At 60.6% G+C, this 56351-nt stretch carries 55 protein-coding genes (1 of these 55 running past the window's edge); 28 read left to right on the top strand and 27 right to left on the bottom strand.

The genetic code is table 11. From position 1 onward, the window contains the following. Positions 1-276 carry the 3' portion of a hypothetical protein gene (locus BM062_RS20595; protein WP_092400323.1) on the top strand. Its footprint begins 78 nt before the window's first position, so the window shows 276 of its 354 coding nt (coding positions 79-354); its start codon lies beyond the left edge, outside the window; its stop codon occupies positions 274-276. A 44-nt stretch (positions 277-320) separates the two neighbouring features. Here BM062_RS20595 and BM062_RS20590 read toward each other — a convergent pair whose 3' ends face one another. Further along, complete coding sequence (locus BM062_RS20590) at positions 321-1604, bottom strand: SGNH/GDSL hydrolase family protein (protein WP_217647629.1); 1284 nt, start codon at positions 1602-1604, stop codon at positions 321-323. Positions 1605-1995: 391 nt separating this feature from the next. Here BM062_RS20590 and BM062_RS20585 point away from each other — a divergent pair, with 391 nt between their 5' ends. The 9 genes from BM062_RS20585 to BM062_RS20545 all read left to right on the top strand — a co-directional run bounded on the left by BM062_RS20585 (position 1996) and on the right by BM062_RS20545 (position 8429). Continuing rightward, on the top strand, positions 1996-2652 hold the full coding sequence (locus BM062_RS20585) for a response regulator (RefSeq protein WP_092400319.1): 657 nt from the start codon (positions 1996-1998) through the stop codon (positions 2650-2652). Continuing rightward, positions 2649-3962: a sensor histidine kinase gene (locus tag BM062_RS20580; protein WP_092400317.1), complete on the top strand. Its 1314-nt coding sequence runs from the start codon at positions 2649-2651 to the stop codon at positions 3960-3962. The genes BM062_RS20585 and BM062_RS20580 overlap by 4 nt, the downstream gene beginning before the upstream one ends. Positions 3963-4044: 82 nt before the next feature. After that, entirely contained in the window at positions 4045-4341 is a 297-nt protein-coding gene (locus BM062_RS20575; protein ID WP_092400315.1) for a BrnT family toxin, read from the top strand. Continuing rightward, positions 4325-4597, top strand: a complete 273-nt coding sequence (locus BM062_RS20570; protein ID WP_092400313.1) for a BrnA antitoxin family protein — start codon at positions 4325-4327, stop codon at positions 4595-4597. Before BM062_RS20575 ends, BM062_RS20570 begins: the two co-directional genes overlap by 17 nt. A gap of 107 nt (positions 4598-4704) precedes the next feature. Continuing rightward, positions 4705-6177 carry a DegQ family serine endoprotease gene (locus tag BM062_RS20565; protein ID WP_092400311.1) on the top strand — a complete coding sequence of 491 codons (1473 nt, stop codon included), beginning with the start codon at positions 4705-4707 and terminating at the stop codon, positions 6175-6177. Between the two features lie 25 nt (positions 6178-6202). Further along, entirely contained in the window at positions 6203-6505 is a 303-nt protein-coding gene (locus BM062_RS20560) for a hypothetical protein (protein ID WP_092400309.1), read from the top strand. A 444-nt stretch (positions 6506-6949) separates the two neighbouring features. After that, positions 6950-7375, top strand: coding sequence for a YciI family protein (locus BM062_RS20555; protein WP_092400307.1), 426 nt, complete (start codon positions 6950-6952; stop codon positions 7373-7375). Positions 7376-7412: 37 nt separating this feature from the next. Continuing rightward, a complete protein-coding gene (locus BM062_RS20550) occupies positions 7413-7937 on the top strand; it encodes an SRPBCC family protein (protein WP_092400306.1) in 525 nt (174 codons plus the stop codon). A gap of 81 nt (positions 7938-8018) precedes the next feature. Then, positions 8019-8429, top strand: a complete 411-nt coding sequence (locus tag BM062_RS20545) for a VOC family protein (RefSeq protein WP_092400305.1) — start codon at positions 8019-8021, stop codon at positions 8427-8429. Between the two features lie 44 nt (positions 8430-8473). Here BM062_RS20545 and BM062_RS20540 read toward each other — a convergent pair whose 3' ends face one another. Continuing rightward, positions 8474-8701, bottom strand: a complete 228-nt coding sequence (locus BM062_RS20540) for a hypothetical protein (protein ID WP_092400303.1) — start codon at positions 8699-8701, stop codon at positions 8474-8476. Positions 8702-8748: 47 nt separating this feature from the next. After that, positions 8749-9225 (bottom strand): Lrp/AsnC family transcriptional regulator, encoded by a 477-nt coding sequence (locus BM062_RS20535; RefSeq protein WP_092400301.1) that lies wholly within the window; start codon positions 9223-9225, stop codon positions 8749-8751. A 225-nt stretch (positions 9226-9450) separates the two neighbouring features. On the opposite strand from BM062_RS20535, the gene kynB reads away from it, so the two are divergent. The 3 genes from kynB to kynA are packed head-to-tail and all read left to right on the top strand — an operon-like array spanning position 9451 to position 12159. After that, positions 9451-10032 carry an arylformamidase gene (gene kynB, locus BM062_RS20530; protein WP_371326616.1) on the top strand — a complete coding sequence of 194 codons (582 nt, stop codon included), beginning with the start codon at positions 9451-9453 and terminating at the stop codon, positions 10030-10032. Positions 10033-10042: 10 nt separating this feature from the next. Beyond that, a complete protein-coding gene (gene kynU, locus BM062_RS20525) occupies positions 10043-11299 on the top strand; it encodes a kynureninase (protein ID WP_092400297.1) in 1257 nt (418 codons plus the stop codon). 17 nt (positions 11300-11316) lie between these two features. Further along, entirely contained in the window at positions 11317-12159 is an 843-nt protein-coding gene (gene kynA, locus BM062_RS20520; RefSeq protein WP_092400295.1) for a tryptophan 2,3-dioxygenase, read from the top strand. 6 nt (positions 12160-12165) lie between these two features. On the opposite strand, the gene BM062_RS20515 is transcribed toward kynA, so the two are convergent. The 13 genes from BM062_RS20515 to BM062_RS20455 form a co-directional block, all read right to left on the bottom strand. Next, on the bottom strand, positions 12166-12732 hold the full coding sequence (locus tag BM062_RS20515) for a hypothetical protein (protein WP_092400293.1): 567 nt from the start codon (positions 12730-12732) through the stop codon (positions 12166-12168). Positions 12733-12979: 247 nt separating this feature from the next. After that, complete coding sequence (locus BM062_RS20510) at positions 12980-13900, bottom strand: DMT family transporter (RefSeq protein WP_092400291.1); 921 nt, start codon at positions 13898-13900, stop codon at positions 12980-12982. Beyond that, complete coding sequence (locus tag BM062_RS20505) at positions 13897-15417, bottom strand: M81 family metallopeptidase (protein WP_092400351.1); 1521 nt, start codon at positions 15415-15417, stop codon at positions 13897-13899. The genes BM062_RS20510 and BM062_RS20505 overlap by 4 nt, the downstream gene beginning before the upstream one ends. Before the next feature lie 17 nt (positions 15418-15434). Next, positions 15435-16691, bottom strand: a complete 1257-nt coding sequence (locus tag BM062_RS20500; protein WP_371326617.1) for a Zn-dependent hydrolase — start codon at positions 16689-16691, stop codon at positions 15435-15437. Between the two features lie 40 nt (positions 16692-16731). Then, complete coding sequence (locus BM062_RS20495) at positions 16732-17436, bottom strand: ABC transporter ATP-binding protein (RefSeq protein ID WP_092400287.1); 705 nt, start codon at positions 17434-17436, stop codon at positions 16732-16734. Continuing rightward, a complete protein-coding gene (locus tag BM062_RS20490; RefSeq protein ID WP_092400285.1) occupies positions 17433-18200 on the bottom strand; it encodes an ABC transporter ATP-binding protein in 768 nt (255 codons plus the stop codon). The genes BM062_RS20495 and BM062_RS20490 overlap by 4 nt, the downstream gene beginning before the upstream one ends. 2 nt (positions 18201-18202) lie before the next feature. Next, the gene (locus BM062_RS20485) at positions 18203-19198 is read right to left on the bottom strand and encodes a branched-chain amino acid ABC transporter permease (protein WP_092400283.1); all 996 of its coding nucleotides are present in this window, start codon (positions 19196-19198) and stop codon (positions 18203-18205) included. A 10-nt stretch (positions 19199-19208) separates the two neighbouring features. After that, entirely contained in the window at positions 19209-20069 is an 861-nt protein-coding gene (locus BM062_RS20480) for a branched-chain amino acid ABC transporter permease (RefSeq protein WP_092400281.1), read from the bottom strand. Positions 20070-20144: 75 nt separating this feature from the next. Next, positions 20145-21341, bottom strand: a complete 1197-nt coding sequence (locus BM062_RS20475) for an ABC transporter substrate-binding protein (RefSeq protein WP_092400279.1) — start codon at positions 21339-21341, stop codon at positions 20145-20147. A gap of 602 nt (positions 21342-21943) precedes the next feature. Continuing rightward, a complete protein-coding gene (locus BM062_RS20470; RefSeq protein ID WP_092400277.1) occupies positions 21944-22189 on the bottom strand; it encodes a hypothetical protein in 246 nt (81 codons plus the stop codon). Next, positions 22182-23096 carry a DNA/RNA non-specific endonuclease gene (locus BM062_RS20465; RefSeq protein WP_092400275.1) on the bottom strand — a complete coding sequence of 305 codons (915 nt, stop codon included), beginning with the start codon at positions 23094-23096 and terminating at the stop codon, positions 22182-22184. Before BM062_RS20465 ends, BM062_RS20470 begins: the two co-directional genes overlap by 8 nt. A gap of 84 nt (positions 23097-23180) precedes the next feature. Beyond that, a complete protein-coding gene (locus BM062_RS20460) occupies positions 23181-23696 on the bottom strand; it encodes a hypothetical protein (protein ID WP_092400273.1) in 516 nt (171 codons plus the stop codon). Positions 23697-23770: 74 nt separating this feature from the next. Next, on the bottom strand, positions 23771-24721 hold the full coding sequence (locus BM062_RS20455; protein ID WP_092400271.1) for a GlxA family transcriptional regulator: 951 nt from the start codon (positions 24719-24721) through the stop codon (positions 23771-23773). A 199-nt stretch (positions 24722-24920) separates the two neighbouring features. Here BM062_RS20455 and BM062_RS20450 point away from each other — a divergent pair, with 199 nt between their 5' ends. Both BM062_RS20450 and lepB read left to right on the top strand, forming a co-directional pair. Beyond that, complete coding sequence (locus tag BM062_RS20450; protein WP_092400269.1) at positions 24921-25532, top strand: cysteine hydrolase family protein; 612 nt, start codon at positions 24921-24923, stop codon at positions 25530-25532. Between the two features lie 193 nt (positions 25533-25725). Beyond that, positions 25726-26394, top strand: a complete 669-nt coding sequence (gene lepB, locus BM062_RS20445; protein ID WP_092400267.1) for a signal peptidase I — start codon at positions 25726-25728, stop codon at positions 26392-26394. On the opposite strand, the gene BM062_RS20440 is transcribed toward lepB, so the two are convergent. Further along, positions 26391-27314 (bottom strand): LysR family transcriptional regulator, encoded by a 924-nt coding sequence (locus tag BM062_RS20440; protein ID WP_092400265.1) that lies wholly within the window; start codon positions 27312-27314, stop codon positions 26391-26393. The two genes, lepB and BM062_RS20440, sit on opposite strands and share 4 nt — an antisense overlap. A 137-nt stretch (positions 27315-27451) precedes the next feature. Between BM062_RS20440 and BM062_RS20435 the strand changes: the two genes are divergently transcribed. The 7 genes from BM062_RS20435 to BM062_RS20405 all read left to right on the top strand — a co-directional run bounded on the left by BM062_RS20435 (position 27452) and on the right by BM062_RS20405 (position 34382). Continuing rightward, complete coding sequence (locus BM062_RS20435; RefSeq protein ID WP_092400263.1) at positions 27452-28750, top strand: CitMHS family transporter; 1299 nt, start codon at positions 27452-27454, stop codon at positions 28748-28750. Between the two features lie 27 nt (positions 28751-28777). Further along, complete coding sequence (locus BM062_RS20430; RefSeq protein WP_092400261.1) at positions 28778-30106, top strand: acyclic terpene utilization AtuA family protein; 1329 nt, start codon at positions 28778-28780, stop codon at positions 30104-30106. A gap of 8 nt (positions 30107-30114) precedes the next feature. After that, complete coding sequence (locus tag BM062_RS20425; protein WP_092400349.1) at positions 30115-30435, top strand: AtuA-related protein; 321 nt, start codon at positions 30115-30117, stop codon at positions 30433-30435. Positions 30436-30464: 29 nt separating this feature from the next. Further along, positions 30465-31883, top strand: coding sequence for a M20/M25/M40 family metallo-hydrolase (locus BM062_RS20420; protein WP_092400259.1), 1419 nt, complete (start codon positions 30465-30467; stop codon positions 31881-31883). 161 nt (positions 31884-32044) lie between these two features. Continuing rightward, positions 32045-32926 carry a DMT family transporter gene (locus BM062_RS20415; protein ID WP_092400257.1) on the top strand — a complete coding sequence of 294 codons (882 nt, stop codon included), beginning with the start codon at positions 32045-32047 and terminating at the stop codon, positions 32924-32926. 229 nt (positions 32927-33155) lie between these two features. Next, entirely contained in the window at positions 33156-33713 is a 558-nt protein-coding gene (locus tag BM062_RS20410) for a hypothetical protein (RefSeq protein ID WP_092400255.1), read from the top strand. A 207-nt stretch (positions 33714-33920) separates the two neighbouring features. After that, a complete protein-coding gene (locus tag BM062_RS20405) occupies positions 33921-34382 on the top strand; it encodes a YccF domain-containing protein (RefSeq protein ID WP_092400253.1) in 462 nt (153 codons plus the stop codon). A gap of 39 nt (positions 34383-34421) precedes the next feature. Here BM062_RS20405 and pbpC read toward each other — a convergent pair whose 3' ends face one another. From pbpC to BM062_RS20385, 4 genes are all read right to left on the bottom strand, one after another. Continuing rightward, entirely contained in the window at positions 34422-36683 is a 2262-nt protein-coding gene (gene pbpC, locus BM062_RS20400; RefSeq protein WP_092400347.1) for a penicillin-binding protein 1C, read from the bottom strand. Further along, positions 36668-42550 carry an alpha-2-macroglobulin family protein gene (locus BM062_RS20395; RefSeq protein WP_092400251.1) on the bottom strand — a complete coding sequence of 1961 codons (5883 nt, stop codon included), beginning with the start codon at positions 42548-42550 and terminating at the stop codon, positions 36668-36670. The genes pbpC and BM062_RS20395 overlap by 16 nt, the downstream gene beginning before the upstream one ends. 133 nt (positions 42551-42683) lie before the next feature. After that, a complete protein-coding gene (locus tag BM062_RS20390) occupies positions 42684-44078 on the bottom strand; it encodes a sensor histidine kinase (protein WP_217647628.1) in 1395 nt (464 codons plus the stop codon). Continuing rightward, on the bottom strand, positions 44075-44758 hold the full coding sequence (locus BM062_RS20385) for a response regulator (protein WP_092400247.1): 684 nt from the start codon (positions 44756-44758) through the stop codon (positions 44075-44077). The genes BM062_RS20390 and BM062_RS20385 overlap by 4 nt, the downstream gene beginning before the upstream one ends. Before the next feature lie 473 nt (positions 44759-45231). Here BM062_RS20385 and BM062_RS25310 point away from each other — a divergent pair, with 473 nt between their 5' ends. The 6 genes from BM062_RS25310 to BM062_RS20360 all read left to right on the top strand — a co-directional run bounded on the left by BM062_RS25310 (position 45232) and on the right by BM062_RS20360 (position 50149). Further along, positions 45232-45378 (top strand): hypothetical protein, encoded by a 147-nt coding sequence (locus BM062_RS25310; RefSeq protein WP_175501106.1) that lies wholly within the window; start codon positions 45232-45234, stop codon positions 45376-45378. Positions 45379-45380: 2 nt separating this feature from the next. Further along, positions 45381-46508 carry an SDR family oxidoreductase gene (locus BM062_RS20380; RefSeq protein WP_092400245.1) on the top strand — a complete coding sequence of 376 codons (1128 nt, stop codon included), beginning with the start codon at positions 45381-45383 and terminating at the stop codon, positions 46506-46508. Positions 46509-47010: 502 nt separating this feature from the next. After that, positions 47011-47463, top strand: coding sequence for a transposase (locus BM062_RS20375; protein ID WP_092400243.1), 453 nt, complete (start codon positions 47011-47013; stop codon positions 47461-47463). A 126-nt stretch (positions 47464-47589) separates the two neighbouring features. Beyond that, on the top strand, positions 47590-48462 hold the full coding sequence (locus tag BM062_RS20370; RefSeq protein ID WP_139220143.1) for a hypothetical protein: 873 nt from the start codon (positions 47590-47592) through the stop codon (positions 48460-48462). A gap of 332 nt (positions 48463-48794) precedes the next feature. Then, a complete protein-coding gene (locus BM062_RS20365; RefSeq protein ID WP_092400239.1) occupies positions 48795-49640 on the top strand; it encodes a transcriptional regulator in 846 nt (281 codons plus the stop codon). A 137-nt stretch (positions 49641-49777) separates the two neighbouring features. Continuing rightward, complete coding sequence (locus BM062_RS20360; RefSeq protein ID WP_092400237.1) at positions 49778-50149, top strand: hypothetical protein; 372 nt, start codon at positions 49778-49780, stop codon at positions 50147-50149. Between the two features lie 70 nt (positions 50150-50219). On the opposite strand, the gene BM062_RS20355 is transcribed toward BM062_RS20360, so the two are convergent. The 6 genes from BM062_RS20355 to BM062_RS25305 all read right to left on the bottom strand — a co-directional run bounded on the left by BM062_RS20355 (position 50220) and on the right by BM062_RS25305 (position 56138). Continuing rightward, positions 50220-52601, bottom strand: coding sequence for an ATP-binding protein (locus tag BM062_RS20355; protein ID WP_092400235.1), 2382 nt, complete (start codon positions 52599-52601; stop codon positions 50220-50222). Further along, on the bottom strand, positions 52598-53293 hold the full coding sequence (locus BM062_RS20350; RefSeq protein ID WP_092400345.1) for a response regulator transcription factor: 696 nt from the start codon (positions 53291-53293) through the stop codon (positions 52598-52600). Before BM062_RS20350 ends, BM062_RS20355 begins: the two co-directional genes overlap by 4 nt. 50 nt (positions 53294-53343) lie before the next feature. Continuing rightward, a complete protein-coding gene (locus tag BM062_RS20345) occupies positions 53344-54051 on the bottom strand; it encodes a response regulator transcription factor (protein ID WP_092400233.1) in 708 nt (235 codons plus the stop codon). A gap of 182 nt (positions 54052-54233) precedes the next feature. Beyond that, positions 54234-54635, bottom strand: coding sequence for a VOC family protein (locus tag BM062_RS20340; RefSeq protein WP_092400231.1), 402 nt, complete (start codon positions 54633-54635; stop codon positions 54234-54236). Between the two features lie 243 nt (positions 54636-54878). Further along, positions 54879-55553: a TetR/AcrR family transcriptional regulator gene (locus BM062_RS20330; protein ID WP_092400227.1), complete on the bottom strand. Its 675-nt coding sequence runs from the start codon at positions 55551-55553 to the stop codon at positions 54879-54881. A gap of 231 nt (positions 55554-55784) precedes the next feature. Beyond that, positions 55785-56138 (bottom strand): hypothetical protein, encoded by a 354-nt coding sequence (locus BM062_RS25305; protein ID WP_139220142.1) that lies wholly within the window; start codon positions 56136-56138, stop codon positions 55785-55787. Positions 56139-56351: the final 213 nt, after the last annotated feature.

The following is a 56351-nucleotide window of genomic DNA, read 5'->3' as shown; positions in this document are numbered from 1 at the left end:
AAACAGCTTGCCGGCCTGCAAAAACAACTGGTTTCCGCACTCAAGGAAATGCCGTCGTCGAAAGAGGAACAGGCGCTGGCCGACATGCGGGTAAAAATGCTGCAGCAGCAGATTGCATCGATCGAGGATGAAATCAGCCGGCTGAGCCAGCTGGGGTCAGCGCCTGTGGCGCAGGATGGATTGCAAAGCGCTCAAGCAGCATTGCGAGACAAGCAGGCGCAACGCCAGAAAGACCCGGGCGCCTCAGCCGGCGCAGGGGTCGACCTGTATATCTGAAACCAGCCCTGCCCGGCGCTGGATTGCCGGGCAGGAGCAGCGTATCAAGGCTGCAGGCTGGCCCGGTAAAAAGCCGTCACCGCATCGGCCAACAGCTTGTGCGTATGCGTGGTCGGGTGCAGCGTATCCCAGAACACGAAGCTGTCCGGATTGCTGCACTGGGAACGCGCCGTCTGCGTACTCAGGTAGTTGGTGCTGGAATCGGTATTGATGTTGAGGCAGGACTGGGTGGTGTTGCTGACCTGGTATTTGCCTGGATTGCTCAGCAGGTCGTTGAATAGCGCATAGCTGTCGAACAGCTGGATATGCAAACTGCTCCCGTATTGCGCCTGCAAGGAACCGACCAGCGCCGCCAGCCGCGTATTGAGATCGATCACCTGAGCGGCTACCGTCGCGCCGGTGGTCTTGATCCCGAATACCGGCGCCTTGGAAACGTCAGGCAGCTTGAGCAGCAGGATATTCCTGGCGCCAGCCTGGATCAGGCTTTGCAAGGCCTGGGTTTCGCCGCTGATCACCTGGTCGACCGTGCTGTTGTAATTGACCAGGTCGTTGCCGCCGATGAGCATGGTGAACAAAGTATTTTGCGGCTGGTAATTCTGCGCCTTCTGCATGTACTCGGTGTACGACTGCACTTGCTGGATCACCCCCGGGATCACGAGATCCTGGGTGCTCACGCCGGCGCCGCCGACGGCCCAGTTATACAAGGGAAGCTGCAGGTTGTCGGCCAGGTATTCGACCCAGTTCTTGCCGTTGCTGAAACGGCCCAGGAACCAGCTGCCGGAATTGGGCAGCTTCCAATCCGAAGCGTTGTAGGCATTCTGGGTATCGGACAAGCTGTCGCCGAAAGCGACTATCTTGTTGATGCCGCCCTGGACCACGCTGTCGGTAGTCCACACGGTGTAGTTGAACGACAGCGCATTATCGGCGGCGGCCACCATCGCCATCGGCTGGCTGATGCCCTTGGCGTTCAGCGTGCTTTGGCACACCGATTGCAGCGTGCTCTGCGCGACATCGCTGTAAAACATGTTTTCCCAGTTCAGCAGGCCGCCGGCCCACCAGTAGCCGTTGATGCGGTAATAATCGCCGCTGGACGGATCCAGTCCCCAGACATAGGTAGTGGTCGGCTTGGTCGGATTGCTGCCGGTGCGGTACCAGCAGCGCAAATAGGTATAGGTGCTGGTGCTGGCGGCCGCGGTTGCAGCCAGGCTGCGCGCGGCCGGCTTTTGCGCCTGCTGCTTCAGCAGCTGCTGCCTGGAGAGCGGACCGGACGACGATAGATGATGGGTATAAGCGGGATCGGGTTTTGCATCAGCGGAAATTTCTGCCACGGCTAGATTCGAACACAAAGCACACAGTAAAAACAGGGTTTTCATTATTGGTTTCCTTGTTGTCTCGTTTGTCTCTGGATCACGGGAACTGCGCTTGCCACCGATAGCAAAATGCCACTATCGATATGGCTGCGGCAATGTTGACACACGGCAATAATATTCAGGTGACATTAAGATGACTGCCGGTCCTTTCCGATGGTTACCTCTAATCCCGGGTTACCCACAGAAATTGTGGACAGTCCTGTTGATAACCCTCAAGCGTTTTAGCTATGTGACTGATATATATAGGTTTTTCAGCAGTGCACAGAGTTGTCGCGCGGAGCTTTAAGAATCGTTTAATTCAATCCGGCTAAACTGTCGTGATTTCCGATGTTTCCGAGGAGCTGGCCCGATGCGTTTGCTGTTGGTGGAAGACGATCTGATGGTGGGCGAAGCCGTGCGCAAGGGATTGCGCCAGGACGGTTTCGCCGTCGACTGGGTGCAGGACGGCGCCGCTGCGCTCAGCGCGCTGGCGCAGGAAGATTACCAGTTGCTGCTGCTCGATCTCGGCCTGCCGAAAAAGAATGGCCTGGAAGTGCTGAAGTCGCTGCGCACCGGCGGCAACCGGATCCCGGTGCTGATCCTGACCGCGCGCGATGCGGTGGCAGACCGCGTGGCCGGCCTCGACGGCGGCGCCGACGACTACCTGGTCAAGCCGTTCGACCTGGAAGAACTGGCGGCCCGCATCCGCGCCCTGCTGCGCCGCCAGTCGGGACGCGCCGAACCGCTGGTCGAACTGGGCCAGCTGACGCTCAACCCGGCCACCCATGAGGTATTGCTGGAAGGCCGCCAGGTGAACCTGTCGGCGCGCGAATTCGCGCTGCTGCGCGCCTTCCTCGACCGACCCGGCGTAGTGCTGTCGCGCGCCCAGCTGGAAGAAAAGATGTACGGCTGGGACGACAGCATCGAAAGCAATGCGGTCGAGGTATACATCCACGCCTTGCGCAAAAAGCTCGGCAGCAATTTCATCAAGAATGTGCGCGGCATCGGCTACATGGTGGCCAAATGAAGTCAGCGCCGTCGATCCGCAGAAGCTTGCTGCTGTGGCTGGCGCTCGGCCTGAGCGGCGCCATCCTGGTGGCCGGCATCGCCCTGTATTTCCAGGCGCGCGGCGAAGCCAACGAATTGTTCGATTACCAGATGCGGAAGATCGTCGCCTCCCTGCCGCGCCAGGCGTTCTCGCCGATGATAGAGAACGGCGACGGCGGCCCCGAGCTGGACGACCAGATCATGATCCAGATCTGGGACAACACCGGCGTCGTCATCTACCACTCGCACGGACAGGCCAGCCTGCCGCTGCAGGCCGAGCTGGGATTCACCTATGTCCGCCAGAGCAACGGCCTGTGGCGCGTCTACAGCGCGCAGATCGGCAACACCGTGGTGCAGATCGCGCAGCCGCAAAGCGCGCGCAACCAGATCGCCGCGCAAATGGCGGTCAAGACCGTCACTCCGCTGCTGCTGCTGTTCCCGCTGCTGGGCGTGCTGATCTGGGTCGCCGTCAGCCGCGGGCTGGCGCCGATCCGGCGCGCGGCGATGGAAGTCCAGGCGCGCGACATGCATGCCCTGTCGCCGATCCCGGACGCCACCCTGCCCGGCGAAATCCAGCCGCTGACCCAAGCCCTCAACGATCTGCTGGCGCGCCTGGGGCAATCGATCAAGGCGCAGCGCGCCTTTGTCGCTGACGCGGCGCATGAACTGCGCACGCCGCTGACTGCCCTGCGCCTGCAAGTCCAGCTGGCCGAACGCGCCGCCGGCGAGGGCGAACGGCAAGCAGCTTTCGGCGACCTGAAACAAGGGCTGGAACGCGCCACCCACCTGCTGCAACAGCTGCTGACGCTGGCGCGCCAGGAACCGGGCGCGTTCGAGCAAGCCCACGCCGAACTCGACTTGCGCGCGCTGCTGCATAGCGTGGTCGGCGACTTCGCGCTGGCCGCGCATGCACGCCAGGTCGACCTCGGCATCAGCTCCGAGACGCCGGCCAGCGTGAGCGGCAACGCCGACGCCTTGCGCATCCTGTTCAACAACCTGATCGACAACGCCTTGCAATACAGCCCGGCCGGCAGCAGCATCGACGTCTCGCTGGCCGCCGACGCCGCCGGCGTCACCGTGACCGTGCAAGACGGCGGCCCCGGCATTCCCGAGGCCGACCTGGAGCGCGTGTTCGACCGCTTCTACCGCGCCGCCGAAAGCCAGTCGCAAACCCGCGGCAGCGGCCTCGGCCTGGCGATCGTCAGACAGATCGCCGATGCCCACCGGGCCAGCGTCAGCCTGAAAAATACCGGACATGGATTGCGCGCAAGCGTGCGCTTCGGCGCTTGACACACAGCTTAAGCTAACACTCAATTGCTCCCATTGATGTTATTTTTCAAATAATATTAACTACAATTATGTAACTACAAATTTGGAGTTACAATTATTCTCATGGGACGAGGTTAAAAACCGGAATAACCGGCGCAAGCATGGCGTCAGTTTTGAGGCCGCCACATTCGTTTTTGATGACCCTTTGCACATCACCAGGCAAGATCGCATCGAAAACAACGAACAGCGATGGCAGACCATGGGCATGGCCGGCGGCATTTCCTTGTTGTTGGTTGCCCATACCTGGCATGGCACGGAAAGCGGCTCGGAACATGTCCGCATCATCTCGGCACGGCGGGCGACAAAACTTGAAAGGAAAATCTATGAACAAGGTACCTGAATCTATCCGCCAGGAACTCGCGGCATTAGCCGCCAAATCGGAGAACGAAATCGATTTCTCCGATCTCCCCGCTACAGTTAAACAGGACTGGCGCGGCGCAGCCCGCGGCAAATTCTATCGTCCTGTCAAACAGCAGTTGACGGTACGCATCGATGCCGACGTACTGGAGTGGCTCAAAGAAGAAGGAAAGGGCTACCAAAGCCGCATGAACGATATTTTGCGGGCCGCAATGCTGGAAAACGTCCGGCACCGCTAGCGTGATCCGCGCGCTGAAAACAAGCGCTTGTTTTCCTGTTTAAGTCTGCTTTAATTTTTCGTATTTATGCTGTGTGCTAGTTCTAGTCCATCTGCAAGGAGCACAGCATGAATCGTCAAACCTTTTCCCGCAGCGCCATTGCCGTCGCCGTGCTGGTGGTCGCCGGCGGCGCCTACCTGCATTCGAAGAGCGGCGACATCGGCATCGAAAACGCCAATGCCGCTATCGTCGCCCCGGCCCCCGTGGCGAGCAGCGCCGCGCCGGCCGTTGCAGTGGCGACCGACTTTTCCGGCATCGTCGAACGGGCCGGGCCGGCCGTGGTGAACATCAGCGTCACCGGCAAGGCAAAACAGAGTGCGGTATCGGATCAGGACGACGAGCTCGATCCGAACGATCCTTTCTCGCAGTTTTTCAAGCGCTTCGGCCCGCAGCTGCAAATCCCGCGCCATCCGCAGATCATGCGCGGCGAAGGCTCCGGCTTCATCATCAGCGCCGACGGCCTGATCCTGACCAACGCACACGTGGTCGAAGGCGCCCAGGAAGTCACGGTCAAGCTGACCGACCGCCGCGAATTCAGGGCCAAGGTGCTGGGTTCCGACAAGCAGAGCGATATCGCCGTGATACGGATCGACGCCAAGAACCTGCCGACGGTACAGATCGGCAATCCGGCGCTGACCAGGGTCGGCGAACCGGTGCTGGCGATCGGCTCGCCTTACGGTTTTGAAAACACCGCCACCGCCGGCATCGTCAGCGCCAAGTCGCGTTCCTTGCCGGACGATACCTATGTGCCGTTCATCCAGACCGACGTCGCCGTCAATCCCGGCAATTCGGGCGGTCCGCTGTTCAACATCAAAGGCGAAGTGATCGGCATCAATTCGCAGATCTACAGCCAGACCGGCGGTTACCAAGGCCTGTCGTTTGCGATCCCGATCGATGTCGCCACCAAGGTCGAGCAGCAGCTGGTCAAGCACGGCAAGGTCACCCGCAGCCACCTCGGCGTCAGCGTGCAGGAAGTGAACCAGGCGCTGGCCGAATCGTTCGGCCTGAAGAGCGCCGCCGGCGCGCTGGTCAGCTCGGTCGACAAAGGCAGTCCGGCCGACAAGGGCGGCCTGCAGTCCGGCGACGTGATCCTGCGCTTCAACGGCCAGCCGATCAACCATTCATCCGACCTGCCGAGCCTGGTGGCCGATACCGCGCCGGGCACCGCCAGCACGATTGAAGTAGTGCGCAACGGCCAGGCCAAGACGCTGACCGTCAAGCCGACCGAAGCTGAAGCAGTGAAAACCGCCGGCAACGATGAAAGCGCCGGTTCGCAGGCACGGCTGGGGCTGGCTCTGCGCCAGCTCAGCCCGGACGAACAGCAACAGGTCGGGATCCACGGCGGGCTGGTGGTGGAAGATGCTTCCGGCCCGTCGGCGCTGGCCGGCATCCAGCGCGGCGACGTGATCCTGTCGCTCAACGGCAAGCCGGTCAACAGCGTCGAGCAGTTGCGCCAGCTGGTAAGCAAGGCCGGCAAGAACGTGGCGCTGCTGGTGCAGCGTGACAAAGACAAGATCTTCGTCCCGCTCAACCTCGGCTAATGCCCCGACCGCAGGATGTGAAACGATGATCAAGCTGGCCAACAACAACCTGTCGCAGCACATCCTGCCCTCTTCCGCCACGATGATCGGCGTCTGCATCACCGCGCTGTCGATCATCAAGCTGGCGCGCTTCAGCGGGCTGGCGCTGTGGCTGAGCCACCTGCTGGCGCTCAACAGCCTGGTGTTCCTTACCAGCGGCGTGCTGTCGTATGCTTCGATGCGCTCCAGCAGCAGCACGCGCCTGGAGCAATACGCCGACATCGCCTTCATCTTCGGCCTGACCCTGCTCAGCCTGTCTACCGTCTTCATGGCAGTGGTGATTGACTGAATTTTCATTCCCGCCAAAGTTACCCACAGAAACTGTGGACAGTCCTGTTGATAACTCCCGCGCGTTTTAGCTATGTGATTGATCTATATGGATTTTTCATCTGTGCTCATTGGCGTGCGGGTAGTGTCGATGGAATAACCCCTGATGCTGCCTGGCTGCCACGACATCGTGGCGCCGCAAAACTCCGTTTTTGAACGAATGCTCGATTCGCGGTTTGCACTGAACCTGCATCGGCTGTTTGCGCTCAAACAAACCCGGCCGCATGCCTGCCGAATAAAGAAATTGCGATTTCCACAAGTAAAACCGCCCCTTCAAATATAATGCAAAAAAAATCTGCAAACTGTCGATCTCGCCGTTTCCCGCTCGACTAATTAGCAGATCCGGGAATTAATCGGCCCCAGCCGCCGGCCCGGCCCCAACCTTAAACCGAACGGAGATATCAAGATGCGATTCATGATCATACGCAAGGCGGACAAGAACACGGAAGCCGGCACCATGCCCAGCACCGAACTGCTGGCCGCCATGATTAAATACAACGAAGAAATGGTGAATGCCGGCGTGATGGTGGCCGGCGAAGGCTTGCAGCCCAGCGCCAAGGGCGCCCGCATCAGCTTTGCGGGAGGCAAGCCGACCGTGTTCGACGGCCCCTTCGCCGAAACCAAGGAACTGATCGCGGGCTTTACCATGATCCAGGTCAAGTCGAAACAGGAAGCCATCGAATGGGTCAAGCGCTGGCCTGCGCTGGATGGCGACGGCGCCGTCGAGCTCGAACTGCGCCAGGTATTCGAGGCGGAAGATTTCGGCGCCGAGTTCACGCCGGAACTCAGGGAAACCGAAGAACGCCTGCGCCGCCAAAGTTCCGGCGCCTGAGCTGCCGCGCCATGCCAACGCCACCAGGAGACCAGCAATGATCAAGACCATCGCCATCGTTATCGTCGTCGCACTAGCCGCCGTCTTCGGTTATGCGGCGACCCGGCCCGACACATTCCGCGTCCAGCGCACGATCTCGATCAAGGCGCCGCCGGAAAAGATCCTGGCGCAAGTCAACAACTTCCACGACTGGAGCAACTGGTCGCCTTATGAAAAACTGGATCCAGCCATGCAACGGACTTTCAGCGGCGCCACCAGCGGCCCGGGCGCGGTGTATGCCTGGAACGGCAACGACAAGGCCGGCGCCGGACGCATGGAGATCAAGCAAACGTCGCCGTCGAAAACCGTCATCAAGCTCGATTTCAGCAAGCCGTTTGAAAGCAGCAACGTCGCTGAATTCAGCGTCGACACCCAGGGCGACAGCAGCAACGTCACCTGGGCCATGTATGGACCCGCACCTTATGTCAGTAAGGTGATGGGCTTGTTTTTCAATATGGACAGCATGATCGGCAAGGATTTCGAAGCCGGGCTTGCCAACCTGAAGACCGTCACCGAGAAATAAACGACGGTACCCCTGGCGTCGCGTGCAGAGACAGGCGCGGCGCCGTTTTCATTATCCATCGCAGGAATAGAGGAGATCGACATGCTATTGAACGCCTACCTGAATTTCAACGGCCAGTGCGACGCCGCCTTCAAGTTCTACCAGCAAGTCCTGGGCGGGAAAATCGCCTTCAGGCTGACCAACAAAGAAACACCGATGGCAGAACAGACGCCGCCTGACCGGCAAGACAAGATCGCACACATCCGGCTGGAACTGGACGGCGGCGTCTTGATGGGCTCGGATTGCCCGCCTGAATATTTCGAAAAAATGCAGGGCATGGTCTTGTCGATCAATGTCGACACGATTGCGGACGGCGCCCGCATCTTCAATGCGCTGGCAAAAAACGGCACGGTCAAGATGCCTTACGAAAAAACCTTCTGGGCCGCCAGTTTCGGCATGCTGGAAGACCAGTTCGGCACGCCGTGGATGGTCAATTGCGAGAAAGACGGCTGATCGGCGATTGCAACGCAGGCGCACCGTCATCGCGGTGCGCCGGTTCAGGACAGCGGCAGCTTGACCACGGTCACGCGGTCTATGAAAAATTCGCCGTCGACGCATTTCCGGTGCGGCACGCCGGCCACCTTGAATCCCGGCCCGCCTTGGGCCACCCAGATTTTGGCGACCGTGTCGAAATCTTCCAGCTCCAGCCCGAGCAAGGGCGCCGACAGCACGAATTGCGCGCCCTCTTTTTGTCTTGCCAGAACTTCTTCAATCGTCTTTGCCATGGTGTCAATCTGATGTATCGGGTTAATCGTTATCCGTGCGCGGCGCCTCAGCCATCGCGCAGCAGTTCGCGCGGCAGTTCGTAGGTTTCCTTGATCGCCTGCAGCACGATATTGGAGCGGATATCCTGCACGCCCGGTATTTTATATAACTTCTCCAGCACGAAAGCGGAATAGTGCTTGAGGTTGCGCGCCTTCACCCGCAGCAGGTAGTTGGCGTCGCCGGTGATGATGTAGGAGCCGACCACCTCCGGGTAATCCTGCAGCGCCTGCATGAAGTTTTCATGCCAGCTCTCGACATCGCGCCGCATCGTCACCTGCACGAAGACATCCAGCTCCAGCCCCAGTTTTTCCGGGCTCAGCACCGCGCTGTAACGGCTGATGATGCCTGCCTCTTCCAGGATGCGGACGCGGCGCAGGCAGGACGACGGCGACAGGAACACCTGCTCCGCCAGGTCCTGGTTGCTGATCCGGCCATTCTGCTGCAGCAGTGTCAGGATGTTCAAATCGATGGTATCGAGTTGCATTGAAATTATCTTTCAATATTAATCAATTAGCTTTCATTTTATTCTAATTAATATTGAAAACGACTATTAATTTCGTATAAAAATTCCTTCAAGCTCGCCTAAAATAATTGCCAGTGGACCATAGCAGTTCATTAGTAAATTCACTAGCATCCAGCACCGGGGAACGCCATCGCCACATCAAAACCCATCTGGGACATCAGCCCCACCCTGTCCGCACGGATCCCCGTGTGGCCGGGCGACACCGCATACAGCGCGCAAGCCACCTGGGAAATCGGCGACGGCTGCCCGGTGCATGTCAGCCGCATCACGCTTTCCACCCATACCGGCGCGCACTGCGATGCGCCCAGCCATTACGATCCGCAAGGCCTGGCTATCGACCAGGTCGCCCTCGACGCCTATATCGGCCCGTGCCGCGTCATCCATTGCATAGGCGCTGCGCTGGTCACGCCGCAGCACGTTGCCCACGCCCTGGCCGACGTTCCGCCGCGCGTGCTGTTGCGCACCTACGCCAGCGCGCCGCAAGCACATTGGGATCCGGCGTTTGCCGCGGTAGCGCCGGAAACCATCGCGCTGCTGGCCCAGCACGGGGTGCGCCTGGTCGGCATCGATACGCCCTCGCTCGATCCGCAGGAATCCAAGACCATGCTGGCGCACCATGCCGTCAGGCAGCACGGCATGGCGATACTGGAAGGCATCGTGCTCGATGCGATCGGCGCCGGCGACTACGAGCTGGTTGCCCTGCCCTTGCGCCTGGCCGGCATGGACGCCAGTCCGGTGCGGGCCGTGCTGCGCCCTCTTTCACCTTAAGGAACACCACATGACAAACAGTAGCCGCGCAGCTTGCCAGGCCCTGGACGCCGATGATCCGCTGGCGCCGCTGCGGACCTTGTTCGACCTGCCGTCCGGCGTGATCTACCTGGACGGCAATTCGCTGGGCGCGCGCCCGCACGCAGCGCTGCAATGCGCACAGCAGGTGATCCAGCAGGAATGGGGACACGACCTGATTCGCAGCTGGAACAAAGCCGGCTGGTTCGACCTGCCGAACCGGCTGGGCAACAAGCTGGCGACGCTGATCGGCGCCGGCGAGAATGAAGTGGTGATCACCGACTCCACTTCCATCAACCTGTTCAAGCTGCTGGCCGGCGCCCTGCAGATCCAGGCCGGCAAGGCGGATGGCGTCAGCCGCAAGGTGATCGTCACCGAACGCGGCAATTTCCCCACCGATATCTACATGGCGCAGGGACTGACCGAATGGCTCGACCGCGGCTACCGCATCCACTTGGCCGACACGCCGCAAGAACTCGCTACGGCAGTGAACGCCGAAACCGCGGTCCTGATGCTGACCCATGTCAACTACCGCAGCGGCCACCTGCACGACATGCAAGCCGTCACCAAGGCCGCACAAGAGCAAGGTGCACTGGTGCTGTGGGACCTGGCGCATTCGGCTGGCGCGGTGCCGGTCGACCTGCATGCGGCGAACGCCGATTTTGCCGTCGGCTGCACCTATAAATACCTCAACGGCGGCCCCGGCGCGCCGGCCTTCGCCTGGATCGCACCGCGCCACCACGCGCAGTTCCGGCAGCCCCTGAGCGGCTGGTGGAGCCACCAGGCGCCGTTCACCATGCAGCCGGCATTTGCGCCCGGCGACGGCATACGGCGCGCGCTGTGCGGCACCCAGCCGGTGGTGTCGCTGGCGCTGGTCGAATGCGGCCTCGACATTTTCGCCCAGACCGACATGCAAGCCTTGCGCCGCAAATCGCTGGCGCTGACCGACCTGTTCATCGCGCTGGTCGAAAGCCGCTGCGCCGGCCTCGGCCTGACGCTGGTCACTCCGCGCCAGCATGAACAGCGCGGCAGCCACGTCAGTTTCGCCCACGCCCACGGCTATGCCGTCATGCGCGAACTGATCGCGCGCGGCGTCATCGGCGATTACCGCGAACCGCACGTGATGCGCTTCGGCTTCACGCCGCTGTACACGCAATTCACCGATGTCTGGGACGCAGTCAGCACCTTGCGCCGGATCCTGGCCGACAAGGATTATGAGATCGATGCACAGCAGGAAGCTGTCACTTAATTACCGGGAGTCACGCAATGGAATGTCCTTACAAGCCCGGCGAATCGTGGCATGGCGCCAAGATGGAATTCGGCGAAACCATGAGCTACGGCGATTACCTGGCGCTGGACCAGATCCTGTCGGCGCAGCAGCCGCGCTCGCCCAACCACAATGAAATGCTGTTCATCATCCAGCACCAGACCAGCGAACTGTGGATGAAGCTGATGCTGCACGAGCTGCACGCAGTGCGCGCGCAGATGCGCAGCAACGACTTGTCGCCGGCGTTCAAGATGATGGCAAGGGTGGCGCGCATCATGGACCAGCTGGTGCACGCCTGGGACGTGCTGGCGACCATGACGCCGCCGGAATACACCGCGATCCGCCCTTACCTTGGCCAGTCGTCAGGTTTCCAGTCGTTCCAGTACCGCGAGATCGAATTCCTGCTGGGGAACAAGAACGCCGCGTTGTTGCAGGTGCACCAGCATTCGCCGGAATCGTATGCGCGGCTGCAGGACGCCTTGCAGCAGCCGTCGATCTACGACGAAGCGGTGATGCTGATGGCGCGCGCCGGCTTGCCGGTGGAACAGGCTCGCCTGAGCCTGGACTGGAGCAATCCCACCGTCGCCGACAAGTCGGTGGAAGCAGCCTGGCTGACGGTGTACAAGGCGCCGGATACGCATTGGGAGTTATACGAATTGGCCGAGAAGCTGGTAGACCTGGAAACCTCGTTCCGCTACTGGCGCTTCCGCCACCTGACCACCGTCGAACGCATCATCGGCTTCAAGAAAGGCACTGGCGGCACCGAAGGCGCCAGCTACCTGAAGATGATGCTGGACGTGGTGCTGTTCCCGGAACTGTTTTCGCTGCGGACTTCTCTCTGAAGCCGGTCAGTTCCCTGGATTGCGCTTGGCCACCCGCGTCCGCACGTCTTGCACGTCGGCTGGATCGCAGCGCAGTTCCAGCAGCTGGTTGACCGCGATCTCATCGGCCAGCGAGGTTGCCGTCACTCTTCCGCCAAAAAAATCGGCATCCAGGCTCAGCGCATTGCAGATGCGTTTTCGGCCCTGTTCGTCCTGAGGCAACTGCAGCACCACCGTCAGGAAACTTGCCGCCGGGCTGCTCTGCGCCTGATCCGGCACAGGCTGACGGGCTATGGCCGCCGGTTCCTGCGCAACTTCCGCGGGAAATCGGATTTGCTGTTCCTCGGCGATTTCATCCAGCGTCACCAGCACGCTGCTATGCGGCCCCGGCCACTTCTTGACGCCGCCGACCACGGCCGGCGCGCCGCCGCTGACTTCGTATTCGGTTTCGGACACCTTCTCGTAATGAAAAGGCTCCCAGGCCGGATCGCCGTGCTTGCGCATCGCCACCGCCTCCAGCACCTGGCTGGCCGGCGCGCCATTGCCCAGCATGCCGACCGCGCTTAGTCCGGCATCGGCTGTTGTATCTTCCATCTCGCTTACCTCATCTGCTTATTGAGAATTTCGTAAAACACGCCAAAACCGCAAGCCGGTTTTTTCGTCGCGCTTAACACGCGCAGCTAAACGGGCCACGGAGTACATGCCTCGCCGTTAAAAAAAACCATGTAATGGGTTCCGTCTCTCTCCGAATCCGTCATGTGGGGTCAGAGTAGCGCCGCGTTTTCAAATACGATGATTTCGCTATTCGGAGTGTAGCGGCTGCGCGGCGAATCCGGCAAGTTTATGCTTCAGGCAGCAGCGAAGCGGGGCTGCGGCCAGGCAGCAGCACGCAAAGCGCTGCGCCGAAAATCAAGGCGAAACCGAGCATGTCGGCATGGCTGGGATGTTCTCCCAATAGCAGCACCGCACCGGACACGCCGACCACCGGCACCAGCAGCGTGCCCAGCGCCGCAGTGCCGGCCGGCAACTGGGCGATGATGCGGAACCACAGGATGTAGCCTAGCGCCATGCCGAAAAAAATGTGATACCCGAGCGCGCACAGCACGGCCGCACGCAAAGGCCCCGGGTGCGGCATGCCTTCGAACCACAGCAAGCCGGCCAGCGCCGCCAGGGCGCCGATCAGCAATTGCCAGGCAGCGATCGCCAGCGGCGGCGCCGCGATCCTGGCCCATTTCATGTAAACGGTGCCCGCTGCCCAGGTCAGGGCGGCAGCCAGCGCATACTGGATACCGGACGGCAAACCACCGGCAGCCAGCGGTGCGATCAGCACCGCCAGGCCCGCAGCACCCAGCGCCAGGCCGGCGCAGCGCATGGTGTCGAGCCGCTCGCGCAGCACTACGCAAGCCATCAGCGTCGCCCACAGCGGCATGGAATAAGTGATGATGGCGACGCGCGAAGTCGCTGCCCCGAGCTGGGCAAAGGTCAGCAGGATGTTGAATGCGGCGATATTGAGCAAAGCTGTCAGCAGGACATGCAGGCGATCGCGGCCGGCTGGGATATGCAAGGCGCGCCAGCCGCGGCCTCCGGCCAGGGCCAGCGCAAACAAGGTAGCGGCGGCGACGCCCAGCCCGACCGTGCGCAAGGTCCACGGCGAAACGGCTCCCAGCGACACCTTCACCGCCGGCCAATTCAAGCCCCAGACCACGCCCAGCAACACCAGCAGGGCCTTGGCTTTGGCGCTGGCCGACCAGGCGTTCTTCATGCCGGCATGGATAATTTTCCTGCCTGCCAGCTGGTGTCGAGGTCCAGCGGATAGACCGGCCGGCGTACATTGCGGATCGGGAATAGCTTGAAATTGGAGCTGGTCGGGCCGCCGCTGTCGGAGTCGCATTCTTCCAGGCCCTTGCTGATCGGCACGAACACTGGACGGCAATACATGCGCGATTTCAGGATCAGGTAGGTTTTGCCGGCCGGATCCAGGCCCAGGCTGGTGAACACGCCGAGATCGTAGGGCTCCACCCGCTCTTCAGTCACCACGATCTGCGCCGCTCCGGTATCGAACAGCACGCTTTTCCCCATCTGCATGGCCGAGCCGGTATAGATCGGGCCGGTTACCTGGAACCGGCCGTCGCTGATCGCCAGCACCGTGCCGCTCAGTGTCAGCGGCGTTTTTTCTATGCCTTGCGCCAGCAGCGCCACCTTGTTGCCGAGCCTGATTGTGGCGCGGCCGCCGACGCCGACCGCCATCAGTTCCGCCACTGCCTCCGGATCGCTGACCGGCCCCACGCCGATATCCGACATCCCCGCCGCCAGGACCGCTTCCAGCACATCCATGGTGTTGCAGGTGCCGCCCGACATGACGTTGTCGCTGTGGTCCAGCAGCAGTACCGGCCCCTGCCCCGCTGCCGCTGCCATTTCCCGAGCATTTGCCAGCGACTGCACCAGGGGCTTGCTGTCGTAGACGAAATCGGCGCGCTCATCCCATATGCTGCCCGCAATACGTGCGGCAACGCGGTCGGCCAGCGCTGCATCGTTATCGGCCACCACCACCACCGACATCCCGGCATCGCGGAAATCGGACAGCGGAAAACCGGCCAGCACCGACACCGCCAGCACGCCAGCCTCGGTTTCGGCAGCTTTTGCCGCCTGCACCGCGCGCTGCATCGCGCTGCGGGAAGTGTTGCTGGCCAGCGTCGCCGCCAGCAGGGGCAGCTGGCGCCAGCCCAGCAGCGGCCGGCATTGTCCTTGCAGCATCTCAGCCAGCAGGCGGCCGGCGTGCGCGCCGGTCTCGTACATGTCGATATGCGGATAAGTCTTGAAACTGACCATGATGTCGGCATTCGCCACCATTTTCCCGGTAACGTTGCCGTGCAGGTCCAGCGCTACGCAGAGCGGCGTCCGCGGTGCGATCTTGCGGATTCTTTCCAGCAGCACGCCTTCGCCGTCTTCCGCGTTTTCAGCCACCATGGCGCCGTGCAGGTCCAGCATGATGGCGTCGCAGCCATCTTCCACCGCGCGCACGATGGCATCGCTCATCAAGGTGTAGGCGTCCGCGGTCACGGCGGCGCTGGGGCTGGCCATCGCCGCCAGCGGCGTGACGATATCCGCCCCCAACGCTGCCGCCACATCCAGGAATCCGCCCATGGCCGTGCGCGCACCCTGCTGGTCAAGGAAGGCGGACGCGCCCCATTGCGGAGCGAATGCTTCCAGCGGCGTCGGAATCGGAGAGAACGTATTGGTCTCGTGGTTCAGCCGCGCGACGACGATTTTCAAGGGCATGTCCTTATCCTCTGGATTCATTTGACGACGACGGCGCTGGCCAGCATCGCATGCAGCAGCACATTGGCGCCGGCTTCCAGGTGTTCCGGCTTGGCGTCTTCGATTTCGTTGTGGCTGACGCCGTCCTTGCACGGCACGAAGATCATGCCGGCCGGCGCCACGCGCGCTGCGTAGATGGCGTCGTGGCCGGCGCCGGAAACCACATCCATGGTGGCGTAGCCGAGCATGGCGGCCGCTTCACGCACCTGCGACACGCACTCCGGGTGGAATGGACAAGGCGGAAAATAAGAGACGCGCTGCAGTTCTATGGCAAGGCCGGTTGCGGCCCGGGTTTTAACGATATAGGCATCGAGGTCGGCGTTCATGCTATCCAGCAGCGCGTCGCTGACGTTACGCAAATCGATGGAAAACTTGACCTGGCCGGGAATCACGTTGCGGCTGTTCGGCAACACCTGCACCGCACCCACCGTGCCGCGGCCATATGGCGGATAGCGTCTGGCGATCGCCACCACTTCCTGCATGATGTAGGTTGACACCTGCAGCGCATCCTTGCGGATTTCCATCGGTGTCGGCCCTGCGTGGGATTCGAAGCCGGTGACGGTGCAGTCGTACCAGGCCAGGCCCAGCACCGCAGGCACCACGCCGATGACGGTATCGGCGTTTTCCAGCACCGGTCCCTGTTCGATATGCGCTTCGTAATACGCGCCTATCGGATGGTCGCCGCTCCGCTGCGCGCCGATATAACCGATGCGCTGCAGTTCATCCTTGACGTTCTTGCCGTCGGTATCGGTCGCCGCATAAGCATGCTCCAGGGTAAAGGCGCCGCAAAATACGCCTGACCCCATCATCACCGGCACGAAACGGGAGCCTTCTTCGTTGGTCCAGACCGCCACCTCAATTGGCGCTTCGGTTTCTATCTGGTGCTGGTTCAGGGTGCGCACCACTTCCATGCCGGCCAGCACGCCGTAGTTGCCGTCGAACTTGCCGCCGGTCGGCTGGGTGTCGATGTGCGAACCGGTGACCACCGGCGGCAGCGCGTTGTTGCGGCCGGGCCGGCGCATGAAGATGTTGCCGATCTGGTCCACCGTAACGCTCATGCCTTCGCTTCTGGCCCAGGCGCTGACCAGGTCGCGTCCCTGCTTGTCGAGGTCGGTCAAGGCCAGGCGGCATACGCCGCCCTTTTTTGTAGCGCCGATGGCGCCGAGTTCCATCAGCGATTTCCACAAGCGGTCGCCGTCTATGCGCAGGTTGTCGATTGCCGAAACTGTTTCCATGTCCATGCTTGCTCCAGAAATTGCAATAATGCCGGCGCCGTCACGCCGCCAGGTTGACGCCCAGGTAACGATCCTTGGCATTGTCGTCCGCCAGGAAACCGGCATTGCTGGCGCTGTACACCATGCTGCCCTGCTCCAGGATGTAATGGCGGTCCGCCAGCTGAGTGCAGACTTCCAGGTTCTGTTCGACCAGGATGATCGACATGCCGGTGGCCTTGATCTGTTTCAGCTGCGCCACGATTTCATCGACAATCACCGGCGCCAGCCCTTCCACCGGCTCGTCCAGCATCAGCACCTTGGGATGGGTCATCAGGGCCCGTCCGATCGCCAGCATCTGCTGTTCGCCACCCGACAGCTGGCCGCCGCCGTTCTTCCGCCGTTCTTTCAGGCGCGGGAAAATCCTGTAGATGTCTTGCAGCTGCCAGGCCGATTCGCGCCGCGCCGCCATGGTCAGGTTTTCTTCCACTGTCAGCAGCTTGAAAATGCCGCGGTGCTCGGGCACCAGGCAGACGCCGCGCGCCGCGATCTTGTAGGACGCCAGGCCAGCCAGGTTATCGCCCTGGAACAGCACCTTGCCCAGCGCCGGCCGCAGCACGCCGACGATGCTCTTGAGCGTGGTGGTCTTGCCGGCGCCGTTACGGCCCAGCAGCGTCACCACCTCGCCTTCCGCGACGTTGAGCGATACGCCCTGCAGGATGTGGCTTTTGCCGTAGTAGCTATGGATCTGTTCGACGCTGAGTATCATGCGCGGCCTCCGGTAATCATGCTGCCGAGGTAGGCACGGCGCACGCGCTCGTCGCTGCGGATAACATCGGGCTTGCCCTCGGCCAGGACCTGGCCCTGCTGCATCACCGTGATGCTGTCTGAAATGTCCATCACGATATCCATGTTGTGTTCGATCAGCAGCACGGTGTAGCTGTCGCGCAGGCCGTGGATCAGGCGCTTCATTTCAGCGATATCATCGATGCCCATGCCGGATGTCGGTTCATCCAGGAAAATTACCTTGGGACGCCCCGCCATCGCCATGCCGACTTCTAGCCGGCGCTGCTGGCCGTGCGACAGTTCGCCCGTAATGCGCTCAGCCACGCCGTGCAGGTTCAGCTGCGCCAACAGGCTGTCGGCGAGTTCGCAAGCGGCGGTCATCGATTCCGCGCGCCGCCAGGGATTGAATGCTTGCGTCGGCCGGGTTCCCTGCGCTGCCAGCCGCAGGTTTTCGCGCACGCTCAGGTTGGGAAACAGGCTGGTCACCTGGAACGAGCGCGCCAGGCCCTTGCGCACGCGCTTGTAGCCGGGCAGGTGCGAGACTTCCTCGCCTTCCACCAGGATGCTGCCTTCGCTGATCGGCGTGCTGCCGGTCAGCGTATGGAACAGCGTGGTCTTGCCGGCGCCGTTGGGGCCGATCACCGAATGCACGGTACCTGGCATGATGTCCAGCGTCACGCCGTTGACCGCGGTGAATTTTCCATAGCGTTTGGTGACCTTCACCGCCTTGAGGATAGGAACTGCCATGCTCATTTCTCCTTCAGCGGATTGCCGCTCAACGGTTCAGCGCTGCCGGGCGAGCGCTTGAATTTTTGCAGCAGCGATTGCGCCACGCCGTACAAACCCTTGTGCATGTACAGGCTGACGCCGATCAGCAAGAAACCCAGCAGCATCAGCCAGCGCGGCCACAGGCTGGAGAGCCAGTTGCCGGCCAAGACATAGAACGCCGCCCCCAGCACCGAAGCAAACAGGTTGCCGGCGCCGCCGATGACGGTCATCACCAGGATCGATTCGCTGGCGTGATATTCGATATTGGACAATGGTGCGATGCCGGTCATCACGGCATGCAGGCCGCCCGCCAGGCCGGTGACGGCGCCCGAGATCACGAATGCCGCCAGCTTGAACATGGTGACGTCGTAACCGACTGCGGCGGCGCGCGTTTCATTGTCGCGTATCGCCAGCAGGGTGCGGCCCAGCACCGAATCGACGATGCGTTGCAACAGCCAGAACACCAGCACGAAGATGACCGCGACCAGGCTGTAGTATTGCCATGGCGTGCCGATCGTCATCAGCTTGGCGCCGAACAGGCTCAGGTCCGGCCGGGGAATGTTCAGCAAGCCGTTGTCGCCGCCGGTGACATCCTTCATGGTGTAGGCCAGGAAATAAAACATCTGCGAGAAAGCCAGCGTCAGCATCACGAAATACGTGCCGCGCTGGCGGATCGAGAACCAGCCCACCAGCAAGGCAACCAGCGCCCCCGCCAGCATCGCGATCAGCAGCGCCGGCAGCAGCTGTACATGGAGATGCAGCAGGACCAGTCCGGCAGCGTAACTGCCGATGCCGAGGAAAATTCCCTGGCCGAACGACATCAGCCCGGTGTAGCCTAGCAGCAGGTTGCAGCCCAGCGCCGCCAGCGCAAAAATCAGAACTTCAGTCGCCAGCGTGCCGGAGCTGAGCGTCAGCGGCAGGATCAGGACCGTGGCGATCACCAGCAAGGTGAAGCGGAAATGCATGAGGTTTTTCATGACCGGATCCTCAGCTGGCCCGGCCGAACAGGCCGTTGGGACGCAGCAGCATGACTGCCGCCATGGCGATGTAGATAGTCAGGTGCGCGCCTTCCGACCAGATGGTGCTCATCAGGCTTTGCAGCACGCCGACCAGGATGCCGCCGGCCAGCGCCCCGAAGAAACTGCCGAGGCCGCCGATCACTACCACCACGAATGCAATGCCCAGCGCTTCCACACCCATGAAAGGTTCGACGCCGCGGATCGGTCCCGCCAGCGCCCCGGCCAAACCGGCAGTGGCGGCGCCGAGCGCAAACACCAGGCTGAAGATGCGGTCGATGTTCAGGCCCAGCAATCCCACCATCTCGGTCGATTCGCTGCCGGCGCGCACGATCGAACCGAGCCGCGTTCCTTCCAGCACCCACCACAGCAGCAAGGCCATCAGCGCAGTGAAAGCAATCACGAACAAGCGGTATTTCGGATAGACAAAATTGCCGACGATGACCACCCCTTGCAGCAGGTCCGGCGGCGAAATATTGTTGCCCAGCGGCCCCCAGTATGAAATCACAGCTTCCTGCAGCACCAGCGCCAGGCCGACCGTGAACAGGATATGGAAGTGGTGCGGCAACTGGTAGATATGCCGCAGCGCGAATTTTTCCATCAGCCAGGCAAACAGGCCGACCGCCAGCGGCGCGAACAGCAGCGTCCACCAGAAGCTCATGCCCATCTCGCCCATTTGAAAACACAGGTAGGCGCCTAGCAGGAAAAAGGCGCCATGCGAGAAATTGACGAAACGCAGCAAGCCGAACACGATGCTCAACCCCACCGCCAGCAGGAAATACAACATGCCGATGCCAATGCCATTGACTATTTGCAGCAGATATATATTCATGAAACCTCAATCTTCGTAAGCGGACGGAGCCACCACACCGCTGCAAGCGCGCCTGCAGCGGCGATCCGCAGGTCTTCAGGCGAGCTTGCACATGGTCTTGTCCAGCGGCAGGAACGACTTGCCGAAGGAAACGATGTCGGCATAATCGTTCTTGTTGCGCATCTTCGATTTCGGTTTGCCCTTGAGCAGGTAGTAGTTCTTGATTACCTGGTGGTCGCCCTTGCGGATTTCCTCGGTTCCGGTCAGGCCTTCGTATTTCATGCCTTCCATCGCCGCGATCACCGCTTTCGGATCCGTGCTGTTCGCCTTGGCCATGGCGTCCAGCATGATCTTGGTGCAGATGTATGAACCGGCCAGGCTGTAGTTCGGATCGATCTTCAGGCTGGTATTGACGAACTGTACGAACTCCTTGTTGAAGGGCGCATCTATGCCGTGCCAGTACTGCGCACCGAAATACACACCATCGCAGATGTCGGCGCCGAGTGCCTCGAACTGCTCCAGGCCGGAAGCCCAGGCCATCAGGATGGTCATATTGTTTTTCATGCCGAAGCTGACCGCCTGGCGCAGCGCGTCGGACGACTGCGAACCGAAATTCAGCAACAGCAGCACATCGGGCTTGGCCGCAATCGCGTTAGTCAGGTAGCCGCTGAATTCTTTTTCGGCCAGCGAGTGGTAGCTGTTGCCGACGTGCTCGATGCCCTTTTCCTTGAAGATCGCCTTGGCCGCGTTCAGCAAACCATCGCCGAACACATATTGCGGCGTGATGGTGTACCAGCGTTTCGCCTTCGGCAGCTTGTCCAGCAACGGCCGCACAGTCTGTTCTATCGCGCCGAAAGTCGGCACCGACCAGCGGAAGGTCGCGCGATTGCATTCGCTGCCGGTGATTTCGTCGGCGCCCGCGGTGGTGACAAAAATGCTGTTGGCTTTTTCCGCTTCCTTGCCCATCGCCAGCGACTCTGAAGAGAGGATGCCGCCGGCAAAAAAATGCGTACCCTTTTCGATCGCTTCCTGCACCTTGCGCACTGCCGTGGCTGGCTTTCCTTCGGTGTCGATTGCCGTGTAGCTCAGGCTCTTGCCCAGCACCTTGTTATATTTTTGCAGTACCAGCTTCATGCCCATGTCGGCGTATTTTCCATTGGCCGCGAACGGGCCGGACATCGGCACCGGGCAGGCAAACTGGATCGTATCCGACTGCGCGAACACGTCGGAAAACGACAAGGCGCCCGGTGCGGCGAGTGCGGAAAGCTTAAGAAAATCGCGACGGTTGATCATATTCACATCTCCTGAAATGGCGAGTCATTGAAAGCTTGCATCGATAGCCGTTGACGCAAGTTCTGTGCCTGTGGCGGAAAAAATTCCATGGTGGAACAAGGTAGAAATTTATTTGCGAACGAGCTGAAACACGTTGTGTTTACAGGGGTAAACGCGACGTGGATATCATCGCAAAGCGATGAAAAAAAGATGCTCGATGACGATCAGGGAGATCGCGCCTGCAGTGGAACATGCTTGCTGAAAAACATGGTGTCTCCTCCTGGTTGACTGCTGCTTGCTGCTTTATATTTTTTGTATTTTCTTCTTGCGTTCGCATATTTCCATACGCGGTATTCACCGCCCGCCATGCAGCCTCACATTGCATGCAGGATGCCGACAACGGATAGAGCGAAGACGAGACAGGACATTCACGGCAGCGCACCGTCCGCAAGGAACAGGATGGATTGATTATTGCGAAATACCAGCGCAGATATTAGATACACTTTTGAATTACATGTAAAACTGTACTGGCTGTTCTAAGGAACTGTACTGACAACACTTAGAACGGTGATCAGCTTTGGTGCACAGCTCACCATGAAATGGCAAGCTGCTATCCGAAGTATTCAAAAAGGATTGCTGACCTTCACCACCGGCGCCACAGCCAGCACCTCAGGCAAGGTGCGCGACTCCAGCTCCGCCACTACCTGGTTCAGCAGCGACTGCAGGGTCTTGGCCTGCTCCAGCCCGCGCTGGTCCAGGGTCAGGTCGAGATCGCCGAACAGGCTGACCCGGTCCAGGCGATTCTCGACGTTCAGCTTGCCGATGGCGAGGGTTGCGCTTTCGTCGGCGAACGGGATAAATTTAGACATGCGACCATCCTTTATGGATCAGGTTTGTGATGAAATTCAGGAACATTTTCAAGGCGTCGTTGAACAGCCTGGTTAACAAATCCGCCTCTATTTTCTTGATCTGTGCTGCCGGTTCCTCTCTTTTTTCAGGCGCATTCCTGGCGCCGTGCTGGCCGGCCCCAGCGCCCGGCAGCGGCATCGCCACGTCCTTGATGCGCTTCGGCACGCCGGGCAGCAGGTCGATACGCAACGTGTTTTCCAGCTGCGTCACCGACAAGGCCTGGTAGTGCGACGTATCTTCATTCTTGATGAAATAAGCGGCGGCCTGCTGTCTCTTCGGACTATAGACCACTTTGTAGATATAAGTCGGCACCAGCACATTGCCGATCTTTTGCAGGTCCTGGCCGAGGAAGGCCGGTCCGGTAATCACGTACAGCTCGCCGTCTTTCTCCGCCAGCCGCCGCACCGCGCTTTCGATTTCGGCCCAGACATGGCGGTTGTTTTGCGGATTCTGCGGAATCATGTTGGCCAGGCTGAAACTTTCATACTGCGAAGTGCGGTTCGCCATGTCGCCGTTGGGACTCATGTGGCCGCGGTCGAAGCCGGAGCGCGCATAATCTTTCAGCTCGGCGCGGCCGCTGATCAGCAGGGCGGGTTCGGGATGAAAGGAATTTTCGCGCGACAGCGTGCGGGCGGCGTCGATATTGCTGCGCGTCAGGTGCTCGGCCGACCACAGCGGGGTGCGCGTGATCCCTGAATGCATGACGGCGAAAGCCTGGTAGCACAATTCCTGGGTCTGGCGCGCCAGCTTGTCATTGAGGATTTCTGGCGCCCGGCCGGCGGCGTAATGAGAGGGACAATCTGTGGCAAAAGCCGATGAAGCAAGAAGTAAAAGGGGAAGCAGGAAACGATATGGCTTGTGCGGCATTGCTCACCAAAACTGTATAAATACCCAGTATAAGGTTTAACTTAAACCGCACCAAGCACTATCCCTCATTTTTTTGCGATGCGATCAATGCGGCGTACGGAATCCGTTTGCCGCCCAGGCGCCGGCGCTGCTTTCGCTAAGCTTGAAAGTCGCCGCTACCCGCACCTGCGCCAGCTGTTCGCCGTCGGCATCGTGGGCGGTCAGCAAAGCATAGGGAAAATCGTCGTCGGGAACGATGTCGAGCGTGACATTGAGCGTTGTTTCAGCGGCATCCACCACGATGCTCTTGTGCAGCATGGCATGCAGCTGCTGTTCGTGCCGGCGCACGAACTCCGAGGCGGTCTTGACCAGCGTGATGAAAGCCGAGGCATCCAGCGGTTTCGGATTCTTCTTGTCGCGGCCCATGGTCCAGGGCCCGATCAGCGCCGGTTCCGGTTCGCCGTCCTTGATCATCGCTACCGCCCAGCCGTCGTCATCGTCGTTCTTGATGATGCGCGCGGTCCAGCCGTCGTCGCACCACAGGCGCGGCTCCTGGATCAGCCGGTCGCCGGCGGCGGTTTCATCGTGGGCATCGGGGGTTGCTGCGGAATTGTCTGTCATTGGGATTGCTTCGCTGCTGATAGAAGGTAGATGAGGCTAGGAAGGCCAAATTGTATAGTACAAAGCGCGGCGCCTCACTGGCGCCGGAATTGTTTGCGGTAGGCGGCGGGCGAAACCGAGAACGCGGCAGTGAAATGCTGGCGCAGCGACACGGTGGAGCCGAAGCCGACCAGTTCGGCGATGCGGTCTATCGCCTTGTCGGAAGTTTCCAGCAGCCGTTGCGCCGACGCCAGGCGATGGTTGAGCAGCCATTGCGATACCGTGGTCCCGGTTTTCATCTTGAAGCGGCGGGTGAAATTGCGCCGGCTCATGGCGGCCTTCGCAGCCAGCAGGTCCAGGCACAGCGGCTGTTCCAGGTGTTCGATGGCCCAGTCCAGGGTAACCGTAAGCTGGTCGCTGCCGCCGCTTGCCGGCAACGGTTGTTCGATGTACTGCGCCTGGCCGCCATTGCGATGCGGCGCCACCACCATGCGCCGGGCGATACGGTTGGCCACGTCGGCGCCATGGTCGCGGCGCAGCAGATGCAGGCAGCAATCGATCGCCGCCGCGGTGCCGGCCGAGGTCAGGATATCGCCATCGTCGACGTACAGTACTTTCTGGTCCAGCTTGACGCGTGGGTACTTGCGGGCAAAATCCTCGGCCCACACCCAGTGGGTGGATGCCGCCCGGCCATCCAGCAAACCGGCTTCGGCCAGTACAAACGCCCCCAGGCACAAACCGACCACCCTGGCGCCGCGCAAGTGCGCCTGGCGCAATGCCTGCAGCAAGGCTTCAGGCGGACGCTCGTCGGGATCGCGCCAGGCCGGCACGATCACGGTGTCGGCTTCCACCAGCGCGGACAGGTCATGCCGCACATCGATATCGAATCCCGACATGGTTGCAATCAGGCCCGCCTTCTCGCCGCATATCAGCAAGCGGTAGCGCGGCACGCCCAACCTGGCCAGGTCGTCGCCGAACACCATGCACGGCACGGACAGGTGGAAAGGACTGATGCCCTCGAAAGCGATCACCGCCACGGTATGCATTTTCTCGGGAGCAGTTGCGGAATTCTGGGCCAATTTCAACATGGCCCGATCCTATCACATTATGTCTATCGGGACACTTTCGCCGATTACCCTGAAACCCGATACTTCGTCCTGTTCCAACGCTCGCTGCAGAGAGCCAGGGGAAAGGCAGGGATGAGCGATTGGCGTCCATCCTGCCCATTCACACAGGAGTTCCAAGATGCACCACCCAACCATCCGCGCCATCGCCGGCGCAACCGCACCGGCCAAGATAGAAGCCGCCAGCACCGCGCTGCTGGTGATCGACTTTCAAAACGAATACTTCAGCGGCAAGATGCCGATTCCCGACGGCGCGCGCGCACTCGGCAACGCCCAACGCCTTACGGCCTTCGCCGACCGGGCAGGCATCCCGGTATTCCATGTCCAGCATGTCACGCCGGCAGGCACGCCGATTTTTGCCGAAGGCGGGACCACCCTGCAATTCCATGACGAACTGCAGCCCGCCGCGCACCACACCGTGCTGCAAAAATCGTCGGTCAGCGTGTTCCCGACCACCGACATCGACAGCCGCCTCAAGGCAGCCGGCATCAATACCCTGATCATCAGCGGCCTGATGACCCACGCCTGCGTAGCCGGCGCCGCACGCGACGCAGTGCCCCTCGGTTACCAGGTGCTGGTAGCCGAAGACGCCTGCGCCACCCGCGACCTCGACGCCGCCGACGGCGCCGTCCTGCCGCACGCCGCTCTCCACCGCGCATCGCTGGCAACCATCGCCGACACCTTCGGCGACATCATGACAACCGCCCAGATCCTGCAGTTACCCGTAGCCTAAACCACCACGCTTATTAATTAGGCTCAGAGTCAAATTGTTGACCGCTCAACAATTTGACTCTGACCCTAATTAACTGGCTGGCAAGGTTGGGGGTGGGGAAATATGGCCGGGGGAATAAGTGGCATACTGTGCGGATTGCGGGATTGGGTACGTTAGCTGATGGGCATGGGTTGTCACTAAAAGGCGGAGTGAAATGAAAAACTGGATTCGTCTCAACAAGGGATTCCTGCTGTTCCTTTTTCTTTTCGGGATTTTCCGCACCGCGGTCGCCGACTGGAATCCGATCCCTTCCGGTTCCATGCGCCCTAACCTGCTGGAAGGCGATGTGGTGTTCGTCAACCGCCTCGCATTCAACCTGAAAGTCCCGCTCACCAACATCGTCCTCAGCCGCCTCGGCGAACCGAAGCGCGGCGATATCGTCACCTTCTTTTCACCGCTGGACGACACCCGGCTCATCAAGCGCGTGATCGCCCTGCCCGGCGACATTGTCGAGATGCGCGATGAAAAGATGATCATCAACGGCCAGCAAGCCAGCTACGCCATGCTGGGCAGCGCGCCCGAACCGCTGGAGCATGGCGGCGCCCTGGTGGCCTTGCGCCTGAATGAAAAGATGGGAACGGAACAGCATCGCATCCAGCTGCTGCCGCAAGTCAACGCCGAGCGCAATTTCGGCCCGATCACGGTGCCGCAGGACCACTACATGATGCTGGGCGATAACCGCGACAACAGCGGCGACTACCGCCATTTCGGTTTCGTGCCGCGCGAGCTGCTGATCGGGCGCGCCGAACGGGTGCTGGTGTCGGCCGACATCAAGGGTAACTGGATGCCGAGGACCGAACGCTTCGGCATGCAGCTGCACTAACGCCGCCGGCCCGCCGCGCGGCTGCCGATATTGTGCAGCCGCTTTTCAATCAGTTCCGACATGCCCTGCGCCGCAATTGAAAGAGAGCGCTCTTTCTTTTTCACGATCAGGATAGGCCGCACGATGTCCTGCGCATCGATCGGGATGCTGACCAGGTCCATGTGGCGGAACTGGAACAAGGTCAGCTCCGGCACGATGCTGACGCCCAGGCCGGATTCGATCAAGCCCGCCACCGTCGCCAGATGCTCCACTTCCAGCCCCGAATTCATCACCGGAATGCCGCGCAACAATAGCTCGACATGCTGGCGCACGCTGGTCGAACGCGCCAGGTGTATCAGCTCGCAGCCGCCCAGGTCTGGCAGGCGGATGCGGCGCTTGCCGGCCAGCGCATGGTCCTGGCGGCACACCAGGTAAAACGGATCGCTGCACAAGGTCTTGGTATCGAACTCGGTCAGGCCCGAACCGGGCGCGGTCAAGGCAATATCGGCCTTGCCCTGGCGCAGCATGGCCAGGCACTGATCCGACAAGGCGTCGAACAGCTGCACCGTAATCCCCGGATAAGCCCGCTTGTATTCGGCAATCACCGCCGGCAAGCCGTTCGCCGCCAGCGACGGCAGCGCGGCGATCGCCACCCGGCCTTTACGCCTGGCGACGTAGTCGCTCATGTCGGCGAATGCCGATTCGATATCGCCGACCAGCGAACGCGCCACTTCCGCGAACAGTTCACCCTCGGCGGTCAGGGTGACGTTGCGCGTATCGCGCTCGAACAGCTTGGCGCCCACCGCCACTTCCAGTTTCTGGATCATGACGCTGAACGCCGATTGCGACATGAAGCAGCGCTCCGCAGCGTGAGTGAAATGCTTGCATTCCTGCAGCGCCAGGAAGGCGTGCAGCGAGCGGGTGGAGATATTGAGTTTCATCGATTAATCCGTTTTAACGATCAATCTATCGAAAAAATTCATTTTACAGCACAAACCACAGCTCCCAGAATGCGCTTAAAACAAGAGCAATAACAAGTATTCCCATAAAAATATCCAAGGGATAGGAGACAGACAACATGCTGGCATTACTCGGCTTCATTACCATCGTCACCCTGCTGGCGGCGATCCTGACAAAAAAAATGTCGCCCCTGGTGGCGCTTATCGCAATCCCCATCATCGCCGCCCTGGTCGGCGGCTTTGGCCTGGAGACCTCCAAATTCATCGTCTCCGGCATCACCGGCATTGCGCCGGTGGCCGGCATGTTCGTGTTCGCGATCCTGTTCTTCGGCATCGTCACCGATGCCGGCATGCTCGATCCGATCATCTCCGCCATCCTGCGCATCGTCGGCAGCCGCCCTACCCGCATCGTGCCCGGCACCGCGCTGCTGGCGCTGCTGATCCACCTCGACGGTTCGGGCGCGGTCACCTTCCTGGTGACGATTCCCGCCATGCTGCCGCTGTACACGCGGCTCGGCATCGACAAGCGCATCCTGGCCTGCGTCGCATCGCTGGCGGCCGGCGTCAATTTCCTGCCATGGACCGGCCCCATGATCCGCGCTTCCGCCGCCTTGCATATTCCGGTCAGCGAGATTTTCACGCCCTTGATCCCGGTGCAGGTGGTCGGCCTGGTATTCGTTTTTTCGGTGGCCTACTACCTCGGCCTGAAAGAGGAACGGCGGCTCGGCCTGGCCAAGGACGCGCCGTCCGGTTTCGTCCATACGCATGCATTGTCCGAGGCGGAAAAAAGCATACGCCGTCCGCAGAATTTCTGGATCAATATCGTGCTGACCGTTTTTGTTCTGGGCGTGATGATCAGCGGCAAAATCGATCCGGTGGTGATGTTCATGATCGGCGTGGTGCTGGCGCTGATGGTCAATTACCGCAATGCCGACATGCAGCGCGCCCGCATCGATGCCCACGCCAAGGCGGCCCTGCTGATGGCCAGCATCCTGTTCGCCGCCGGCGTGTTCACCGGCATCATGAGCAAATCCGGGATGCTGAGCGCCATGGCCAAGATGGCGGTCGGCCTGGTGCCGCCCTCGATGGCCTCGCATATCCCGGTAGTGCTCGGGCTGCTGTCGATGCCGCTGTCCATGCTGTTCGATCCCGACTCTTTCTACTTCGGCGTGCTGCCGGTGATCGCCGAAGTCGGCCATATGCTGGGCGTGCAACCGCTGCACGTGGCGCAGGCCGCGCTGCTGGGCCAGATGACTACCGGCTTCCCGGTCAGCCCGTTGACGCCTGCCACCTTCCTGGTGGCGGGTCTGGCCGGCATCGATCTCGCCGACCACCAGAAATACACGTTCAAATACCTGTTCGCGGCCTCGGTCATCATGACGATCACCTGTGTCGCGATCGGCGTCTTCCCTTTATGAGGACGCATACAGCTTGAGGAAACCAGCATGAGACATATCCGCATCGGCGCCGGCGCCGGCTACTCCGGCGACCGTATCGAACCCGCCATAGAACTGGCTGAAAAAGGCGAAATCGACTACCTGGTGTTCGAGTGCCTGGCCGAGCGCACCATCGCCATCGCCCAGCAGAGCCGGATGAAAGATCCCGCACTCGGCTTCGATCCGCTGCTGGCGGAGCGGATGCGGGCGGTGCTGGCCATCTGCAGCGCCAAGAAAATCAAGATCATCACCAACATGGGCGCGGCCAATCCGCTGGCCGCCGCCGCCACAGTCAGGCAGATTGCGCAAAGCATGAACCTCAAGCTGAAAGTGGCTGCGGTGACCGGCGACGATGTGCTGGACACCCTGAAAGCGGGCGACTACATCAGCGACCAGGATATCGCCGTCAACAGCCTGGGCGACAGGCTGCTGTCGGCCAACGCCTATATCGGCGCCGCGCCGCTGGTGGAAGCGCTGGCGCAGGGCGCCGACGTCATCATCACCGGCCGCGTGGCCGACCCGGCGCTGTTCCTGGCGCCCTTGATCCACGAGTTCGGCTGGGCCATGGACGACTGGCACCGCCTCGGCCAGGGTACGCTGGCCGGGCACTTGCTGGAATGCGCGGGCCAGGTCAGCGGCGGTTATTTCGCCGATCCGGGCTACAAAGACGTGGCGGGGCTGGCGCGCCTGGGTTTCCCGATCGGCGAGGTGGCGGAAGACGGTTCGGTCGTGATCACCAAGGTTGCCGGCTCCGGCGGCCAGGTAACGCCGGCCACCTGCAAGGAACAGCTGCTGTACGAAATACACGATCCCGCCAGTTACCTGACGCCGGACGTGGTGGCCGATTTTTCGGCGGCGACGGTGCAGGAAATCGGCCCCGACCGGGTGCTGGTGCAAGGCGCCACCGGCCGCGCCAGGCCGGACACCCTGAAAGTATCGATAGGTTATATCGACAGCTACATCGGCGAAGGACAGATTTCCTATGCCGGGCCGGGTGCGCTGGCGCGCGGCAGGCTGGCGCAAGCCATCGTCGCCGAACGGCTGCAGCTCAGCGCCGTGGCGTTCGATGAAATCCGCTATGACCTGCTGGGCGTGGACGCAATCCACGGCGCCGCCTTGTCGGCGCAACCGGGCGAACCGTATGAAGTGCGGCTCCGCGTCAGCGCCCGCAGCGGCAGCATAGGCGAAGCGATCCGCATCGGCAATGAGGTCGAGACACTGTACACCTGCGGGCCGGCGGCCGGCGGCGGCGTCACCAAGACGGCGAAGGAAGTGGTTGCGGTGCAGTCTTGCCTGCTGCCACGCGAGCAGGTGTCAACCACCGTCCATTTCGATTGAGGATGAAAATGCAACTACGCGAGCTTGCCCATTCCCGCGCCGGCGACAAAGGCGACATCTCCAACCTGTCGGTGATCGCCTACCGCGCACAAGACTATGCGCTGCTGGAAAAATACCTGACGCCGGAACGCGTCAAGGCGCATTTCACCGGCATCGTGCATGGCGAGGTGGTGCGCTATGCGCTGCCAAGCCTGGGCGCATTCAACTTTGTCATGCAGCGCGCCCTGGGCGGCGGCGTCACGCGCTCCCTGGCGCTGGACGCCCACGGCAAATGCCTGAGTTCGGCGATAATGACCCTGGAAATTCCTGACGATATCGATCCATCCTGATCCATCCACGCCGCCAAGAAAGGAAGTTCATGAGAATGCAGATTCGCCGCTTGCCGCGCCAAACCACGTACGCCACGGTAGCCCTGGCCCTTGCCATGCTGGGAGCCGTGGCGTCGGCGCAAACGCTGGCGCCGGAAACCCAGCGCTACCACGACATCTACAAAGAGCTGGTGGAAATCAATACCAGCCACTCGGCGGGCGACACCACGAAAGCCGCGCATGCAATGGAAAAGCATCTGCTGGACGCAGGCTTCAAGGCCGGCGACATCCAGGTGATAGAACCATTCCCGCGCAAAGGCAACCTGGTGCTGCGTTTCAAGGGCAACGGCGGCAAGCAGCCGCTGCTGTTGCTGGCGCATATCGACGTGGTCGAGGCCAAGCGCGAAGACTGGAAGACCGATCCCTTCCAGCTGCAGGAAACCGGCGGCTATTTCACCGCCCGCGGCTCGATCGACGACAAGGCGATGGCGTCGGCTTTCGTGTCGGTGCTGAGCCAGCTCAAGCAGGAAGGCTTCAAACCCAGCCGCGACATCATCCTGGCGCTGACCACGGATGAAGAACGCGGCGACGTGGAAAGCAACGGCGCCAAATGGCTGATCGCCAACAAACCCGAATTGCTCAAGGCGGAGTTCGGCATCAACGAAGGCGGCGGCGGCGAACTGCGCGACGGCAAGCCGAACCTGCACCGGATCCAGGTCGCCGAAAAAATCTACGCCACTTACGAACTGGAAGCACGCGATGCCGGCGGCCACAGTTCGACCCCGACGGCCAACAACCCGATCTATGCCATCGCCGCCGCGCTCAACAGATTGAGCGCTTACCGCTTCCCGGTGCACCTGGCCGAAGTCACCACCGGCTATTTCGCCCGCAGCGCGCCGTTCGCCAGCGGCCAGCTGGCCGCCGACATGCGCGCGGTGGGCAGCGGCAAGCCGGACGCCGCTGCAATTGAGCGCCTGTCGGCGGTCCCTGACTACAATGCGCAACTGCGCAGCACCTGCGTGGCCACCATGGTCAGCGCCGGCCATGCCGAAAACGCCCTTCCGCAATCGGCCAAGGCCACCGTCAACTGCCGCATCCTGCCGCAAGACGATCCTGACGATATCGATCGCCAGTTCAAGCAGGTGATCAATAACGACAAGATCACTGTGCGTTACACCAACAAGCCGCTGCGCAGCCCGGCTTCGCCGCTCAACGGCGACCTGGTGAAAACGGTGGAAGCGCTGACCCAGGACATGTGGCCAGGCGTGCCTGTGGTACCGGCCATGAGCACCGGCGCCACCGACAGCAGTTACATGCGCAATGCGGGAATTCCGATGTATGGCGTGTCAGGCTTGTTTGTCGAGCCGTCGGACCGCCGCACGCACGGCCTGGACGAGCGCGTCGAAATCCAGCGTTTGTACGACGGCCGTGAATTCCTCTACCGTCTGGTCAAGCGCCTGGCGCAATAGAGACGGAAATAAGCCGCAAACTGAACCGGTTCCGGCGCCCGCCGGGGCCGGGCTGCCTTGCTGCCGAATTCGAGCGCAAGAACCAGAGTGTCCAGGGCACGGATATGCCCTATGTTGCAATTGTGCGGCGCCTGCCGCTCGCCAATTGACGGACACCTGCCATGAACTTTATCGAACTGCTCCTGCTCGCCGCGATCTGGGGCGCATCGTTTCTCTTCCTGCGGATTGCCGCGCCTGAATTCGGCCCCTTCGCGCTGATCGCGCTGCGCGTCGGCATTGCCGCGCCGGTGCTGCGCTCTGCCGCCGCCCGCAGCCAATGCCGCAGCAAGGCATGGCCTTTGTTTGTAGTCGGCGTCAGCAATTCCGCGGTTCCGTTCGCCCTGTTCGCCTATTCCACGCTGTCCGTCAACGCCGGCATCGACTCCATCCTGAACGCCACCACGCCGATCTGGGCCGCCCTGATCGCGGCGCTCTGGTTCGGGCACGCCATGAACCGCAGCCAGGCCTGCGGCCTGATGCTGGGCCTGGCCGGGGTTGCAGTGCTGGTGTGGGATAGCGCCGGAGCCGGCGTGGCAGGCGTGCCGCTGGCGATCGCAGCCGCGCTGCTGGCTGCCGTGTGCTACGGTTTTGCGGTGAATTATTCCAAGCGGCATCTGGCAGGAGTGCAGCCGTTGGCAGTCGCCTTCGGCAGCCAGCTGTTCGCCTCCGTCGTGCTGCTGCCTCCGGCGCTGCTGTCCTGGCCGCAGCATGCTATCGCGCCCGCCATCTGGGCTTGCGTCGCCGCCCTCGGCGTGGTCTGCACCGGCTTCGCTTACATCTTGTACTTCCGCCTGATCGAACGCGTAGGCGCATCGTATGCCGCCTCCGTGACTTTCCTGATCCCGGTGTTCGGACTAATCTGGGGCGCTGTTTTCCTAAACGAAAAAATCACCCCAGCCATGCTAGCCGGCTGCGCCATCACCTTGCTCGGAACCGCCCTCGCCAGCGGCAAGCTGGGCAGCTTATTACCAGGCAAACGCAAAGCAAAGACCAGCCCGGGTTAACAAACATCACTTTAAAAAACCGACAGATGCAAGTCACGCACTTGACGATTCCCTTGTAGACAGCCAATTACGGTGTTACATTTTTCCCTTTCGTAATTAGGGTCAGAGTCAAATTATTTCGCGAACATTAATTAGGGTCAGAGTCGAATATTTTCTACGTCCTGAACGGCGCAGAAAAATGTCTGACGAAAGCTGCTGGCCAGCTAGGGCAAACCGGCGCGCAATGCGCATGGGCATACTATTGTCCCTGTTATTGCATCTCGGCCTGATGCAATTATTCCGACCTCATGCCGCTGCCGATGCGGCCCCAGGTTCGCAGCCGGCGATGACCTGGTTGCTGTTGCCGGCCGCACCGCCAGCCCCGGCACGTGCAGCGTCCATCACCAAGCCACCTGTCGTCCAGCACGATCCGCATCCCGCCCAGCCTTCTGTCCGCACCAATACGATAACCCCGCTGCCATCCGCAATACCCCGCGAGAACAGCATCGGCGACACCGCAGCCATTTCCCAACCAGCGCACAAACAGCCACGCGTCGACCTGGACGCCGCATTCAACACGGCCAGGAAGATCGCCACGGATCCCGCCGAGAGACGCAACGGTACCGCCGTCTCGCAATTGCAAACGCACCCGCTGGAAGCCCGCCCCGATAATCCGCTGGCCCAAGATATCCAACGCAGCGCGCGCGCCGACTGCCTCGACGTCGGCCGTCCGTTCGGTTTACTAGCTCCCCTGGTGCTCGCCGCGGACGCAGTGCTGTCAAAAAAAGATAGCGGCTGCAAGTGGTAGCGCCTGTTGATTGTCTTGTCGGCAGCCAGTTACGGTGTTACATTTTTCCCTTTCGTAATTAGGGTCAGAGTCGAATTATTTCGCGAACATTAATTAGGGTCAGAGTCGAATATTGATGGACGAGAATATTCGACTCTGACCCTAATTAAATCCGACGGCAAAGGATGACTGACCTTTTTTCATGTTTTTCATCGGAGAGAAAACAATATGCGCGCGATCCTCAATTTCCTGTGGTTTGTCCTGGGCGGAGTGTTCATGGGCCTGGGCTGGTGGCTGGCCGGCGCTGTCGCCTTCCTCACCATCGTCGGCATCCCTTGGGGCAAGGCTTGTTTCGTGATCGGGCAATTTACCTTCTTCCCTTTCGGCAGGGAAGCGGTGAGCCGGAAAGAGCTGAACAACAGGGACGACATCGGCACCGGCAGCCTGGGCCTGGTCGGCAATATTCTGTGGTTCGTGTTTGCCGGCGTCTGGCTGGCTATCGGCCACGTGCTCTCGGCCATCGCCTGCTTCATCACCATCATCGGCATTCCGTTCGGCGTCCAGCACCTGAAGCTGGCCGGCATTGCGCTGGCGCCGATAGGCAAGACCATCGTCACTAAAGAAGTGGCGGCTGCGGCGCGCAGGCAGGGCGCGGACGAGGCTGTGGCAAAACTGAGGACAAACACCTGATTGCTGCACGCATGCGCAAAATACCCTGCCGCTAAAACGTCAGTTATTTTTCCTGGCGCGGCCGGTCTTCTGCTGCGCATGGTTCTCAACCGCGCCACGCACCTCGAAACGCACCTGGTCGACCACGGCCATTTTATGGTCCAGCAGCTCCAGCACATGCCGGCCCGGCCATGGCATCCAGTCGAAGGCCAGCTGCGGATCCGAGGCTGCCGATTGGCGGCTGGTTTTCTTTCCGGACTTCGCTGCGGGCGGCGTCAGCAGCTTGCCGTCAAGGCGCCACACGCCGCTAGGCAAGCCGTCGGCTGCGAAGCGTATGCGCTGCCGCTGCGGCGGGATGTCGGGATCTAGCGCGACCAGCATGCCCGGCGTCGGATAGCGAATTGCGATGCTGATGTCGTCCGAACTGGCGGTGGTGATCAGGCTTTGTTCGGTCCCTGCCAGAAAATATTCCTGGCGCGGCGCTTCGATCTTGTCGGCGTAGCGGATATCCTGTTCCACTACGCTGGCTGGTTTTTGCGGAACCTGCTGCCGCAGCTGGTCGCGTGTGTGCAGGTATTGCATCACTTCTTGCCAGACCGGCGCGGCGCCGGTGACGCCGGACACGTCCCACATCGGCAAACCCGAGGCATTGCCGACCCAGACCCCGACCGTGTAGCGGTCCGAATAACCGACCGCCCAGTTGTCGCGCATATCCTTGGAAGTCCCTGTCTTGACCGCGCTCCAGACGCGCGTCGACAGCGCATTCTCAAGGCCGAAAGTACGGCTGCGGGCGCTGCGGTCGGACAGGATGTCGCCGATGATGAAAGCGGCGCCGGAGTCCATCACCTTTGTCATCTTTACCGCCGGATCGGCCAGCGTGGTGCGCACTCCGCTATAACGCCCCTGGTTGGCCAGCGCGCGATAGGCATTGCTCAGCGCCAGCAAGCTGACGTCGGCGCTGCCCAGCGCCAGGCTGTAGCCGTAATAATCGCCGGATTCACGCAGCTGGAAACCGAGTCCTTGCAGGCGCTCGAAGAAAGTCGTGGGCGTGACCGTCACCAGGGTGCGCACCGCCGGGATGTTCAGCGATGACGCCAGCGCAGTGCGCACGCTGACCAGGCCCTTGAACTGCTTGTCGTAGTTTTGCGGGATGTACAAGCCGCTGGCGGTCGGCAGGTTGATCGCCGAATCGTTCAGGATCGAGGCCGCCGTCATCCATTTTTTTTCGATCGCCAGTTCGTACAGGAATGGCTTCAAGGTTGAACCGGCCTGGCGCAGGGCCACCACGCCATCGACATTAGCCGCATTGGAAAACGAACCGCTGGAACCGACCCAGGCCAGCACGTCGCCGCTGGCATTGTCGAGCACGACGATGGCGCCGTCTTCGATATTGCGCTCCACCAGGGCCGCCAGCTGGCGCCGCAAGGCATCGTTGGCGAAGCGCTGCACGCCGGCGTCCAGGGTTGACCGCACCGCCTGCCCCGGCGTACGCAGCAGCTTGCGCGCCAGGTGCGGCGCCAGCTGCGGGGCGCTGGTGGTGACGATCACTTCGGAATTCGAGCCGGTGCGCACCAGCGCCAGCAGGGTGAAATCTTCCAGGCCCTTGCACTCTTGCCCATCGTACACCTTACGCTGTTCCTGCAAGATGCGGCAAGCCCGCTCCGCGACCCGGGCCGGGGTCGCATTCGGGCCGCGGATCAAGGCCACGGCAATCGCCGCTTCGCGCTGGCTCAGGCCGCTGGGATGCTTGCCGAACAAGACTCGCGACAAGGCGTGTATGCCGACCAGTTCGCCGCGGAAGCTGACCAGGTTGAGGTAGGCTTCCAGGATCTGGTCCTTGCGCCAGTTGCGCTCCAGCTGCTGCGCCACCACTACCTGCGACATTTTCTGCCCGATCGAGCGCGGCGAGGTGCGGCGCCGCAGGTCGTCGTCCAGCAAACCGGCCAGCTGCATGGTGATGGTCGAGGCGCCGCGGGTCTTGGTGTTCCACAGGTTACCCCAGGCAGCCGCCGCCACAGCGTTCCAGTCGACCCCGCTATGCTGATAGAAACGCCGGTCTTCCGACGCCACCAGCGCATTGCGCAACGCCGGCGACACATCTTCCAGCGCTACCCACGACAGGCGGCGCTCGTTCGGATTCATGCGGACCTGCTGCAGCAACTGGCCCTTGCGGTCGTACAGGCTGGCTTCGGACGAACGGAACTCCTGCTGCACATCGGCGAAACTTTGCAAGGCTTGCGCCGGGCCGGCCGCCAAGGCCAGCAACAGCGCAGCGCCCAAGGTCCAGCGCTTGAGGCCAGTCGACTTCACTTCACCGTCCATTTCTGGTTGGGGCTTTCACCGAACATTTCCGGCGCATACATCGCTTCGACCCGGGTCGGCGGCAAGCTGAACTCACCCGGATTGTTGATGCGGAAGGTATACGTCATGGTGAATTTCCCTTTCGGCACATACTCGTAATAACTGCGGAACGCTTCGAAACTGCGTTCTTCATACGCCGCCCAGGCGCTGCCGCTAGGCCGTTCGCCGGTGGTGGCGATGGCCGAATCGCGGCCCAGGCCGGAACCCAGCAAGGTAGCGCCGGCCGGAATCGGATCGGTCACCACTACCCAGGTCATGTCAGTCTGGGCGTCGACTTCGAGATCGACCCGCACGATATCGCCGCGGGTGTATTTACCCTTTTCCTTCTGCTCCACCGGGACGATGTTCTTGCTGATCCGGTAGCCGCTGGAGAACGGTTTTTTCAGCACCACCGCCGCCAGGCTTTGCACCGTCACCCACGGCGCGCCGCTGCCGGCGTGGCTCAGCTTCAGCTCGGCCGGCGCCGCCGACGATGGCCAAGGCAGCTGCAGCTTGCCGGTCTCGGTAGCAGCGGCTGCGGCAGGCCAGCTGTAGCTCTGGCTGCCGCTCACATTGGCGCCCTGCTCCAGGCTGGCCTTGGTGGTGCCGGCGACTTTTTCCGATTCGAACTTGCGCGCGAATTTCTGCAGCGCCAGCGAACCCCACAGGTTCGCCGTGGTGGTCGACCAGTGGCCGCGCGACTGGCGCTGGATGGCGCCGTTGATCAGTTTCGGCATGTCTTCTTTCCAGGCCGGGTTCTCCAGCATGGTCAGCACCAGCCGGTTGGCGTTGACATCGGCGCTGGCCATCAGCCACCACCAGTAATCGCTGCTTTCAGTCGAGAAGCCCATGCGCGTGCTTTGGTAGTTCAGGCGCGCCCGGATCACCTGGTCGGCTTCCGCCTGGCGCTTGGCGCGGTCTGGAATGCCCGCTACCCGTTGCAGGATATTGATCCAGTCGAGCACGGCCGAGGTTGGCCACAGGTTGGGCGAGATCTGGATCGAATCGAGCATCGCCGGCCGTACCCGGTCATAACGCGACAAGGCTTCCAGCGCCGCCAGCTTGCGCACATCCAGGTCTTTCTGCGGTGACCAGAAGTCGCGCGTGATCTTGCCTTCCACGAACGCTGCCAATCCGTCGAGCATCTTGTCGCGGCTTTGCTGCGGGATCGCAAAGCCCGATTCCTGCGTCACCGCCAGCAGGTACGCCGTCAGGGTATCGCTGCCGCGGCGGGCGTTGCCTTCGTTCGGTGGATAGTAATAAGCCAGGCCGTCGCTATCCAGGTAGGTCGGCAAGTCGTTCAATACCTTCTGCCACATGGCGTCGTCGCGCAAACCAATTGCACGTGATGTCTTTTGCTCCAGGCAGGAGAACGGGTAGTTGACGAAATAGCGGCGCAGGCCGTCGCTGCCGGAAGCCAGCGACGGCGCCAGCGAGATCGCCAGGCCGCCGCGCCCCGGCAGGCCGTCGGCAGGCGGCGCTACCGCCATGCTGAACGGCTTGTCGAGCTGGAACAGGGTGGCCTGCTGCACCGTCACCGGCACCGCAGGCACCACGCGCTGGGTGAACTTGATGCTGTCCTTCACTTTCGGTCCGCCCTGCTCCTGGGCATTGATTTCCCATGCCAGCTGGCTGACATCGGCCGGCACCGTCACCGCCCACACCAGCTCGCGCGTTTCGCCGGCAGGAATGCTCTCGTCCTTGGCCGCCAACGGCGTTGCCGCCGACAGGCCGGCGGCCTGCGCCGTGGCATGGACTTGCATGGCACGGGTGGTGGTGTTGCGCACCGTGACCAGCGCGCTGAAATTGTCGCCCTCCCGCACCAGCGGCGGCAAGCCGGATATCAGCTGCAAGTCCTGGGTCGAGCGGATGCTGACGGCGCCGGTGCCGAACAGGCTGTCGCCGCTTTGCGCTACCGCCACTATCTTGAAGCTGGTCAACGCATCGTTCAGCGGCACGTCGACCTGCGCCCTGCCGTTGGCGTCCAGCATGATCGCCGGTTTCCACAGCAGCAAGGTGTCGAACAGCTCGCGCGTCGGCGATTTTCCGCCGCCGCCGCCGGCAGGAATCGCCTTGCGGCCGTAATGGCGCTTGCCGACCACCTGCATTTGCGCGGTCGAGGTTTCCACGCCGTAGCTGCGCCGCTGCAGCATCGCTTCCAGCAGGTTCCAGCTGCGGTTCGGTTCCAGCTCCAGCAGCGCTTCGTCGACCGCCGCCAGGGCGATTTCAGCGCCGGCCGCCGGTTTGCCGTTGGGCAGGTTGACCTGGATGTTCACCTTGGCGGTGGTGCGGATCGCATAACTGGGCTGGTCCGCCTTGACCGTCACCGCCAGCTGGTTGGCGGCGGTGCCTACCGTGATTTCGGCGATGCCGTATTTATAGGCTGGCTTGGCCAGGTCGACGGTAGCGCTGGGCGCCTGGTATTCCTTGAATTCGCTCCACCAGTTCAGCGGCTCTTTCCAGCCCCAGGTAAAGAAGGAATACCACGGCACCTCACGCATGCGGCCGCGCACCGCCAGCACCGAGACGAAGACGTTGGGGCCGTAGCCGGCCTTGACCGGCAGGCTGAAGGTCGGGTCCTGGCCGTTCAGCTGCACCACCTGGGTTTCGATCACGCCTTCGCGTTCCACCGCAACCAGGGCAGTAGCGTAGCGGAACGGCATGCGTACCTGGAATTTGGCGCTTTCACCTGGCTGGTAAATCTTTTTCTCAGGCAGGATATCGATGCGGTCCTGGTTTTCGCCATCGAACCACAGCTCGCCCTGCTTGGTCACCCAGACCGAGCTGGTGGCGAGCGCAGCGTGGCCGTCGCCGTCCTTGCCTTTGGCTGTCAGTTCGATATTGCCGGGTTCTTGCAATTCCACGGTGCAGATCATCAAGCCGCGGGCGTCGGTCTTGCCCGAACACAGCGCTCCCAGGTCGCTGCCGCTGGTGGTGTTTTCGTATGCGTAGAATCCGCCCACCATGCGCTTGCGATGCGAATTGGTCTGCTTGCTGGTTCCGCTGATCTCGATCGGCACGCCGGCTTGCGGCTGCCCGGCCGGATTGAGGGCAACCGCCGTCAGCGTCAGTTTCTTCTTGACCGAAACCCACTCCCCCGCTTTCAGGCCGACCACCACTGCCGCAGGCCAGACCGGCGTCACGCTTGATACGGTCTGGATTTCGCCGTTAGGATCGGCATACGTCATTTCCGTCAGCAATTCCTTCGGCACCGTGACTGCCGGCATGTCCTTCACCACGGTCTTGCCGGCGCCGGCCTTGTCCAGGGTCACCGGCAGTTTGTCGGCGACGATTTTCTGGCTGTCGGCGCTGCTGTCTTCATCGTTGCGCCCAGCGGCAAAGGAATAACCGTCGTAGCCGGAGAAACTAACCGCCTTGCCGCGCAACAGGCTGGTGATGTGCACCGCCTGGCCGGAAGCGCCGCCGCCGTTCAGGTAATTGAGCTGCACGGCAAGCGGTACTTCTTTCGGCGCTACCAGGGTCTTGGGCGGCGTAATGCGTCCCTGCAGCAACGGCAGGCGGAATTCTTCGACGCGGAAACTGCCGCTGCTGTAGCTGCGGCGGTTTTCATCATAGCCTCCGCTCTCGGAGTCGGCGTCGGAATCAGCGTCCGCATCGGCGTCGCCGCCAATGACGCCGCTCTTCACCTTGCCGCCGTCCAGCACCACTTCGTAGCTGCCCAGCTTGGCTTCCTTCGGCACCTGGAACACGGTTTCGGCATTCTTCTGGCCGCGCCAGTTCAGCGCAAACTGGTATTCCTGGCCGCTGCCCTGGTGGGTGATGCGCACCCGGGTCGGCAGCTTGTCAGTCGGCAGCAGGCCGAAACCCTGCATGGTCTCGGTGCGGATCACGTGTTTCATCGATACCGTTTCGCCGGCACGGAACAAGGTCCGGTCAAATATTGTATGGGCGCGCACGGTAGCAGACTTGTCGTAATCCATCGGCAAGTTGAAGCGCCAGGATTCGATGCCGTCGTTCCACGATGTCAGCGCAAAAGCCATGTCGGCGCGGCCTTTGTCGTCGGTCTTGCGGGCGCTGACGAAAAATCCGTCGATATGCCCCGGCTGGTTGCCGTCGCCGTTGCGGCAACCGTCCAGCGGAAACTCCGGCACCATGGCAATCCCGGTCTTGTCGGTCCTGCCGCGCCACAGCTCGGTGCCGCGGCAATCGGAAATCCGCACGTCGGCGTCGGCCACCGGCTTGGCGCTGTCCAGCGTGGTGACCCACACCGCGCCGTTCTGGCGGCCTATCTTGACGTGCACCGACAGGTTGGTCACCAGCGCGCTGGTGCGCACATACATGGGCGCGGCTTTGCCTAGCAAGGAGGCGCCCAGTTTTTGCGATTCCAGCTCAACCACGTAGAAACCCGGATCCTTGAGCGGAATGCCGATGACTTCAAACGGCCGCACGCCATCCTTGCTGTCCGGCGACGGCGGCAGGTCCAGGATCTTGGCCCCGGCCTGCTTCGCCAGCAGACCGATGCTGCGGGTTTCCACCTGTTTCTTGTTGATGGTGATCGTGGTTTCGTGATATTTCCTGAGCTTGGTCAGCCAGGCGATGATGTTCTGGTCGTCGTTGACTTTCAGGTTGCTGACCGTGCCGGGATTGACCTTGCCGTCGGCGCTGCGGGCCAGCATGCCGGTTTCGACGCTGCGCAGGGTGACCGGCAAGGTAGCGTCGGCGTTGAGCTCGATAATACCAAACGGCGCCGAGGGAAATTTCGCCAGCGGCGGATAATCCGCCATCCGCACCTTCAGCGGAAACGCAGCAGCGTTCGACAGCGGCCGGCCGTTCTCGTCCTGGAAACCGGATGGCAAATCAACACTGAGTTCCGCCTTCTCGGCAAACGGCGGCTTGAAGGTCAGCTGCGACACCGTGTCGTCGGTATCGTTCTTTTCAAAAAATGGCTTCAGCTTGCCGTTGGATGCGTTCAGCGTCACGCCTTCCGCCAGCTTGCGCGGCACCGGCGCGGTAAACAGGATGCGCAGCGGCAGGATAGGCGCGCAGGCAGCATTGGCGTTCTCACGCTCGCAGCTGACGCTGGCGGTAAAGGTCGGCCGCACCTTGAATTTGAAGACTTGCGGCTGGCTGCTGGCGATGCCTGAAGCGGTGCTCACGCCCTTGTCCCAGGTCAGGCTGACCGCGCCGTCGTTAGGCAAGCGCTGCTGGCATTGCAAGGTGCTGACCCGGTCAGGATTGATCTTGTCGGCGAAATGATCGAGCAGCTGCTTGCGTTCGGCGCCGGCGATGAACTTGACCGGGATCCGTTCATGCACGCCCTCGGCCTGGCAGTACACGTGCTTCAGGATGCTGTCGCTGGTGGCGGCGCCGTTCTGTATCAGGATGAAGGCTTGCTCTTCTTCGATCCTGTCGCCGCGCGGCATGATGTCGACCACGGCCGGACCGCCGGTATTGAACTGGAATACGGTCTTGCCGCTGACCGCGGCGCCGGACAGCAGCTTGAACCCGGTCTTCACGGTAAAGCCGCAGCGCGTTCCCGGCGGCACGTCGCGCACGAAATCGTAGATCCAGTTGCGCTCGTCGGCCCAGCGCCCGCTGCCGGCCTCGGAACAGCTGATGTCGAACGGCGTGGGCGATTTCGGGTCGCCGAACTTGATGGCGGCTTCCGAGAAATTCACCCGCACCTGGCGCACCTGGACGACCTCGCCCTGCGGTGAAAAGCTGTTGATGCCGGCCGCATAGGCGGTTTGCGCCGCCTGGCCGGCCATCAGCACCGCCAGCAGCGCCAGCGCATTGCGCGCGCCGCAGAGTTTGCGGCCGAAAAAAAACAGCCCCGGAAAGCGCACGGCGCTGTTGCTGGTTTTCTTTCGTTGTGTCGCTGCTTGCATGACAATCCTCGGGCTAGGAAAAGATGAAATATGACTTCGCGAGGATACAGCATCTCTATGTCTATATGGCAATTTTATCGTTTAAACAACACTACCCTGTTGTCTTTTTGCCGCTGCGGTCCCGGCGTCGCGTTCATGCCGATGCCCACGGAAACCTGACTTCGACCTGCAAGCCCTGGTCGTCATCGGCGGCATCGAGCCGGATAAACGCGCCGTGCTGGTGCGCCACCGACTTGACGATAGTCAGGCCCAGCCCGCTGCCGCTCTGGGTCTGGTCCGGATTGCGGAAAAACCGGTCGAACACGCGTTCGCGCAGCGCCGGCGCAATGCCCGGTCCCTGGTCCGCCACGTTCAGCACGACCTGGGTCAGGTTGCTGTGCAGGCTGACGAACACGGTAGCGCCCGGCGGGCTGTATTTGATCGCATTGTCGACCAGGTTGTCGATCAGCGACACCAGGCTGTCGCGATGGCCGAGGATGTAGCACTGGCCTTCGGACGTCAGCTCCAGCTCGATCTGCCGCAGCTGGGCCAGGTTCGACAAGACGGCCAGCCGGTCCTGCAGCAGCACGCCGAGGTCGAGCCGCTCCAGCGCGATGCTGGCGGTGGGATCGCTGCGCATCAGCATCAGCAGCTGGCCGACCAGCCTGGTGGCGCGGCTGTTGCTGCTCAATATCCCCGCCAGCAGTTCCTGCTGGCGCTGGTTGCCGGCCTGGCTTTGCAAGGCTTCCACATTGACCCGCATGGCGGCCAGCGGGGTACGCAGTTCATGCGCGGCGTCGGCGATGAAATTACGTTCCCGCTCCACGCTGTCGCTCATGCGCTGCAGCAAGGCGTTGATCCGGTCCACCATGGAACTCAGTTCCAGGTGCTTGGGCTTGTATTCCAGGGGCGCCAGGTTCTGCGGACCGCGCGCGGCCACTTCGCGCGCCACCCGGCTCCAGGGACGCAAGGCCATGCGGATCGACAGCCAGGCCGGCAGCAGCAGGAACGGCAGGCTGATCAACAAGGGCAAGGAATAATAGCCGCGCGAATTCATGTCGATCAGCATTTCCATGCCGTCCGCCGGCACGATCATGGTGACGCTGGTATCGGACTGCCGCGATTGCACGGTGCGGGCGCGCCAGCGCACGCCGTCGACGTACAGGGTTTCCGGCTGGCCGAGGCGCCGGTTGCGGATGCCGCCTGGCGTATCCTCGGACTGGTAAATCAGTTTCCCGGCTTGCCGCACCTGGATGCTGGGCGACAGCTTCGGCGTATTGCCGCCGACGCCGTAGCCTTCGCGCACCGCCTGGTCGATCAGGCGCAGCACATTGTGCTGGCGCTCGGGATTGTCGGCCAGGTTCTCGACAACGCCGAATATTGCCTCATACGTGCGGTCAAGGCTGATCGGGCCGGGCGCCCGGCTGGTCTCGAACATGGCGTAGCCGATGAACAGGCTCCATAACAGCGTCAGCAGCAGCATCTGCGCCAGCAGCAGGCGCCGCACCAGGGTCGGCCGCGCCAGCCCGCTCCACCAGCGGCGCATCATTTGCGGGCGCTGCGGGCCGGCGCCTGCAGGTCTATCACGAAACCGACGCCGCGCACGGTGCGGATATAGCCGTCGCCGATCTTGCGCCGCAGGTTCGCCATGTGCACATCCAGGGTGTTGCTGGCGTTGCCCTGGCCGCCGGGCAGCGCCAGGTCTTCCAGGATGCGGCGCGTCACCACGCGGTCGGCGCGGATCAGCAAGGTGCTGAGCAAGGCGTATTCGCTGGCGGTGAGCTCCACCGGCCGCTCTTGCACGGTGACGCGGCGGGTCGGCGCATGCAGCGACAGGCCGCGCAGTTCCATGGTTTCGCCATCGAAGCCGTAGCTGCGCCGCGCCAGGGCGCGCACGCGCGACAGCAGTTCAGCCAGCACGAAGGGCTTGACCAGGTAATCGTCGGCGCCGCTGTCGAGGCCGAGCAGGCGGTCGCTGACCGCATCGCGGGCGCTCAGGATGATCACCGGCAGGCCCTTCTTGTCGCGGCGCAAGCGGGTCAGCAGGCTCAGGCCGTCGCCGTCGGGCAAGCCGAGGTCGAGCAGCACCAGGTCGCAGGCGTCGGATTCCAGGTGGCGCAGCGCATCCTCCAGCTGGCGCACCCACACCACGTCCATGCCGTGGTCGGACAAGGCGATGCGCACGCCGTTGCCGAGGTCAAGGTCGTCTTCGATCAACAGTATTTTCATAAGCCCGTATTTAAACACTCTAACGTGAAGAAAAGCTGAAGGGTCTGCTTTTAAACGGGTCATGGCGTCTTCAGCAAACGTTAACGAATGGCTCATGTTTCCTTCATATCGCTCGCGGATACTACTTGCTTGACCGATCCGGCATGGCCATTCCCTAGGGCCTGTTAACACTTAATTTGGGAGATGCGTTCAAGCCAAAACGTGTGGTGGCAAGGCGCGTGGCGCAGCTGGGGCTGGTGCCCCAGCAAGCCATGCAACGCCGCCAGCGCACGTTTTGGCTTGAACCCTCCGGGAACGGCTGCAGGCGTCGCATGCCGTTGTTGCTCGGGGCGGCCATCCGCTCCTTGCCGTAGCACCGCTACGTCGCGTCGCCGCGCCTAGGCCTGCAACGCCTGCCGCGCGTTCGCACTCCCAAATTAAGTGTTAACAGGCCCTAGCAGCACAGCGTGCACAATACGATTAGAAAGCCGACAATGAAAAAACCTCTCAATTCCGGCTACGCCGCTTTCGAGCCCAATAGCGGGCTATACGAAGTGAGCGCCAGCCTTGGCTGGAACCGCCAGTCCGACAAGAACTGGACGCTGCACACCTTGGCCGCCGCGTACGTCACCAGTTGCTGAACATGGCCAGCGACGACCTGATCCTGATCACCGGCGCCACCGGTTTCCTGGGCAGCGCCACCGCGGTGGAAGCGATCCAGGCCGGGCTGGCGCATCGCCTGCTGCTGATGGTGCGGGCGCCGAATCCGAGGCAGGCCCTGGAACGCCTGTGGATCCAGCTCAAGCAGATCGGCGCCAGCGACGCCGACCTGGCGCAGCTGAGTTCGCAGCAGGTGCTGTGCGCCGAGTTGCCGGAGCTGGCCGGCGTCGCCCTCGATCCGCGCCTGGAACAGGTGTCGACCGTGATCCACTGCGCGGCGCTGGCGACGTTCGCCGACCATCCGGCGCTGGAAAAAACCAATATTGACGGCACGCTGGCGCTGGCGGCGCTGATGGAAGGCCGGCCGCGGCTGCGGCGTTTCCTCTATATAGGCACCGCCATGGCTTGCGGCAGCCATTCCGCGGCTGACAACAGCATTCCCGAAATGCTCAGCCTGCCGCTGGCGCAGGAACACCACCTGGTGCCGTACACCCGTTCCAAAGCCATCGGCGAACGACGCCTGCGGGAACATTTTCCCGACCTGCCGCTGGTGGTGCTGCGCCCCTCCATCGTGGTCGGCCATACCCGGCTCGGCTGTACGCCGTCGCAAAGCATTTTCTGGGTGTTCATGGTGTGGCAGAAACTCGGCGTGCTGACCACCTCGCTGGATGACAAGATCGATGTCGTGCCGGTGGACTGGTGCGCCCGCGCCATCCTGCACCTGGCACTCAAGGAAACCCTGGCGCAGCCGGTGTTCCACCTGTCGGCCGGGATCCAGTCCAGCCGCTCCTTCCGCCAGCTCGACCTGGCGCTGGCGGCCGGCGGGCGCAAGGGGGTGTATGGCCGCGACTATGAGCGGATCGAAGTCGGACAGATAGACCAGCTGATACCGCGCATCAAGGTCCGCATTCCCGACTGCAATCCGCGGCTGCTGGCCAAGGCTTTGAAACTATATGGGGAATTCGCCAGGCTCAATTACGTCTTCAGCAACCGCAACCTGCTGGCTGAAGGCGTGGCCAGCGCACCGCCATTGACGGAATATATCGGCTTGTGCGCGACCAGCACCCGGAATATCTCTATCGCCAACCAGATGAAATGGGATTTTAAATAATCCATGGGGGCCGGCGAGATTATCGGAATTCGATTTGACCGAGGATGCGCAAAACATAAATACCGAGTCGTCGTTTCATGAACCAGTTTGCAACCGCCTGGCTTGTTTTTTAATAGCCCTCGATTTTCTGAAAACTTGCGGCAACCGTCAAAGCTGTGAAACCGCATGATTCAATAAAATGATTTCAAAGCCTCTTTCAATCAATATCCGAAAATCGCCGCACCCAGCCTGCGCATGAATTCCCTATCCAGGCCCCCGTCCAGGCCACATTTCCTGAGACGCGCTTTTTAGGCCACAGCGGAGGGCTTCTATGAAACCTTGTGAATTGTCATGAAAATCAATGACTTTAATTTCAGCAAGATTTTCCCTGCGGTTGTTTTAGTTAGAATTTTTGTAGCCAAACGCCGCTTGAACGTTTTGGCCGCACCGCAAGTCCACATCCAAATGCAATAGGAACCTGATCAACATCAGTTTTTAACTTAGAGCGAGGTCGATAAATTTTATGCAAAATCCAATCATGAAACTCGGAGATGACCAGTGGCGGCAGTTAGAGCCTTTTTTGCGGGGAATGGGGATGGGAGTGGCTCGCGCTAGAAACAATCGCAAGTTCATCGATGCCATTTTGTGGTTTATTTCCAATAAATACAACGTCTGGGTAGATCTGCCGCCAGAGTTTGGAGCCCGTTCAAATATTTATATGCGCTTCAGGCGCTGGAATGAATCCAATTTCTGGCGGCAATTGGTAGATAACGTTGACGGCGACGACACCCTTATGGCAATGCTCGAAAGAATTGCAGAATATGCCGATCACGAAAGAAAGCGCGTCATTTTAAAAAGGGAAAAGCGGGCTATTTACGCCGGGGCCAAAGCGACCTTTTACAGACGAGTCGAACATAATATTTCTCAAGATACTTTGCTGTCGACATCACATTGGGTCGGATTAGTCAGTAAATGAAGACGGAAATTTTCTTGACGTGCTTTACCTTTCCGGAAATCTCTCAATCTTTATCTTGATCCATGCACCCAACCTTACAGTTTTTAATAAACAGGCAAATTATTTTTTGCAAATAGGGAAATGCGAGTGAGTCTTACAAAAAAAACAGAAACCTTATCACCGACAATACTTTTCTCTTTAAAACAGCATTTCAGCTCGCTCGCCGTTTCCGCTCTGCTGGGGGCACTGATTGCTGCCGGCATCGCGCTGATGCTACCGAAGCAATGGCCGGCTACCTTGCTTTTCAAGATAGGACAAGTTGAGTCCGCAGCCAATTTACTGGCAAAACCCAACGATGTTGTCCAGCGCATCAATTTTCCAAATTTCCCGGTCAAGGTAGTGCAATCGCAAAGGCTTCGGATTGCCGAATTTCCCAATGAGCGTAGAAATATCGTAAAAAAGACATTGTCTGCCGACATGACCAGAGACGGGGACCTGGTAAAAATGACAGTCAATGGCCAAACACCAAGCGAAGCGAAAGAAAATCTGAGCAGGGCATTCGAGGTACTGCAAACGGAACACGAAGAGTTGTTGAGGCCGTCCCTGGCGAAATTGAAAGAGGATATTGCCGCCGCAAAGGATGCGCTGGGAAAAAAGGAAGACGAGCGGGCGATCCTTCTTGAACTGCGGCAAAGAATGGATGCTTCGGGAGCCGCTGAAAAAAACATTTCTGAAGATATCATCCTCGCCTCCATGCTGCGTTCCAACACGGTAGAACTGCAAATTTTCCGCGAAAAAATCAATGCCCTGAATGAAAAACTCGATCCGCACAGAACCTTCAACACAAGAGCGGTGACCGCCATCTACGTGCCTACGCATCCTGCTTTCCCAAAAATCGGCACTGCAGCGATATTGGGACTGTTTTTAGGATTTTTGGTTACGGGCATATGGATACTCATGCAGGACAAGGAGACATGGAATGCAATCTCCAGCAATGCCAAGGAGGCGCCAGCCGGTTGAACCTGCCTAATGGCTGCTCGCCTTGAATTTGAGCGCAGCTTAACCCCTTGGAGTCACGCGCCAGCTCCCCATGGCTGGAACAAAAGTGCCGGCCGCCATCGATAGTTTTTGGCAGCAGATTAGTGTCAGGGAAATTGACCAAGGACTTGGAGAATGCCGTATCCGGCCCGGAGTCTTCGAATCTCTTCTGTTTTTTTCTACTTGGAACTCTGTCTATAATGCGGTCAAACGAAAAGCAGCTCAGCGATGATCCGATCGGCGCACGCGACGAAGCGAGTATCGGGAGCGCAGTGCAGCCAGGTACACTCAACACATAACGTTTGAAAGAACGAATGGCAAAATATCTGATTTGCGGTCTTGCCTATTTCGACGACGAATATTTCGAACTTACGTCGGCCAATGAGCCGGAGCACGTCATTCAACTCGGCGCCGCCGCGAGCCGCTGCCTGCTTATCCTGCTGGAAGCAAAAGGACAAGTCGTCACTAAAAAGGATTTGCTGGAGGGCGGCTGGGGACAATATGGGAACGTCGTCTCCACCAACAACGTCAACCAGGCTATTGCACATATCCGGAAATGTTTCGCCGCATTCGGCATCAAGGCCGATAGCGTCGTCACGATTCCGCGTATCGGCTACAAAACTTCCGACACCTTCTTTATGCGCGGCGCAAAAGACGATCAGCCCCCCGCCCCGGTTTTACCGGCCGATCCCACATGGCCGGTTGACGCCCCGCCAAATGAGGCAGACAAATTTCCACCATCCATGGCGCCTGACATAGCTCAGCCGGCGGTGTCACGCCGGCAGGCAGGCAGAACCTATGCAGCGCTTGTTGCGCTGGCCATATCAAGCACGATTGCGGCATTCATGTTCGCACCGGATTTGCAGCGCAACCTGTTCCAGAAAGCACCCCATGCCAGTTATGTCCCAGTCAAGACCGGGGAGAAAATCCGGCATTTCATAGAAGAAGGCTTTTCCGATCGAACCGAATTTATCGCCCAGAAGATCAGCATGCTGGAAAAAAATCCACCCCGCTTGCTGCCCTCGAAACCTGACTGGAATGTATACATCAATGGCGCGCACGCCAATAACGTATTCAGCTATTTCCTATGCCGCAACGCCATTGAAAACAGTGATGCCGATTGCGTATCCTATGTGATCATTGACGAGGTCGACATATGAAAAGGCAATGGCTATTTCCCGTCGCCCTGTTCGTCATGGTTGTGCCGTGGATTGTCTTTTCTTTGCAGAATTCCCTCAACCGCGTCGACTGGTCCTGTCAATCGTCATATGAAATCAACAGGATTTTCCCAGGGAACATGATTCGCGCATTTGCACGGGTATCGAGCCATTATCATGCCGATGGCACCGGCGTCATGCGTTTCACAGGAGCGCTGCTGCAAGAATCTGCAGGAAAACCCGACATCAAAACCACCCTGCACCGTGCCACCGAATTCGAGTACAGCGCAATCGGCTCTTTCCTCAGGATCACCACCAGCAAGGCAACCGCCTTCATGGGCGACAATACCCCGGACGAGCTGGCCGGCAAATACGCTTACATGGGTTTCAATCCAGGGTATGTGGAATATTTCCAGATAATGAAAATAGGCGGCGATGCAATAGCTTCGGGTTTTGCCGGGTTGCCGCGCATTTATTGCTTGCCGCCGGTTGCAAAAAACACCGTTAAGTGATTTTTCCGGGGTGTACTGGCGCCACTGAGACTTGACCTCCCGGTGCCGGCGACATAAACCAGCCAGGCCGCTAAAGCTGCGCAACCTGCGTGCGCAACTCCGAACAGACGCTGTCCAGCATAGCGCGATCGCCGGCGGAAGCGCTGCGCAATATCTCTTCCATCCGCTCGCTCGCCTCTGCGATCATCGGCTCGCCGGCGATCAGCGCGGCGCCTTTCATCCTGTGGATGTAGCGCGCCAGCATGTCGAAATCGCCGCTTTCCAGCGCGCGCTCGATTTCAGCCAGGTCCAGCTGTGCGGTGTCGCGAAACAGTTCAACGGGATCGGATGCAGATGGACTTGGCGGATGTTCGCGCAATGCCAGCTCGACATCGCACCAGGCCTCGACGATCGATTGCAGTTCATTCAGGCGCAAAGGCTTTTTCAAGACGCCGTCCATCCCGCTTTCCATGCAACGCTGCACATGGCCGGTGTCAACCGCGGCCGAGATGGCGATGATCGGCTGGTGGCGCCCGTTGCCCTGTTCCCGCGCACGGATCGTGCGCGCTACCTGGTAACCATCCATTCCGGGCAGGTAGCAGTCCAGCAATACCAGCGGGAATTGCCTGGTTTCCAATAACGCCAGCGCCGAAGGACCGTCTGCGGCGAGTACCGCATTGCAGTTCAATTCCTCCAGCTGGCGCTGGATTACCTGGCGGTTATTGGGATGGTCGTCGACCACAAGAATCGTCGGGCCGGCGGCCGCCGCGGCGACGGCAACAGCCGGTGCGACGACACCTGCGGATGCAGGTTGGACGGACAGGCGCGGCTGCATCGCGACAGGGATCGAGAACGTGACGACGGTGCCAACTCCGGCTTCGCTATGAAAATCCAGCGTTCCCTTCATCGCTTCGATCAGTTCGCGGCAAATCACCAGGCCCAGCCCGGTCCCGCCATAACGCCGCGTGGTCGAGCTGTCGGCCTGGACGAACGGCTGGAACAGGCGCGCCTGCTGCTCGGCGGACAGGCCTATACCGGTATCGGCGACGGCCACCTGCAGCGTTGCCTGCGGTTGCGGCGCCGGCGCGTCATCTTGCAGGCGGATGGAGAGCGTGACGCTGCCGCGGTCGGTAAACTTGATGGCGTTAGACAGCAAATTGATCAGCACCTGCCGGATTCGCCCCGGATCGATGACGACATCCCGGTCGCCTGGTTCCGGCAGCTCCAGCCGCAGCGCAAGGTTCTTTTCCTCCGCCTTGATCCGCATCATGCCGACGGCTTGCCGGGCCAGCGCGGAGATATCGATCGGCACTTCCTCCAGCAGCAGCCGGTGGGCTTCAAGTTTCGACAGGTCCAGCACATCGTCCAGCAGGTTCAGCAGCGTTTCCGAGGCAGATCCCGCCATGTCTGCCAGTTCGTACTGGCGCCGGTCCAGCGGCGAGCGCAGCAGCAATTCTACCGACGACAGGATGGCGTTCATCGGCGTACGTATCTCGTGGCTCATCACGGCCAGGAATCTTGTTTTTGTCTGTTCGCTTTGGACCGCTGCGCGGCGTGCGTTCCTGGCCCGCTGCGCAAACAGCAAAATCAAGATAATCGCCACTGCCAGAAAAATCAATTCGGTACCATAGTATTTCAGCAGCGTTCCCCAGGAAGGAGCGCCGTAATCGGTTCCCTTTAGCCATTTTTCCACCATGTTGTCGGTCTGCCTGGCAGTCAGGGACTCAAGCGATTTTTCGACAATCGACGCCAGTTCAGGCAGTTCCTTGCGCACTCCCATCGATACCGTCGCCGGCAAATCGCCTATAGCGCCGGAGATATGCAGGGTATCGAGATACTTGCGGTGCAGCAGCGGCAACATCGCCGTGTCCACCCCGACAGCGGCCGCCGCACGGCCGTCCGCCACTGCCTGCAAGGCGGCTTCCGGGCTCTCCAGCGGCAGCAGGCGGATCTCCGGGAAACGGCCGCGCAACAGACGTTCGTAGGCGCCGCCGCCTTTGATCGCCACTACCTTGCCATTCAATTTGCGCGCATCGAAGATGATCGGCTCGGCTTCCGTCGCAAGGATGATGGTGGACCCGACAAAATAGGGTTCGCTGAACAGCACGATGTCTTGCAAGCTGGGCGGAGCAAACTGCCTTGAAATCGCGGGCAGCAAATCGACCCGCCCGTCAATCAAGGCTTGCCGGGCGTCGGCCCAGCTTTGGCCAGGCACCAGCAAGAACCGGATGCCGGTCAGGTCCGAGATCGCCGCCACATATTCGGCTGTCAGTCCTTTGTGTACGCCGTCCTCTACGTATTCGAGCGGGCGCCAGTCGGGGTCGACGGCGATGTGCACCACCGGATGCGCCGTGATCCAGGCGCGCTCGGCCGGAGTGAACAGGTCCAGGTTCGGCGCCGCGGAGGCAACGCGGGCCGCCGCCATGAGCAGCAACGCGAGCGATAACAGAAACTGCAGAATCCGTCGATTCATGACAAACCTACCTGACGATGCATTTTGAACAGCTCATTATCGTTGCGGATTCCCAATTTGCGAAACGCCGCATGTTTCTGGGTGCTGATGGTCTTGACGCTGCGGCCGTATTTTTCAGCAATCTGGGTAACCGACAATCCGTTCAGGCAGCATTGCAGTACTTCCCGCTCACGCGGGGACAATCCGATAAACGCGTCTTGCTCGACATCGGAAACGGCAACCGCCGCAGTGTCGTCCTGCACGGCGGCATCCGACAGCAGATAGGAAAATTCGACCTTCAGCGCCGGATTCAGGTAAGTATGTCCGCGCGCGACGGTGCGTATGGCGCCGACAATGTCGGACAGCGGCTGGTTCTTGCCGACGAAGCCGCGCGCGCCGGCACGCAAGGCCAGCGCTATCGTGGCCGGATTGTAATGCCCCGACACCACCAGGATTTTGCTGTCCGGGAAGCGCGTGGACAGAACACGTATCAGGTTCAGGCCGTCGATATCGCCCGGCGCCAGCACAAAATCGACCAGCAGCAGTTCCGCCGGCGCGGTCCGCAACGCCGCCATCAGCTCGCGGCTGCTGGCAAACGCTCCGACGACACGGAAATCCGGCGCTTCGCCCAATAGTTCGAGCAAGGCATGACGCACGACCGTATGATCGTCCAGCAATGCAATACGCAGCGGCGTCGGTCCTGTCCGGTTCATCTTCAAGATCTCTCAATACATTCAATGCTGCAGCGCCGCCAGGCTGTCCGCTAGCGCGGACCAAGGAACCAGTTTAAATCCTTGCCCTGGTCACGCAACGCGAATAACTCGCTGTCGGCGCGCAAACCCAGCTTTTTCATTGCAGACTGCTTCTGGCTGCTGATGGTCTTGTGGCTCCTTGAGAATTTCTCGGCGATCTCAGTGACTGACATGCCATCCAGGCAGCAGCGTATGACTTCGCGTTCGCGCGGCGACAGCGGCTGCTCTTTCTGGTGCGATTCGGACGCCGGGCCGGCGGCGCTGTCCGCAGATGCCGGCGACTCGGGCGGCACGGCTGAAGCTGTCCCGGCCTCTCCGGTATACGTGCCGCCCGCCGCCACAATACGGATTGCCGCCACCAGCGCGGAGAGCGGTTCCGCCTTGGCGACAAATCCTTTGGCCCCGGCCCGCATCACGAGTGCCACCGTGGCCGGATCGTCGTGCGAAGAAGCGACCAGTATCTTACTCGATGGATATTTGATCTTCAGCAGCTGGAGCAGGTTGATGCCGTCGATCTCGGTCGGCCCCAGCGAGAAATCAACCACCAGCACTTCCGCCGGCGCCGAGCGCAAACCGGCGATCATCTCGCGGCCGGTGGCGTAGATGCCCACCACATGAAAGTCCGGCTGCCTGGAAAATTTTTTGCCAAGACCATGGCGAACGATCGGGTGATCGTCCAGCAAGGCGACGCGAATCGGATTCTCGGCAGATCTGAGCATGACGCTTTCTACTTAGCTTGGTTAGTTGCCATGACTGCTGGTTTAACCCGTGGAGAATGCCTCATACATTAGCACTCCTCAGCCTGTCGCGGGGATGGCTATATTAAACAATATCTCCCTTGATTAAAACTACACAATTGCCTAGCAAAAAACGATATTAAATATTGACAATCAGACCACTATCAAAACAATTTTTGCCATTGCTCCTGTTTCTGCATGTCGGCACGCGTATTGACCTCGATCAGGACGCCGCCAGGCGAGCGGCAAAAGAAGCGTGATCCCCGTGAGTTGTTGAAAACCTCCGTCTCCATCTGAACGCCGCCTGCCAGGAATTCCTTGTAGAGGGAATGGACGTCATCCAGGCTGTCGAGCTCCAGGCCGAAGTGGAAATTTTTGGGCCAGACCGGCACTTCTTCCGTGGCGTGGTCCAGGACAATGTCAAAACCATTCCGTTTGAGCAGGCAGCTCTCCCCGGCGGCGACGATCTCGCAGCCGAGGTATTTCTCGAAAAATGCAGCCGTCTCGGCCACGTTGGTGGTAGGGAAGCTCAGGTGATTCAGTTTTGCTTCTTTATGAATGTTCATGATCGGTCTCGTAGAAATGTTGAAATGCACCGTGGAAGGAGACGTCGCCGATCAGGCCCTGTGCGGCGGCGCTGATCGAGTGGCTCTCCACAGGGTTCATTCTGCGAGCAAATACTCGATTTTGAAACTCACATTGGGCCCGGCCCTTGCCTGTAGCGCCTGGCGGAGGGTTTCGGCTTGAAACGCTGCAACGGCTTGACGATTACTCACATTTCCGCGGGCATCCCGCTATTCCGGAGCCGCCTATCTCCTGGTGCGTGGCTTTACGGGCTGGCGATCGGCGATCCCCAGGTATCCGAATACGGCGCGGCGTACGCGGCATTCCAGGTCCGCACGATCGGCTTCGCCGCGGTATCCCGCGGCATCTACCAGGGCGCGCACGATGGCGATGATGTCGTCGGCCGCTATCTCGTCGTCCGGCTGCGGCGGAATATCTTCATGCGCCAGGACCTGCCGGATCAATCCACTCATGGCGGTAATGAATGGCGCCAGTTCCTTGGCAATGGCGGGACGGCCTTCTTCGAAGTCGAGCAGCCGCGCGAGCGTCGGCCGCCGCAGTTGCTGGTGGACGGAGGCGGTAATCAGGCGCCGCAATGCCGCCTCACCCGTTGCTTCGCTGAGCGCGCCCTCAGCCTCTGCAAAGAACACGGCGCGCTCACGCTGGCACAGCGCGACAATCAGCGCGTCTTTACCGGGAAAGTATTGATACAGGGAGCCGATGCTGAAACCCGCGCGCTGCGCGACAAGATTGGTATTGAGCCCTTCCAGTCCCTTGGTTTCCAGAATGCGTGCCGCCGCCTCCAGAATCGCGGCGACGGTTTGTTCTGCGCGTGATTGTTGCGGAATCTTTCGCGGCTTTAATGATTGGCGTTTTTTTATCGTCACGATGCCATCTGGTGAAAATGAGTAACGGCTCATATCTTACTTGTTATGGAATAATTCGTTTGTCTCGCGTCGATGCCCGTCTCCGGGCGGTGCTGGCCGGATCGGTATTCGAATATTGACCTTGCGGCAATTGTATTCACCTGGAACTTACGAAATGATGTGCACCGAATCTGAAAAACAATGTGGTCCTGATGGGAAAAAACCGTTCGATTTCCGGTTGCCGGCAATTTCTTATTTCAAGTCTGAAAGCGCAAGCTCGGTTTTTTACTGGAATGAACGGGATAGGAAATTTGAAAGAATTTGGGAGGGCGACTGATCACCTGCGCCAAGAAATTCAAGGCGCTTCTTTGCAAACACAAGATTGACGCTCCACATTTCAACGCGGTAAAGGGCATCCTGTAGGGCGTAATAGCGAAGCATATTACGCCGCATGTGGAATGTGTGAATGAGGGAAACGACGCCAAAGAAATTGGAGCCAACAACAATAAGCAATGTTACGTTATCTGAATATAACCATACGGCGTAATACGCTTCGCTTGTATGGTTAGAAGTGACGCTTTCTGGGAAACTAGAAGGTGCCGGAGTGGAGGGACAACGCTTCGCATCTGCGGTTTTCACTGACAGACCGTATTAGATCTCTCCCACTCCACCTCTCTAACGTCGATGAGGAATCCAGCGGCCGTTAATGGCCTGCCAGCCCGGACCGCCGATATGTGCAAGCTAACGTGAAGAGAGGGCCACTCCGACAATTCTCACTCTAGCCATAAGGAGGCATTCATGCAATCCCCCCTGTTTATTGGTGTTGATGTCGCAAAGGCAGAAGTCGTCCTT

Source organism: Collimonas sp. OK412 (assembly GCF_900112135.1).
Taxonomy (GTDB): domain Bacteria; phylum Pseudomonadota; class Gammaproteobacteria; order Burkholderiales; family Burkholderiaceae_D; genus Collimonas; species Collimonas rhizosphaerae.
The sequence above is the reverse complement of the archived record's forward strand: the minus strand, read 5'-3'. Positions and strand labels throughout refer to the sequence as shown.

What these genes read in the sequence shown, in the direction of transcription:
- BM062_RS20580 (WP_092400317.1), top strand. Translation starts at nt 2,649, where the DNA reads ATGAAGTCAGCGCCGTCGATCCGCAGAAGCTTGCTGCTGTGGCTGGCG.
- BM062_RS20515 (WP_092400293.1), bottom strand. Translation starts at nt 12,732, where the DNA reads ATGGAAGATACAACAGCCGATGCCGGACTAAGCGCGGTCGGCATGCTG.
- BM062_RS20565 (WP_092400311.1), top strand. Translation starts at nt 4,705, where the DNA reads ATGAATCGTCAAACCTTTTCCCGCAGCGCCATTGCCGTCGCCGTGCTG.
- BM062_RS20395 (WP_092400251.1), bottom strand. Translation starts at nt 42,550, where the DNA reads ATGCAAGCAGCGACACAACGAAAGAAAACCAGCAACAGCGCCGTGCGC.
- BM062_RS20360 (WP_092400237.1), top strand. Translation starts at nt 49,778, where the DNA reads ATGATTCGCGCATTTGCACGGGTATCGAGCCATTATCATGCCGATGGC.
- lepB (WP_092400267.1), top strand. Translation starts at nt 25,726, where the DNA reads ATGAAAAACTGGATTCGTCTCAACAAGGGATTCCTGCTGTTCCTTTTT.
- BM062_RS20550 (WP_092400306.1), top strand. Translation starts at nt 7,413, where the DNA reads ATGATCAAGACCATCGCCATCGTTATCGTCGTCGCACTAGCCGCCGTC.
- BM062_RS20535 (WP_092400301.1), bottom strand. Translation starts at nt 9,225, where the DNA reads ATGCAACTCGATACCATCGATTTGAACATCCTGACACTGCTGCAGCAG.
- BM062_RS20540 (WP_092400303.1), bottom strand. Translation starts at nt 8,701, where the DNA reads ATGGCAAAGACGATTGAAGAAGTTCTGGCAAGACAAAAAGAGGGCGCG.
- BM062_RS20350 (WP_092400345.1), bottom strand. Translation starts at nt 53,293, where the DNA reads ATGAACCGGACAGGACCGACGCCGCTGCGTATTGCATTGCTGGACGAT.
- BM062_RS20485 (WP_092400283.1), bottom strand. Translation starts at nt 19,198, where the DNA reads ATGAAAAACCTCATGCATTTCCGCTTCACCTTGCTGGTGATCGCCACG.
- BM062_RS20475 (WP_092400279.1), bottom strand. Translation starts at nt 21,341, where the DNA reads ATGATCAACCGTCGCGATTTTCTTAAGCTTTCCGCACTCGCCGCACCG.
- kynA (WP_092400295.1), top strand. Translation starts at nt 11,317, where the DNA reads ATGGAATGTCCTTACAAGCCCGGCGAATCGTGGCATGGCGCCAAGATG.
- BM062_RS20380 (WP_092400245.1), top strand. Translation starts at nt 45,381, where the DNA reads ATGGCCAGCGACGACCTGATCCTGATCACCGGCGCCACCGGTTTCCTG.
- BM062_RS20345 (WP_092400233.1), bottom strand. Translation starts at nt 54,051, where the DNA reads ATGCTCAGATCTGCCGAGAATCCGATTCGCGTCGCCTTGCTGGACGAT.
- BM062_RS20510 (WP_092400291.1), bottom strand. Translation starts at nt 13,900, where the DNA reads ATGAAGAACGCCTGGTCGGCCAGCGCCAAAGCCAAGGCCCTGCTGGTG.
- BM062_RS20440 (WP_092400265.1), bottom strand. Translation starts at nt 27,314, where the DNA reads ATGAAACTCAATATCTCCACCCGCTCGCTGCACGCCTTCCTGGCGCTG.
- BM062_RS20405 (WP_092400253.1), top strand. Translation starts at nt 33,921, where the DNA reads ATGCGCGCGATCCTCAATTTCCTGTGGTTTGTCCTGGGCGGAGTGTTC.
- BM062_RS20435 (WP_092400263.1), top strand. Translation starts at nt 27,452, where the DNA reads ATGCTGGCATTACTCGGCTTCATTACCATCGTCACCCTGCTGGCGGCG.
- BM062_RS20330 (WP_092400227.1), bottom strand. Translation starts at nt 55,553, where the DNA reads ATGAGCCGTTACTCATTTTCACCAGATGGCATCGTGACGATAAAAAAA.
- BM062_RS20375 (WP_092400243.1), top strand. Translation starts at nt 47,011, where the DNA reads ATGCAAAATCCAATCATGAAACTCGGAGATGACCAGTGGCGGCAGTTA.
- BM062_RS20415 (WP_092400257.1), top strand. Translation starts at nt 32,045, where the DNA reads ATGAACTTTATCGAACTGCTCCTGCTCGCCGCGATCTGGGGCGCATCG.
- kynU (WP_092400297.1), top strand. Translation starts at nt 10,043, where the DNA reads ATGACAAACAGTAGCCGCGCAGCTTGCCAGGCCCTGGACGCCGATGAT.
- BM062_RS20425 (WP_092400349.1), top strand. Translation starts at nt 30,115, where the DNA reads ATGCAACTACGCGAGCTTGCCCATTCCCGCGCCGGCGACAAAGGCGAC.
- BM062_RS20460 (WP_092400273.1), bottom strand. Translation starts at nt 23,696, where the DNA reads ATGACAGACAATTCCGCAGCAACCCCCGATGCCCACGATGAAACCGCC.
- BM062_RS20505 (WP_092400351.1), bottom strand. Translation starts at nt 15,417, where the DNA reads ATGCCCTTGAAAATCGTCGTCGCGCGGCTGAACCACGAGACCAATACG.
- BM062_RS25310 (WP_175501106.1), top strand. Translation starts at nt 45,232, where the DNA reads ATGAAAAAACCTCTCAATTCCGGCTACGCCGCTTTCGAGCCCAATAGC.
- BM062_RS20560 (WP_092400309.1), top strand. Translation starts at nt 6,203, where the DNA reads ATGATCAAGCTGGCCAACAACAACCTGTCGCAGCACATCCTGCCCTCT.
- BM062_RS20545 (WP_092400305.1), top strand. Translation starts at nt 8,019, where the DNA reads ATGCTATTGAACGCCTACCTGAATTTCAACGGCCAGTGCGACGCCGCC.
- BM062_RS20355 (WP_092400235.1), bottom strand. Translation starts at nt 52,601, where the DNA reads ATGAATCGACGGATTCTGCAGTTTCTGTTATCGCTCGCGTTGCTGCTC.
- BM062_RS20430 (WP_092400261.1), top strand. Translation starts at nt 28,778, where the DNA reads ATGAGACATATCCGCATCGGCGCCGGCGCCGGCTACTCCGGCGACCGT.
- BM062_RS20495 (WP_092400287.1), bottom strand. Translation starts at nt 17,436, where the DNA reads ATGATACTCAGCGTCGAACAGATCCATAGCTACTACGGCAAAAGCCAC.
- BM062_RS20365 (WP_092400239.1), top strand. Translation starts at nt 48,795, where the DNA reads ATGGCAAAATATCTGATTTGCGGTCTTGCCTATTTCGACGACGAATAT.
- pbpC (WP_092400347.1), bottom strand. Translation starts at nt 36,683, where the DNA reads ATGGACGGTGAAGTGAAGTCGACTGGCCTCAAGCGCTGGACCTTGGGC.
- BM062_RS20470 (WP_092400277.1), bottom strand. Translation starts at nt 22,189, where the DNA reads ATGTCTAAATTTATCCCGTTCGCCGACGAAAGCGCAACCCTCGCCATC.
- BM062_RS20455 (WP_092400271.1), bottom strand. Translation starts at nt 24,721, where the DNA reads ATGCATACCGTGGCGGTGATCGCTTTCGAGGGCATCAGTCCTTTCCAC.
- BM062_RS20340 (WP_092400231.1), bottom strand. Translation starts at nt 54,635, where the DNA reads ATGAACATTCATAAAGAAGCAAAACTGAATCACCTGAGCTTCCCTACC.
- BM062_RS20465 (WP_092400275.1), bottom strand. Translation starts at nt 23,096, where the DNA reads ATGCCGCACAAGCCATATCGTTTCCTGCTTCCCCTTTTACTTCTTGCT.
- BM062_RS20500 (WP_371326617.1), bottom strand. Translation starts at nt 16,691, where the DNA reads ATGGAAACAGTTTCGGCAATCGACAACCTGCGCATAGACGGCGACCGC.
- BM062_RS20385 (WP_092400247.1), bottom strand. Translation starts at nt 44,758, where the DNA reads ATGAAAATACTGTTGATCGAAGACGACCTTGACCTCGGCAACGGCGTG.
- BM062_RS20490 (WP_092400285.1), bottom strand. Translation starts at nt 18,200, where the DNA reads ATGGCAGTTCCTATCCTCAAGGCGGTGAAGGTCACCAAACGCTATGGA.
- BM062_RS20480 (WP_092400281.1), bottom strand. Translation starts at nt 20,069, where the DNA reads ATGAATATATATCTGCTGCAAATAGTCAATGGCATTGGCATCGGCATG.
- BM062_RS20570 (WP_092400313.1), top strand. Translation starts at nt 4,325, where the DNA reads ATGAACAAGGTACCTGAATCTATCCGCCAGGAACTCGCGGCATTAGCC.
- BM062_RS20555 (WP_092400307.1), top strand. Translation starts at nt 6,950, where the DNA reads ATGCGATTCATGATCATACGCAAGGCGGACAAGAACACGGAAGCCGGC.
- BM062_RS20420 (WP_092400259.1), top strand. Translation starts at nt 30,465, where the DNA reads ATGAGAATGCAGATTCGCCGCTTGCCGCGCCAAACCACGTACGCCACG.
- BM062_RS20390 (WP_217647628.1), bottom strand. Translation starts at nt 44,078, where the DNA reads ATGATGCGCCGCTGGTGGAGCGGGCTGGCGCGGCCGACCCTGGTGCGG.
- BM062_RS20450 (WP_092400269.1), top strand. Translation starts at nt 24,921, where the DNA reads ATGCACCACCCAACCATCCGCGCCATCGCCGGCGCAACCGCACCGGCC.
- BM062_RS20410 (WP_092400255.1), top strand. Translation starts at nt 33,156, where the DNA reads ATGGGCATACTATTGTCCCTGTTATTGCATCTCGGCCTGATGCAATTA.
- BM062_RS20585 (WP_092400319.1), top strand. Translation starts at nt 1,996, where the DNA reads ATGCGTTTGCTGTTGGTGGAAGACGATCTGATGGTGGGCGAAGCCGTG.